Origin of the sequence: Acinetobacter sp. WCHA39 (assembly GCF_002165385.1) — a bacterium.
Classification (GTDB): Bacteria; Pseudomonadota; Gammaproteobacteria; order Pseudomonadales; family Moraxellaceae; genus Acinetobacter.
Map to the genome: position 1 here is coordinate 1 of NZ_NHRP01000022.1, position 52,927 is coordinate 52,927.

The window sequence follows — 52,927 nt, forward strand, 5'->3', positions numbered from 1 at the left end:
CAGTAAGTTTATTTCGCTACGGTTTGGACTATGTTCAAATGGCTATTCTACGTTTGATTGGTTTTGGAAAAAAAGAAGAATTTAAGAAAGTGCTCGCAATTTTAAGGAAGAAAAAGCCTGATAGGACAAGGGCCCTATGAAATTTGTCGTGTACAAAGCGTATTTTTATAAAATTCAGTTTTTCTTTTCAGTTTAAGTTTCAACCAACAAAAAATAGAGCTAAAAATTCTCGTCTCTTTTACATATATATGTCGATTTTTTACAATCGTTTGCTTTATTTCTAACGAAGGCTACTTTTTAAATCTGAAATTAATTTGTAAAAAAATCGATCAGTTCAAGTTTTTCAATATGAACCAAGTAAAAAACAACACTTTCTATAGTAGTATTTTTACGTAACAAAAGTATAATTTTGAGAATAGCTATTATAACCATATTGTGAGTAAGGCGGACAGATGTCAGGATTACATACGTCTCCAAAGTTTTCGGGGTTCATTCGACGTTTAGTTGAAGATGGTCATATGACTGCTGCAAATATGCAGAACGCAATTGATGCAGCCAAGAAAGCCAAACAAGATATTGTTGCTCATTTAATCGAACAACATCGTCTTTCTCCACTTACCATTGCAGAAAGCATCTCTGTAGAATTTGGCGAACCACTTTTTGATTTGGCGGTTTACGATGTTGGATTATTACCTCGAGAATTAACCGACAATAAACTCATACAAAAACATCGTGTTGTTCCGTTAACACAACGTGGACAAATTTTGTATGTTGCTACGAGCAATCCAACCAATATTGATGCATTAGATGCAATTCGTTTCAATACCAAACTTAATATTGAACCAATTATTGTTGAGCATACTAAACTTGAAAAGTTAATCGAACAACATTTTGGTGATTCAAGTAGTTTCGATTTTGGTGACAGTGAGGACTTCGACTTAGATATTGATGTTAATCAAGATTCACCTCAAGAAGATGATGATGCATCACCGCAAGGTGACGAATCCCCAATTGTCAAATATATTAATAAGCTTTTAATTGATGCAATTCGCATGGGCGCTTCAGATTTACATTTTGAGCCCTATGAAAAAATGTACCGTGTGCGTTATCGTGTAGATGGTGTGCTCCGTCAAATCGCTACACCGCCTTTACAAATGGCAACCCGCTTAGCTTCTCGTTTAAAAGTCATGTCTCAAATGGATATCTCTGAAAAACGAATGCCTCAAGATGGTCGTATTAAACTCAAATTGTCAAAAACCAAAGCCATCGATTTCCGTGTTAACTCTCTACCTACTTTATTTGGGGAAAAATTAGTACTACGTATTTTGGATCCATCAAGCGCTATGCTCGGAATTGAAGCATTAGGCTATGAAGATGATCAGAAAGCATTATTCATGGAAGCACTTGAAAAGCCTCAAGGAATGCTACTGATTACAGGTCCAACAGGTTCGGGTAAAACCGTATCGCTATATACTGGTCTAAATATTCTAAACACTGAGGATACTAATATTTCAACAGCGGAAGATCCTGTTGAAATTAACTTAGAAGGCATCAATCAAGTCAACGTGAATCCCAAAACGGGGTTAACTTTCTCTGCTGCACTGAAAGCTTTTCTACGTCAAGATCCAGATGTAATCATGGTCGGTGAGATTCGTGACCTTGAAACTGCTGAAATTGCAATTAAAGCAGCTCAGACAGGTCATATGGTAATGTCAACATTACACACCAACAGCGCACCTGAAACTTTAACTCGTTTGCGTAATATGGGGGTACCCTCATTCAATATTGCAACCTCAGTCAATCTTGTCATTGCACAACGTTTAGCACGACGTTTATGCTCACAATGTAAAGCACCAGTTGATATACCTAAGCAAAGTCTCATTGAACTTGGATTTACTGAACAAGACTTAGCCAATCCAGATTTACAGATCTTTCAACCGATTGGCTGTGCGGAATGTCGAGAAGGGTACAAAGGACGTGTAGGTATCTATGAGGTGATGAAAGTCACCCCTGCAATTTCTCAAATCATCATGGAAGATGGTAACGCACTGCAAATTGCAGCAGCATCAGAACAAGCTGGTTTTGACAATCTGCGTCGTTCAGGTCTAAAAAAAGTGATGCAAGGTATTACTTCTTTGCAAGAAATTAACCGAGTAACAAGTGAATAAAATCAATAAAAAGGATTAAGAATCATGGCAGCGAAAAAAGCGCAAATGATGCCTACTTTTGCTTATGAAGGGGTAGATCGAAAAGGCGCCAAAATTAAAGGGGAATTACCAGCACGCAACATGGCCTTAGCAAAGGTCACATTACGCAAACAAGGGGTCACAATTAAAACCATTCGAGAAAAACGCAAAAATATTCTTGAGGGTTTGATGAAGAAGAAAGTAACGACCTTAGATATTACGGTCTTTACTCGTCAATTAGCAACCATGATGAAAGCAGGGGTACCTCTCGTCCAAGGTTTTGAGATTGTTGCAGAGGGTTTAGAAAATCCAGCAATGCGTGAGGTTGTACTTGGTATCAAAGGTGAAGTAGAAGGTGGTAATACTTTTGCAGGTGCTTTACGCAAGTATCCACTTTATTTTGACAATCTTTTTTGCTCATTAGTTGAATCTGGTGAACAATCAGGTGCGCTTGAAACAATGTTAGATCGTGTTGCGATTTATAAAGAAAAAAGCGAACTTTTAAAACAAAAAATTAAAAAAGCTATGAAATATCCAATCACTGTTATCTGTGTTGCAGTAATTGTAACTATTATTCTCATGGTTAAAGTTGTTCCTGTATTCGAAAGTGTCTTTTCATCCTTTGGAGCTGATTTACCAGCATTCACAAAAATGGTTGTAAATATGTCCAATTGGATGCAAAAATATTGGTTTATTCTGATTCTTGTAATTGGAGCTATTATCACCAGTTTTCTAGAAGCAAAAAAACGTAGTAAAAAGTTCCGTGACCTTTTGGATAAAATGGCACTTAAGGCGCCTATTTTTGGAGATTTAGTCTATAAAGCCATTATTGCCCGTTATAGCCGCACTTTGGCAACCACATTTGCAGCAGGTGTTCCTCTCATTGATGCACTGGAATCAACTGCTGGTGCAACCAATAATGTGATCTACGAAGAAGCGGTGATGAAAATCCGTGAAGATGTCGCCACAGGCCAACAGTTGCAATTTGCGATGCGCGTTTCTAACCGTTTTCCATCCATGGCGATTCAAATGGTAGCGATTGGAGAAGAATCTGGTGCCCTAGACAGTATGCTCGATAAAGTCGCCACTCACTATGAAAATGAGGTAGACAATGCCGTTGATGGATTAACCTCGATGATGGAACCTCTGATCATGGCAATTTTAGGTGTCTTGGTGGGTGGTCTTGTTATTGCCATGTACCTACCGATTTTCCAAATGGGTTCTGTGGTCTAATGCAGCAATTACTTTTTTATTTCATCGAAAACCCGATTGCACTTTATGTTGCAGTCGGGATTTTGAGTCTCTGCATTGGTAGTTTTCTTAACGTAGTCATTTTTCGCACCCCAAAAATGATGGAGCAAGAATGGCATCATGAATGCCAAATGTTGTTACACCCAGAACAACCTATAATAGACGAAACAAAATTAACCTTAAGCACCCCACCATCTACATGTCCAAAATGTAAATCTGCTATTCGCTGGTATCAAAATATTCCTGTAATGAGTTGGTTAATACTTCGTGGCAAGTGTGGTGCTTGCCAAAATCCAATTAGTATTCGCTATCCACTTATTGAACTATTAACAATGATTTGCTCATTAATAGTAGTTGCTATATTTGGCGCGACCGTACAAATGTTATTTGGTTTAATACTCACTTGGGTCTTGATCACATTAACGTTTATTGATTTCGACACACAGCTATTACCCGATCGCTTTACCTTGCCACTTGCCGCACTAGGCTTAGGAATCAATAGTTTCACTGTTTATACTTCTGCAGGCTCAGCGATTTGGGGCTATTTGATTGGTTTTCTATGCTTATGGGTGGTTTACTATATCTTTAAACTTGTCACAGGCAAGGAAGGCATGGGCTATGGTGATTTCAAGCTTTTAGCCGCACTCGGGGCTTGGATGGGGCCAATGATGCTACCTCTAATTGTGCTACTCTCTTCAGTTGTTGGTGCAATTATTGGTATTATTTTGATAAAAATGCGTGGTGAAAACCAACCATTTGCATTTGGTCCTTATATTGCAATTGCTGGTTGGATTGCATTTTTATGGGGAAATCAAATTATGAAAATATATCTAGGTGGATAATATGAGTTTTATCTTGGGCATTACTGGTGGCATTGGTAGTGGCAAATCAGCAGCTACACAATGGTTTGAATCCCAAGGAATTGTTGTAGTCGATGCAGATATTGTAGCTCGTGAAGTGGTTGAACTAGGCCAACCTGCTTTGAAAGAAATTCAACTTTCTTTTGGAGACTGGGTAATACTAGAAGATGGCAATCTGAATCGACGTGCACTTCGTGAACACATATTCCAGTTTCCAGAAGCGCGAGAAACACTCGAAAAGATCACTCACCCTGCTATACGCCAATCCATTATCCAGCAGTTACAACAGGCAGAAAGCCCTTATGTCATTTTAGTTTCACCTCTTCTCTTTGAAACTAATCAGCATGAACTTGTGCATCACACCTTACTCATCGATGCAAATGAACAAACACAACTACAACGTGCAAGTCAAAGAGATGGACAAAATGAAGAACAAATCCGAAAAATTATCTCGGTACAAATGCCTCGTACCCAAAAGCAATTACTCGCAAATGATATAGTTATGAATGATGGTTTACTTGAGCACCTTCATCACCAACTAAAACCATTACATCTAAAATATCTACAAAGTGCTGAACAGGCATTTTAATCCTGCTTCTGTTGCCCGAGTCGTTCACTCAGCGTGTCTTTTTTAAACCAGCGCCACGGCTGTAATGCACCAAAACCCATTCCGACTAAACCACAAACAATCGCTGCATTTAGAGGCTCATCAAGCAGTGGAACAGCAATCACAGCTGCAATAAAAGGTGCCAAAGTAACAATACTCCCCGTTTTAAAGGCACCTAAACGCTCAATCGCAGCAACATAGGTCAATGTCGCAATAATTACGACCATTACACCATGAAATAAACCTTGAATGACTAAATGAATGGGTTCTGCTTCTTGAAAATGTTTTGGAACAAATAAAATATAGACAGGTAAATAAATAATCGCTGACCAAATTGCCACGCTCGCCATGGAATGCCAAGCCGATAATTTCCATTGTTTAAGCAATACTGTAAAAATTCCCCACCAAACAGCGCTGATAAAAAAAAGTAAATCGCCTAAGCCAAAAGCGGTCGCTTGATCATGCAGCATCAGATAGCTCATCAATACAAGCGCACTTGACATGATGCTAAGACTCAACCAAGTATGTTTATCAAAAGGTTGTCTAAACAATAAATAAGCAGCAACTGCCGTACATAGAGGAATACAGCCATTTAAGAAAATTGCAGCATGGGCTGCTGGTGCTTGCAAAAAAGCAGTATAAACGGTCAGACAGTAGGCTAAACCACCTGTTAAGGCTAAAATGACTGGACGTGGATGCCATAAGAAAGCTAAATCTTTTTTATAAATGAGCACAGGCATTAAAATAAGAAAGGCAATCGCAAAACGCATTGCCACCAAATCCCATGCACTCACATGCCAATGTAAATTTAAACGGGAGAAAATGGTGAATCCCCCCCAAATACACATTGTAATTAAAACAAATAGATAACCTTGTGTACGAGCAGTCATTTTTAATTACATTGACGATAATTGTGTGAATTATACAGCATTACGCTGACGACATGCCTCATAAAGTGCCATGCCTGTTGCCACACTGACGTTTAAACTTTGTAAATCACCAGACATGGGGATATACACGGTTTGGTCACATTGCGACTGAGTAATCGGTCTTAAACCTGTGTCTTCCGCACCCATAACAATGACAACTGCACCCTTAAAGTCACATTGCTGAATTGGCAATGCTTTTTCATCTAGCATTGTGCCAATAACACGCATATGTGTGGTCTCTTTTAAATGAGCTAAGGTTCGAGCTAAGTTAGTCACTTGAATAAACTTAACTTTTTCCGCCCCACCTGCAGCAACTTTACGTGCCGTCGGAGTTAAACTAGCCGAACGGTCACGCGGCACAATCACGGCCTGCACGCCCATTGCCGCCGAAGTACGAATACAGGCTCCCAAATTATGCGGATCAGTGACTTGATCCAACGCCAACAATAAAGCATTCGGTGACTGCTGCATCAATTCGTCTAAATCTTTTTCATTTAAGGTTGGATGTGGTCGAACTGCAGCCACTACACCTTGATGAAAAGGTAAGCCTGCAAGCTTTTCCAAACTATCCCGACTCGCCTTTTGGACGCTAATCCCAAAAGGTTCGGCAAGTTGCAAAATCTTTTGTAATCGCTGGTCATCACGACCTTTTAAGGTAAATAAAGTCAAAACGCGTTCAGGCTCTAACTCCAACAATGACTCAACCGAATGAACGCCATAATAATATTCAGGTTTTGCCATGAACGACCTCTTGCAGTATTCCCGATCTATAAAGGGAGATTTTGAAAAAATAAAAATCCTGCAAAGTAGCTTTACAGGTGAGGAGCGAATAGCTCCGCAAGGGAATTTAATAAAAAAATCCTGCAAAATGAATTTACAGGATTCTCTTTAGGTATAGTGTACCCGATTTAGGAAGCGATCAGTTAACCTTCTAAATGACAGACGTAATCAAGCACTTCATCAGTCTCGATGTGGAAAACACTATTTCCTGGGACATAAAAAGACTGACCTGCACGGAATAACTCACTTTCTGTACTGTCTGCAATTTTTACACGACATTCACCAGAAATGATTTCCATACGTTCTGGCACATGTGTTTCAAAAGTTAATGCCTGTTCAGTAGGTAAAATCACACCTAATGTCTTTTTAGTACCATCTTCAAATTGTACAGTATGGCTGATACATGCCCCACCAAAATATACATTTGACTTTTTAATGACCGTAACATGATCAAACTGCACTGAACTCATGCATACTCTCCAAATAATGCAGCATTTATATTAGGTTATGATGGACGTAGTTTAATTGTGCCTGCGTCACTAATCAATCCATTTTTATCATGCTTTAACAGCAATTTTTATGCCTTTCTACTAAAGTTATGTTCAACTCACAAGCACTTTTAGATCAAAGCATCCGATCTAAAATACAATAGAAAAAATCTTATAAATTGATAGACAAGCTTTACATCACTAAATTATTCAAAACAACTCCAGAAATAAAACATGATTTCATCAACACAACGCTGATCCTCTTGTTCGATTAGCAAAATTTCTCTATCTTTAAGCAAAAGATTGCGTGCACTGGATGCATATATGCTCACCCATTTAACTTTAATTAATTTTGCACTTGCAGACCATTTAGCTTTAGATATTGAACAAGGTTTCAATGTTTTGACCGGAGAAACTGGTGCAGGAAAATCGTTATTGTTAGATGCACTGTCTGCGTGCTTGGGTGAACGTACCGATACCAACTATGTCCGTTATGGTGCAGATAAAGCAGATGTCACTGCTGTCTTTAGTTATCAAGCTGAAAGTGCGGAAGCAAAATGGCTTACAGAACATGAACTAGATGATGATTCTGGTGAAATTCATTTAAGACGTGTCATATTTGCGACAGGCCGAAGCAAAGCATGGATCAATGGACGCCCAAGTAGTTTGTCGGAGTTAAAAGAAATTGGACGCTTACTGGTACAACTTTATAGCCAGCATAGCCAACAGCAATTACTTGAGCCCCCTTATCCGAAGCACTGGTTAGATCGTTATCATAATTTTGCCGAACCAGCAAATGAAGTACGTGAAGCGTATAGCACATGGCAAAAAAACATTCGCCAGCATCAAGCCGCTTTAGATGCGCAAGCCACGCGTATTCAAAAAATACAAAATTTAGAATCCCAAATAGAAGAACTTGAAGAGATTGTCCAAACGGATTATCGAGAGATTGAACAAGAGTTTGATCGTCTCAGCCATCATGAACATATTATGCAAGACTGTAGTTACAGTCTAAATGTCTTGGATGAGGCTGAACAAAATATCACTCAAGAAGTTGCTTCAATCATTCGTCGTTTAGAGTCTCATGCAGGGCGCAGTGAACAGTTATCAAATATTTATAATTCGTTACTCAATGCGCAAAGTGAGATTGAAGATGCAACCGCGAGTTTACGTCAATTTATTGATCGCCAAAGTTTTGATCCTGAAAGAATGGAACAGCTCAATACAACCTTAGAAATTTTCCATCGTCTCGCACGCAAACACCGTACCCAGCCTGAATTACTCAAACAAGAATATGAAACTTGGCAACAGGAATTAGAGCAATTACATCTATTAGAAGATCCTGAAACCTTAGCTGAACAGGTAGAAATTTCTTATCAAATTTTTATGCAAAAAGCTGAGCACCTAGATCAGATTCGTCGTACAGCTGCAGTTCCACTGGCGAAGCAATTGACTGAACAAGTGAAGCCGCTTGCTCTACCTGAAGCATATTTTGAATTTAAGTTCGAGCCAATGGAAGCAAATGCCGAAGGTCTCAGCTTTATTCAGCTTCTTTTCACTGCCAATAAAGGCATTCCACCACAACCGCTGGCTCGCGTTGCATCTGGCGGTGAACTCTCTCGTATTGCACTGGTCATGCAAGTGATGAATGCCGAAAAAACAGAATCTGAAGTTTTGGTCTTTGATGAAATTGATGTCGGAATTAGTGGTGGTACAGCCGAAGTGGTTGGTCGTTTACTCGCCGATCTAGCTCAGCATGTACAACTACTCTGTATCACTCACCAAGCTCAAGTTGCTGCACAATCTGACCAACACCTATTGGTCAAAAAACAACAAACAGATCCAGCAAGCAGCACCATTATTGAGTTGAATGAGGAACAACGCATTCTAGAACTAGCACGTATGTCTGGCGGCGTCGAGATTAGCGAAACCACCTTGCAACATGCCAAACAACTGCGTCAACTAAAATTTCAATCCGCTTAATACGCATAACAAAATGTGAGAAAAAGATTGGCGAAATCCGATTAACTCTTGTATGTTGACAAGAAGAGCCTATATAGATAGATCAGCATAATATTTTTGATGGAGAATCGCCTAGGTGACGAAACAATATTTAACTCACCGTTGTCTCATCGCTCCACCAGACATAACAGATGACTTCTTTGCCAATACTGTTATCTATGTGGCACGCCATGATGAAGATGGTGCACAAGGCATTATTATCAATCGCCCTTCTGAATTACAGATCAAAGAATTACTGAATGATTTAGAGATTGATGCAGATAATGTACAACCTCATGCTGTGTTGCAAGGTGGACCATTACGCCCAGAAGCAGGTTTTGTACTACACACAGGTCAACCTACTTGGCATTCATCAATCGCAGTAGGTGAAAATGTTTGCATTACCACCAGTAAAGATATTTTGGATGCAATTGCACATAACGAAGGTGTCGGTCGTTACCAAATTGCTCTAGGCTATGCTAGCTGGGGCAAAAATCAGCTTGAAGAAGAAATGGCACGTGGTGACTGGCTGATTTGTGACTCAGACATGGATTTAATCTTTAATCTACCTTATGGCGATCGTTGGGATGCGGCATACAAAAAAATTGGGGTAGACCGTACATGGTTTGCTTCAGAGATTGGTCATGCCTGATTTTAAAACTTCGCAATCCATTATGGCCTTTGATTTTGGCACCCAGAAAATGGGGATGGCAATTGGTCAATCCACTATTGAAAGTGCCACTCCCTTGCCATTATTTGCCATGAAAGATGGTATTCCTGACTGGAACCAACTATTAAAACTCGTGAAAGAGTGGCAACCCAATCTTTTTTTAGTCGGTTTGCCATTAAATATGGATGATAGTGAATCTGAACTCTCTGCTCGCGCACGAAAATTTGCACGACGTTTGCGTCATCAAACCAATATTGAAACGTGGATGGTGGATGAGCGCTTGACTACACGCGAAGCGAGAGAAGAACTTGAGTCTTATCAAAATAAAGGCCGAGCAAAACGCTTATCGGCTGATAGTTTCGCAGCCGCACTACTCATTCAAAGTTGGTATCGTGATCCTAATGGAATAACACCTTAATCATTTATATTAAGCGCTTTTTCACGGTATAGCACACTGATGTACCGTGATAAAATCAGATCCAGACCATGAAAATAACTGCTTTAGCACGTCTACAACCCAAACCATTTGCATAAAATTTAGAATGCAATTCTTAAAAAATAAATCAACTCAGACTACGTCTGATTATTTCTCAATAATTCTCACCGTTGCAGTTCGCCCTGAAACAAAAGCCAATGGATTCTGAGGCTGTTCATCTAAAATAATTTTTACAGGCACACGTTGCGCTAAACGTACCCAACTAAAAGTAGGGTTTACATTTGCCAATAGATTAGAACTACCAGAACGCTCACGATCTTCGATCCCTGTTGCAATACCTTGAACATGCCCACGAATGAATTGATGATCCCCCATCAACTGTACGGTTGCCGAATCACCGACATGAATACGATTCAATTTGGTTTCTTCAAAATAGCCCACGACATAAAGCTGATGACGATCTAGCAGCGCAGCAACCGCTTGCCCAACCTTAACATAATTCCCAACACGTAAATCAAAGTTAGCTAAGGTCCCATCCGCAGGTGCAACGACTGCCGAACGACTCATATTGAGCTGAGCTAAATGTAAATTGCTATTCGCCACGTCGATCAAAGCTTGCTGTTGTTGAATGGCAGCCTCAGCCTGTTCGATACTCGCTGCTAGCTGCTCTTTTTCCGCAATCGCCTGATCGCGTGTAGCAAAAACCTGATCTTGCTCTTGCTTAGAGATTGCACCATCCATCAAACTCGCATAACGTGCTGCATTCTTCTCAGCCAATTTCATATTAGCTTCAGTCTTGACCAAATTTGCCTTTGAACCGACTAAGTTTGCACGCGCCTGAGCCAAACCGGCATTGGCTTTAGCTAAATCAGATTTAGCTTGTTCAACGTCAAGGGCTTGACGTTCTACATCAATCTTGAAAAGAACTTGTCCTTTCTTTACCGTCTGATTGTCCTGTACCAGCACCTCAGTTACTAATCCATTAACATCCGAAGCCACTTGAACCACATCACCACGCACACGACCATCACGTGTCCACGGTGCGGCATTGTAGTAATTCCATAAATGCACGACTGCATATATCGCAATCAAAACCGAAAGTACTAATACAATTGGACGTATGACTTTTCGTACATCAAATGCATTCATGTTCATCACCTTTACCACATATTTTTAAATCATTAAATTTCGGAGAGAGCTACTTAAAGGCTTGTACCTTGTAAATAAAGACATAACCAATGCATACACAGCAACAATCCCAAGTACAAACACAAGTTGAAAATATTCGGTAGTACAATCCAACCTCTCATAACTAAACGATCGATCAGTGGACTCATCAGCTTAAAGAGCACGTAGGCGATGATGGCTTGCACCAAAAGAATTGGAATATAGATTCCATAAACGTTAATCTCACCCATGCAATACACCTAAATCATATGTTTCTGAATCCATCTCTTGTGTTGAGACATGCTCGATGCTTTCACAAATATTATTCAGAGAAATCAACATTCTTTGAGCGAGTTGCTCATCTTCAATTTGCACTGCAATCCGTTGTAATAGATCAATCTGCTGTACAATTTGAATTGGAAAATGGTTCAGAGAAAGTTGTTTCTCCTGCATTTGAAAATATTCAGTCAGTTGCTGTTGCAGTACATTGACTTCATTTTTCAAACTGACCAATTGGGGGAGTTTTTGGCTAATTTCTTGCAATCGGACTAAGTCAATAATTGAACTACTTTCAATCAAAGCATTCTGAATCGAAATCTTAACTTGATGATTTTGAACCATTTTGGTATTCAATACTCCAACTCGGTCCAACATACTGCGTAGATGAATTTTGAACTCACTACCATAAGATAGATTTAATGCCTGACGCATCGCCTGATAATGTAAAGTTAAAATTCGCGTTGCACTGGTATCAGGTGAAACAGCTCGAACTAAATCAATCACAATGAGTGAAACCAATACGCCCAGAACCATTGCAAATGAACTATCTAAGTAAGAAACAGCATCCATGCTGTATTTATTGTGCAGATTCAATCCCATCATGGTGTTAATCCCAAGTACCATTCCTACAGGCATTAACATTTGATTGGCCATCATGGTGACAGCCACTAAAAACACAGGAAATAGCACCAAAGCCAATTGCCAAAAATGAGTCACATGCGGGAAAATACCAAATGCATATAAGAATACTAAGCCTGCGGATACAATACTGCCCCAAATAAAAATCCGTAGCACAGGTACTGGGTTATCCAGAGCAGTTAAGATACACGCCGTAATTGCACCCATTTGCGCCATCATAAAACCCGCCTTCCAACCAGACAGAATCCAAGCTGCAGTGACAATAAAAGTAATCAGTACGGCACTAATTCCACCTCGTATCGCAATACCATGATCACGATGTAAACTTGGATATTTCGTCGTAATGGCTGTAATTTCTATTGGAATTTCTTTATTACCTTGCTGAATCTGTTGCCACAGCAGCTTTACTGCCAAGATATTGGCTATAAAATGACGAACATCCATCTTTAATGCAGCCAATACAACTTTCTGTTCAGACGTTGCTTTAGAAATCAGCTCAGCAAAATCCTCTTCAAATCCATTCGGCAAAGTCTGTAAATCAGCAGGTACTAAACTTTTCTCTTGTTTTAAAAATGTCACAGTATGCTGACGAAGCATATCCAAATGCGAAACAAGATTAACCAAGTGCAAATGTTCGAGTTGTTTCACACGTTGAGACAATGCAACCAAATTCGCAACCACCAATGACACTTGATGTAGCATTTCTTGTAAAGGCTTGGTCATGCCTTTCAACTCACCTTTCTCATAAGCCAAATGTACAGCTAAAGCATGAATATCAGAGGCATCACGAGTAATCACAGATAAAACTTGCGTGTAATTTTCAGGTGTTTCTTGAACTGCAATCAATTTTTCAAAAGTTGCTTCTAGATCGTTTAAGGTTTTATTGACACGTTGCTTGATCATTGCGCCAACATGAACTGGAAAAAAAGTTGCCGAAACAACGGCGGAAGAGACCACCCCAACTGAGATTTCAAGTACACGTGCAACAGCGATATCAAAAATATTGTAGGTATCTATATAGGTAATTGCATTATAAACAATCATGGCAGTTGAATATCCTGCCAACATAAATACGTAGCTACGCGGCGTGCGGTCTAGTAATGACACATATAAAGCAAAGCCCACCCAGAGAGATAAAATAACCGTAAATAGCCACGGCGTATTAATAAAATGTGGGGTCAATAACAGTGCTATGACCGCCCCTGCAACAGTTCCAATCAAACGATATACACATTTCGAAGACACCATTCCTGAATAAGGATTGGCAATAATCATGACCGTTCCAATCGACCACATCGGATTAATCAAATCTAATTCAAAAGAAATAAACAGTGCCAGCATGCCTGCTACAAAGGTTTTACAAGCAAAAATAAGATCAAGTCGGCTTGGTCTGAAAGCTAACAGCTGTTTAAGTAACATGAATATGTCTCAATTCTAAGTCAGCCTGATCTAATGACACATGACAATGTGGCACGAAGTTACACCGATTTGGAGTATCAAATCAGTTGACAAGAAAAAGCTGATTATGGGGAGCAAGGCATAGTGTCTAGAGCAAATGGAGATAATTTAACGAATTTCATTATCCAATGAAGACACTACATCTATAATTTTTTCAAAACAAAGCAAATTAGTCAACATAAATTATCACTATTTGATAATTTTTCATTTTAATTTAAAATATTTTCAATAAAAGCCATATTTTTTCTCAATTCAAGGCTTAATTGGTCGAGCAAAAATATTCCGACCTAAAAGTCCATACACGATCTCAGGCTTTTCTGATATAAAGCAATAAAAGTTCGATTTTCACGTTATTTTTAAGGAGTAGACAACGCATCATGGCAATTTCGAGTTTTGGTAAAATTCTCACAGTGCTGGATTTATTTTCAGTTTCACGTCCGATTATCAATGTCGATATCATTTGTGATGAGCTTGGTCTCTCAAAACCCACAGCCTATCGTTATCTTAAAGAACTTGTTTCAACAGATATTTTAAAACGCATTAGTGGTACATCAGGAGACTACACTTTAGGTTCTAAAATTGCAGTTCTTGATTATATTTCTCATAGTACCGATCCATTGGTGCAAATCAGCATCCCCTTTATGCGTGATATCGTAGATCGTACTGAACTCTGTTGTTTATTAACCTATTTAAACCATGATTATTGTATTGATCTACATCATGAAACCTTTAAAGAAGCAGAACTCATCTCTTACGGAAGAGGTTGTCCACGCCCTGTTTATGTAGGTGCTTCACCCAAAATTGTGATTGCCCATTTAACCAAGCAACATATTCAAGCTTATTATCATCAATTTACTCAGGAACTTGCTCAGGTAGGCTTTGCCCATAGCCTCGACGAATTCATGCAGCAAATGCGGAAAATTAAAAAACAAGGCTTTTATTTATCGCAGGGTGAGATTGATCCAATGGTATGTGGTCTTTCCGTGCCAATTCGCTTTTCTACTAAAGAAGCACCGATTGCACTCACGCTAGTAGCATCAAAAAATCGTTTTGATTTCTTGAATATTCAAAAACTGATCGAGATCTTGCAAAATAATGCAGCGCAAATTGAACATAAATTTGCAACACTTTCCGAAAATCAGCCAAACTGAATTGAGAATTTTAAAAAATATTTACATTTTTATCCGTTGTAAATAGCAATATATTCTCATATTATGATTATGTTCTTCAGCATACCCTCCTAAAAAGAGTATGACTTTCCTCAGAGAACTAAGCCCATCTTTGTTATGGGCTTTTTTCTTGACCAGTTCTTATCGAAAGGCATAAAAAAGCCTTTCAAAAGAAAGGCTTTCATTTATATGGCTATACAAAAAATCGTTAGGGCTGCTTCAGATAAGGCCAAGCAGCTTTCATATAAATAAACATCGACCACAACGTCAAAATCACTGCCGCATAAAGCAAAGCGTAGGCCCACATTTCCAGTGGTTTCCAGTTCAACAGGAACACACTAATCGCAATCATTTGAAATGCTGTTTTATACTTTCCTACTGTAGAAACAGCAACGCTCGTACGTGCACCCAGTTCCGCCATCCATTCACGCAATGCCGAAACGGTAATTTCACGCGAAATAATCACAATTGCAGCAAAAGCCATTGAGATCGTCGGTTGCCATTGCACCAATACAATCAATGCCGCCGCAACCATAAGCTTATCGGCGACTGGATCAAGGAAACGCCCGAAAGCAGAAGTCTGATTCAAAGTCCGAGCTAAATAACCATCGAACCAATCTGTCACTGCTGCAAGAACAAAGATTGCAGTCAATATCAGATGTCGCATCATTCCCCCATGATGCTCAGCAATCCCAATGGCAGGCGGCCAATAGGCAATTGCCAGAAACACGGGAATAAGGGCAATACGCGCCAAAGTTAAAATATTAGGAATGTTCAGGATTCGCCCTGTGCTCATAAACACCGCCATGTTGTTCGCATCAAATATGCATGTCGCACAAAGGATGTGCCGAGATTGTATCCATGTGTAAGCAACTTTATACGAAATGCACGGCAGTGTCGACTAGGCAAAAACGGCAACTGTTTGTCGAAGTATCGCAATCAGTCGATTTTCATCATCCCAAAGATAGGCATACTCGGTTGAATAACCATGTTCAGCATATTCAGTCACTACTTTGTATTTGAACCAATCCTGTACTTGATGAGCAATCGGCTGCAAATAGGTAATCTGCCAAGTTAATGAGCTTGCAGGTGCAGGGGTTTTAAACATTGGTAACACACCCGGTGGCCACACATCCATCAATCCAAATAGATCGGCCAATTTCATTTCGCGATTTGGATGCAACTGAGGCATAAAACGACACCATCCGCCAAAGTCAGGTACTTTGCTACCAGACATTGGATAATTACCTTCAGCCCAACATAGTTCAAACTGTTGCAAACATTGTGGCATTAAGCCTTCAATATAAGCCGTTTTTTCCAACTGCGCAGGCAATGGATAATCAGGAATTTGCGGTAGATTTTGCACATGAATCCGAGATTCACGCTGCGAACCAAAACTTGCTATTAAAATACTTTGTACAGTATCTGCTTGCCATAACCGCACTTCTAAGGTTGTAACCGATTTACCTTCTCGCAACACCTCCGCCGTGAGTTTAGCCTGCCCTTCTTGCACAGGACCAACAAAGGTCACATTACAACTCAATAATTGCTTTGTTGTATCATGAACCACGCTCTGCGCCTTTTGGATTAATAATCCTGCAACTAAACCGCCAAATACGGTGCGACCTTGTAACCATCCTGAGGGAATATCAATCCACTCTTGATGTTCAACCTGTTGATACAGCGGAAGCAGTGACATTATCTTTCCTTAATCGTCAAACCATCTTATCTTTAAATGTTTTTCTCTGTTTGTGAATGATCATTGACGTATCAGTCATTGAGAGATTGAACCAATCGGTCAAGTTATTCGTGCAAAATTTTATAAATCGTTCTCGCCATGACTTCACCCAAACCGGGTACAAGCATCAACTCTTTTTCTGAAGCTTTTAAAACACCTTGTATACCACCAAAATGAGTGAGTAGATCACGACGGCGTTTTGGTCCTAGCCCAGGAATAGCCTCTAAAACTGAACTACTACGGCGTTTATCACGCTTAGCTCGATGTTTGGTAATGGCGAAACGATGCGCTTCATCTCGCACTTGTTGGATGAGGTGCAAAGCTTTATGGTCTTCGGGTAATTGAATCTTAGTGCCATCAGTAAAATGCAGCGTTTCTAATCCCGGTTTACGTCCCTCACCTTTAGAAACACCAATCATAAAAGCATCAAGCGCTAATTCTTGCATGACCTCCATCGCCATATGCAACTGCCCTTTACCACCATCAATCAAGAGTAGATCAGGTAACATATTTTTTTTATAACGGCGTATCAACGCTTGGCGCATCGCCGCATAATCATCACCGCCCGTAATATCCTGAATCGCAAACTGACGATAATCTCGCTTTCTTGCACCGCCCTGATCAAAGACTACACAAGAAGCAATCGGTGCTTCACCCATGGTATGACTGATATCAAAACATTCAATCCGATCAATCGGACGCCCAACCACTTGTTCAAGTTGATGAAAACGCTCGTTTAATTCCAAGTGATTACTCAGTTTGCCTTTAATCGCATGTTGCACATTCATTTGCGCCAGTTCTAGCCATTCAGCCCGAGTTTCTCGCACTTTATGCTTGATTTGAACTTTCTTATTGAAGCTTTGCTGTAATGCTTCTTCTAATTGTTTTTGATCGGGAATATCTACATTTACAATCAATTCTGATGGCACTTCATCCGCCACTTGGAAATAGAAATTCGCCATAAAATCATTCAGCATTTGCGCCAAATCATCTCCCAACATATCTGGAAAATAACTTTTTCCACCAAGCATACGTCCATTACGAACATGCATGATTTGTACACAAGTCACACCCGCTTGGTAAGCAATCGCCAAAATATCGGCTTCGCCTTTGATCTTAAATACTGCTTGTTGTGCTTGAACCTCGCGCAATAACGCGAGACGATCACGATAAAATACGGCTTTTTCAAACTCAAGAGCTTCGGCAGCCTGTTCCATTTTTCCAATCAGCTCTTGATTGAGTTCTTTGGTATCACCCTGTAAAAAACGAATTGAATTGTCCACATCTTCCTTATAGTCCTGAGGGCTAATCAGACCGACACAAGGCGCTGTACAACGTTTAATCTGATACTGTAAACAAGGGCGTTTACGTTGTGAAAAATAACTGTTTTCACATTGGCGAACATTAAATAATTTTTGTAAAACCAGTAAGGTATCTCGTGCACTATAGGCACTGGGATAAGGCCCAAAAAACTTGCCGACCTGATGTTTGCCCTTGCCACGCCCACTGGCAATGCGGGGATAGGGCTTGTCTGCCGAGACAAAGATATACACATACGACTTATCATCGCGCAACATAATATTGTATGGCGGACGATGTAATTTAATCAGATTTTGTTCAAGTAATAATGCTTCTGTTTCAGAACGAACAACTAAACTTTCGATGTCATAAATTCGCGCAACTAAAGCCTGTGTCTTAGGATGGTCAATCGTTTTAACAAAATAGCTGGATACACGATTCTTTAAGTTTTTGGCTTTTCCGACATACAGTAACTCTCCATCTTTGCCGAGCATTTTATAAACACCAGGCAATTGAGTCATATGAGTCAGGATTTTTTCAATATGTTCACGCGCGTTTGGATTCACAGCAGACTTTCATCATCAGTAATGCTTTCGATGATGTAGTCTGCATAAATCAATTTCAAGTCAATTGAGCCAAAATGCATCAATTCAATAACTCAAATAACACCTATCATTTAAAAACTCGACTCAATACTTGATCAGCGCTCTTAAATGCAGACTCATGAAAGAAATCACAGGCTAGTTCATTCGTTGGAGCGATTGGATTAACTTCTCTAGCTATATGCTAAAAACCCCAATATTCCCGAGACTGATGGCGAATCCGAGTGTCTACTAAATTAAACTCAGTATTAGGTATAGATGTAGTCCAAGCTGCATTTTGCCAAATATCTTTGCGGATAATATTACTTCCTACACTTACATGTGACAGATTTTGGGTTGGATAAGATTCAATATAATCTTGAGTACTCAACTGAACTTGTTTTTGCTAACATTAATTAATAAACAAATAAATAACTAAATCATCGTTATAAAAAAACGCCCTTTCGGGCGTTGATCTGATTCAGACTTAAAATACATAAGGTCGAATAAAAATTAAGAAAAATAGCCCTAACATGATGAACCATTTCAAAAAATAATATAAACCACGATTGCTTGCTTTTAAGGCTTTGGCTTTTAAACGAAACTGATAAACATAACCAAAGACTTTATTTAAGCCACCTGTTTGATCGCCTGCCTCATTAGGTGAACTGGCTGCGGTCATGACACTTTTACCAAACCAGTGGTTAAACTTTTCCATAAAACGGGTTTTTAATGGGCGTTCTACATCAGCGAAAAAGATAATACGATTCTGGTTCGTCGTGTTTTCCGCATAATGGATATAGGTTTCATCAAACACCACACTTTCACCATCACGCCACGAATATCGCTGACCATCAACATCAATAAAACAGCGATCATCATTAGGTGTAATCAAACCTAAATGGTAACGCAATGAACCCGCATAAGGATCACGATGGCGAACTAAACGGCTATCTGGTGCCAACTCAGTAAACATCGCAGCTTTAATTGTTGGAAGCGTTTTTAATAATGCGGTTGTTTTTGGGCAAAGTTCAGCAGCAGATGGATGTGCCGAGTCGTACCATTTCAAATAGAAACGTTTCCAACCTGTTTTAAAGAAGGAGTTGAAACCGAGGTCATCATAACTACTTGAAGCTTTAATCCCACCTTTGTCATATAAAGCTTTGGCTTCGTCTCGAATCATTTCCCAATATTCATCTAAAACTTTTAAATCTTTAAAATACTGCGTATCAATATAAGGTTGATTCGGTACTTTAGAAAACATGTACATTAAAAAGTTTATAGGTGCAAGAATCGTTGAATGATCGAAAAATTGACGATAAAACGAATGTTTTACTTTACCGCGTCGTTGAATATACAAAGCTGAAATGATAAAAATCGCTAAAATGATCCATTTAACCATTGAAAAAATCGACCAAAAAAATGAATCTCGGAATTTTATCATCGTCTTTTTTAATTTCTAGCCAATTTTGGTTCAACAAGTTTTTCTACTTAATTCATTAGATAAAATAAACAATAAATATCATGTATATATAAAAATAAATCTTCCAATAAAAATTGTTATTTTTTTATTTTTTGCTGTTTTTTGACCAAATACATTTTTGCATCAGCTTCATGAATCAAAGTAGATGCATCTAAGTAACCATCAACATGATCTGTTTGTTTTACACCGATACTCAAAGTAATACTCGGCTCAATATGATAAACATACTGTAGTAATCTTGGAACGAAACTTTCAAGTGCCTGTGCTTCAGTACAACGTGGAAACACAATACAAAACTCATCTCCACCACATCTAAAACAATGATCATCCAAACGTGCAACAAATCGAATCGCATCCGCTACAACTTTTAACATTTGATCACCTTTAGAATGCCCAAAATTATCATTAATGATTTTAAAATCATTGATGTCAATAAATACCACTGTAACGGGTTCTAAACTTCGTTCAGCCGCATAAATGGTCGAATTTAAAATACGATTTAAATGTCTCACATTTAATAGTCCTGTGAGCGGATCAGTTTGAGATAAAGCTTCCATTTGCTGAGCCCGATCTTCTAACACAGAAGCATATTGCTCAATTTTTTCTTTAGATGCCTTCAACTCACTGACCAAACTCCACACATAGGTTTCTACAACCAGCGAAATATCAAACATAAATAACTTTTCTAAAGTAGAACGTATTTGATGAAAATTCTCTGTATCGCCTAATTGTTGTTGAATCATTGATATCAGCATGATTTTGAGATGATAGACGGCGGATAAATATAATTTGGGTTCGACACCAATTCGTTTATGCACTAAACCGATTCTCAATCGATTATTGACATAATTGGCATCATAATTACCTGAAAAAAGTTCTACCAAGTATTGGCGTTGTGCATGTTGTAACCGAGATAAAGTGTCTATATCGCCAATCAGTGAAGCAATCTCCGAAATCGAGGTTTGCTGTTGATAAAAGGTAATCACAACTTGGTCAAGTAAATACTCAAGATCAATTTGTCCCCCTAAGTCAACCAACTGCTGTAATTCTTGATGACTTAAACTAAGCAAAGATCGTCGATATTCAATTTCTTCAATCGAAATATGCATTTGTTTCATCAAGGTTTGGTCTGTTGGTTTCATCTTTTACCCAGCCTTCCCTAAACAGGTTTGTTTTTTATTCAGCTTCCCAACCACATCATCAACAAATAATTATTTTTCTATTCGTTTTCATATAAACCCTAAAAACAGCTATAACTAACATTTTTTGTCATAAAATCAAACTATGTCTCATTTTAAAAACAAAAAAATCTTTCAAAATCCTTTTTCTAACAAAGAGTTAACAACAAAATATTGCTTTCGCTATATCTATAATAAAGCAATAAATAAGCCATAACTTTAGCAACTTAACTTAAAGCTTAAATATGCTAATAAAAAATATACGAATTTAAAAATGATTTATGGGTTGCTTAATACAATTTTTACGTTTAAAAACGATAAGCACATGACTAAAATCAATAAACTTTTCACTGTTTTTAAAGGAAAAAATAGCTTTCTATTTTTATACAAGCCTTAGAAATAAATTCTTTAAAAGAATAGATGACCCTAGCGTCACGGCTTGATACAACTTGTTATGTCCTTTTTGGATATAGTTATCGTAAGATTAGCAAAGCATTTTGTGTGCGCTAACGCATACACGCTTTATGACATCAACTCAGAATCCTCCACAACAAGGGAGATCAGGCATGATCCACGCTGGCAATGCCATTACCGTCCAAATGCTTGCGGACGGAATTGCAGAATTCCGCTTTGACTTACAAGGTGAGTCGGTTAATAAATTTAACCGTGCAACCATCGAAGACTTCCAAGCAGCAATTGCTGCGGTTAAAGCCAATAACGACATTAAAGGCTTAGTTGTTACCTCTGGTAAATCAACATTTATCGTTGGTGCAGATATTACTGAATTTGGCGACAACTTCGCTGCTGGTGAACAAGCAATTGTTGATTGGCTTATGCCTGTACATGACGTCTTCAATAGCTTTGAAGATTTAGACATCCCTAAAGTTGCTGCGATTAATGGTACAGCGCTTGGTGGTGGTTTTGAAATGTGCTTAGTGTGTGACTACCGTGTCATGTCTGAGCAAGCTCAAGTTGGCTTACCAGAAATCAAACTCGGTATCTATCCTGGTTTTGGTGGTAGCGTACGTTTAAGCCGTTTAATCGGTATCGACAATGCCGTTGAATGGATGGCAATGGCGAATCCTAAGAAGCCAGCTGCTGCACTGAAAGATGGTGCTGTAGATGCGGTTGTTGCTGCTGACAAACTTCAAGAAGCTGCTGTTGACTTAGTTAAACAAGCGATTGCTGGTCGTTTGAACTGGAAAGCAAAACGTCAAGAAAAATTAGACGCAATTAAATTGAATCCACTTGAACAAATGATGGCATTCAATACAGCAAAAGGTGCGGTACTTGCAAAAGCAAACCCTGCACAATACCCTGCGCCAAAATTGTTACTTGACTCATTACAAGCAGGTGCAAGCCTTACACGTAATGATGCATTAAAAGCAGAAGCTCAAGGTTTTGCTAAAGCAGCAATTACTCCACAAGCAGGTGCATTGATTGGTTTATTCATCAATGACCAAGTTGTGAAGAAAACTGCGAAGAAATATGAGAAAGGTGCTCACCCTGTCAACCAAGCAGCTGTATTAGGTGCGGGTATCATGGGTGGTGGTATTGCTTACCAAGCGGCAAGCAAAGGCACTCCAATCATCATGAAAGACATTGGTAACCCACAACTTGCATTGGGTATGAAAGAAGCGAACGGCTTACTGACTAAGCAAGTTGAACGCAAGAAAATGAAACCTGCGCAAATGGGTGAAACCCTTGCTCGCATCCGTCCTACTTTAAGCTACGATGAGTTTAAAGAAGTGGATATCGTGATCGAAGCGGTAACTGAAAATCCAAAAGTTAAAGAAATCGTACTTGCAGATACTGAAAAGCATGTTCGTGAAAACACGATCATCGCTTCTAACACATCTACAATCTCGATTACTCGTTTGGCGAAAGCATTACAACGTCCTGAAAACTTCGTTGGTATGCACTTCTTTAACCCAGTACACATGATGCCATTGGTTGAAGTCATTCGTGGTGAGAAAACTTCTGAAGAAGCAATCGCAACAACTGTTGTTCTTGCTCAGAAAATGGGTAAAACCCCAATCGTTGTAAACGACTGCCCAGGCTTCTTAGTAAACCGTGTATTGTTCCCTTACTTCGGTGCATTCGACCTACTCGTTAAAGACGGTGCTGACTTCCAGCAAGTTGATAATGTGATGGCGAAATTCGGCTGGCCGATGGGTCCTGCATACTTAATCGATGTTGTTGGTATCGATACAGGTGTACATGGCGCTGAAGTGATGGCTGAAGGTTTCCCTGACCGTATGAAGCCAGATTACAAAGGTTCTATCGAAGCGATGTACGAAGCAAAACGTCTTGGTCAAAAGAACGATGTTGGTTTCTACAAATATGTGTTAGACAAGAAAGGTAAGAAAGCGAAAACTGTTGACCCAACAGCTTACGAAATCATTGCGCCTTTCGTGACTGGCGAAAAACGTGAATTTGATCCACAAGAAATCATTGACCGTATGATGCTTGCTTTCTGTAACGAAACAGTTCGTTGCTTAGAAGACAACATCGTTGCAACTGCTTCTGAAGCAGATATGGCGATGATCATGGGTGTAGGTTTCCCTCCATTCCGTGGTGGTCCATGCCGTTACATCGACCAAACAGGTGTTGCTGAATACGTTGCGCTTTGCGACAAATATGCACATTTAGGTAAAGCTTATGAAGCGCCACAAATGTTGCGTGACATGGCTGCTAACAACAAAAAATTCTACGGTTAAGGAGCGACGTGAATGGCTACTTTAAATCCACGTGACGTTGTGATTGTTGATGGCGTTCGTTCTGCCATGGGCAAATCACGTAACGGTATGTTCCGCAATGTTCGTGCCGACAGTTTATCTGCTGAATTAGTACGTGCACTTGTTGCTCGTAACCAGTTTGATACCAATGAAGTTGAAGACATCATTTGGGGCTGTGTAAACCAAACTTTAGAGCAAGGTATGAACATTGCTCGTAATATTGGTTTATTGGCTGACATTCCAAAAACTGCTGGCGGTCAAACAGTAAACCGTCTTTGTGGTTCTTCTATGCAAGCACTTCATACTGCTGCTGCACAGATTGCAACCAACCAAGGTGACATCTTCATCATCGGTGGTGTAGAGCATATGGGTCACGTAGGTATGATGCACGGCATCGACCTTAACCCTGAAGCATCTAAACACTATGCAAAAGCATCGAACATGATGGGCTTAACTGCTGAAATGTTAGGTCGTATGAACGGTATCTCTCGTGAAGAGCAAGATGCTTTCGGTGTTGAATCTCACCGCCGTGCTTGGGCTGCAACTCAAGAAGGTCGTTTCAAAAATGAAATCGTGGGTGTTGAAGGTCATGATGCTAATGGCTTCAAAACCCTTTGCGACATCGACGAAGTGATTCGTGCTGATGCAAACCTTGAAGCATTCAAAGCATTGAAACCAGTTTTCGATCCTAAAGGTGGTTCAGTAACAGCAGCAACTTCTTCTGCTCTTTCTGACGGTGCATCTGCAATGTTGTTGATGTCAGCTGAACGTGCTGCATCTTTAGGTTTAAAACCTCGTGCTGTGATTCGCTCTATGGCGATTGCAGGTTGTGATGCTGCGATCATGGGTTATGGTCCAGTTCCAGCAACTCAAAAAGCGCTTAAACGTGCTGGTTTAACGATGGCGGATATCCAAACTATCGAATTAAACGAAGCATTTGCTGCTCAAGGCTTATCAGTCATGAAAGGCTTAGGCGTTTATGACAAACAAGACATCATCAACTTGAATGGTGGTGCGATTGCATTAGGTCACCCATTAGGCTGTTCTGGTGCTCGTATCACAACAACATTGTTGAACGTGATGGAACAACAAGATACACAAATCGGTCTTGCGACCATGTGTATCGGTCTTGGTCAAGGTATCGCGACCATTATCGAACGTGTTTAATCGACACTGAGATAAAGAGAAAATCCCCGCTATATGCGGGGATTTTTATCTTATTCAATGATATAAGCTATGGTTGTCTAAAATCTTTTAAACCATTTTGAATTTGCTGCTGTAATAGCAAAATATCATTCAAATTGACTTTAATCGAACCATCACGAATGCCATCAATATTGTTTCGATTTATATTAAGTGGCTCTAATATTTTAAATACACCATTAGTTGGATCAGATGATTGAAAACCTGAGGCCACCGCTAGAATATACTCTTGTAACCCAGGTGAAACTTGAGATAAGCCTGACTGCACCTTTGGTTCAAATTCAACTGCACTAATATTCTCAGGAATTTCTGCATTTTGCATATCAGTATGAGTTTTATAAATACGATGCTGAAGTGCTTGACGTACTTTTTTATCTTCTTGAAATGGAGTAGGTCCTACAACTTCTTCACGTAATTCAGATTCAGCCATAATACGAATGGTTGGTAAAGTTTCAACCTCTTCGGCATGTACTGCTGAAAATCCAACCAAAGTAAATGCCATCATCAGCGCTGATCGTTTTAGAAAGTTCATCACTTGCTCCAAAAATCATTCACCATAAACATTGAATAAAAATAGCTATAAATTAAGCCTACAATAAAGTGATATTGAATTCTGTATCACTCTGATAAACGGTAAATAGGATTATTTTTTTGAACGTAAGATAAAATGAGCGAATCAAACAATGTGTCTGATCTTTGTAAAATAAATAGATAAAAGAGGAAAAAATCTCGCATAAGCTCGTTTTTTTGATTACTGTGCTCGAGTGAATTTATAAATATTGATTATTTTATATACTTTAAAAAGCGATTAGGAGAAATGGATGATTTCAACTCTAATTAAAATGACTACAGCAATATCGATTACAGGATTATGTTTAGCAGGTTGTGCAACCAAAACCCTTATTACCAAAGACAGTAAAGCTTATATTCGCACAACCAAGGTTACTTTGGTTGAAGATAGTGTCATTGCATTTGGAAGACCTGCTCAACAATCTGCAAATTTACCTAAAGATAGTCTCGTAATCGCAGGGCAAAAGAATAGCTATATCCTTACCCAAGGTGGATCTCAATTTGTGAGTTTAATCACAAAGCTCGACCCCCAAAATATTCAAATTACACGTGAGCTAAGCTTTTATTCTGAAAAAAATGATGGCAATTTTTCAGGCACACTCCCCCTTTCATATATAAAACTAAAAGAAGACTTGAGCAAAAAAGATTTAGAGTTTTTCATTGAGAATGGTGCGAGAGAATGTTCTTCTTCAAGTGATGAACGTATGCAAGCTCAACGCTTCTGTTTCGATATCAAACTCGCTGGTGTTGTTTATCCTACTGCAAATAATCTAAGCTCACTCAAAGCATTAAGTAAGCCTTACCAAATCTCTATCTATACCAATAAAGAAGAAAGTTATAAATCAAAATCAGGTATGAATCCTTTGGAAAAACTGGTATTGCTCCCTTTTGCCGTGGCGATTGATGTGGTGAGTCTACCTTTCCAAGCAGCAGAAAAGATCTTTGATTAAACTTAAGCTCGAACTCAGTCATGCAATGATGTATACAAGGCATCATTGCATCACGAAATTATAATTCTTCATCTAATACTGCAACATTGTTTTGCTTAATTTTATCCATCTTCTGATTTAATCTGAGCACATCTTGATAAAGCGCATTAAACTTTTTGACTTGTGCTGTTTCCTTAAAAAGAATCTTGTTATCTTCTCTTTGCCAAGGATCAGTTTTTAACATATCAAACATCGCTTGTGCTTTCTCAATCACTTGTTGTTCAATCGGAAAAATGTCATGCGCCTTGTCTGTTTTCAGGTTATTTTGCAGTTTTTCTTGTAAAGATTTTCTCATTTCATGATGAATGGCGAGATTTTTTGCTTGTTCAAGTGAATCTGCCTGTATTTTCTGTCTTTTTATTCCATATTCAGTCGAGATTTTTCGCACATCCTGAAGCATCTTTTCAGTCTCACGATAACCTTTTTGACGGTCTAGATCTAAACGTTCGACATCTAGAAAAGTATCCCAATTTGCTGCTTTGAGTTGTCTTAAATAAGCGTTTCTTGCCTCAACATTTTGCATCCAATAACTAAGTAGAAACTCGGACATCAACTTATAATCACCAGATAAACGATCATCATGTACGTTGAGTTGTATAGGCTTGCTCCAATCCTGCGCTTGATCATAGAGCCCACGCATTTTTTCAGCCATAACAATTTCAAACATTTGTTCGGTATTGGCTGCATTTTGCTTTAAGCGATATTGATAGAAAAAGAATGTACCCAAACAAATCACGACGACAGTTAAAAATAATAAAAAACGGCGCATACAGCCTCCAAGTATATTTCTATTTCTTATGTTCTGAATTTAAGTTTAATCAATCAAACACAGACTGTTAATTGATTTTTATTTCATTTCTCGTAACGGAGCATTACATTTTCATCGCTTTAAATTTCGTACTTTCGCCCCTATTATCAAATCAACTGAAATTGTAGAGATATGCCATGCGCGTAGATATTTGGTCAGATGTCGTTTGCCCTTTTTGTTATATTGGGAAAAAGCGTCTTGAACATGTTGCTGAACAAGCAGGAATTGAGCTTGATATTCATTGGCATAGCTTTGAACTCGATCCAGATGCACCTGCCAAACATGAGACTTCGAATACGGAACGCTTAGCAAAGAAATATGGGCGTAGCTTTGCTGACATGGAAGAAATGGAACGTAATGTTGCGGCTATGGCAGCGACTGAAGGCATTGATTTTCAATGGCAAAAAGCCAATTCAGGCAACAGCTTTAATGCACATCGTATTATCCATTTGGCTCAAAGCAAAGGTTTGGGTAACGAAGCAAAAGAAGCTTTTTTTCATGCTTATATGACTGAAGGTCTTGCAATTGGTGAACGTGAAGTGGTTGAAGAAATCGCTTCACGGATTGGTTTGGATCATGCTGAAGTCGAGTATGTATTGAATTCAGATGAACTGGCAGATTTTGTTCGCCACGATGAAAAAATTGCACATGAGCAATTAAATGTAACGGGTGTACCCTTTTTTGTTTTTGATCAAAAACTAGCACTTTCAGGCGCACAACCGCGTGAAATTTTCTTACAGGCATTACAACAAGCTCAATCCGCTTCTAAAGAAGAAATTCAGCAAACAGATGCGGCTCAATGTAGCGATGATCAATGCGAAATTAAGCCCTAACAAGCTAGCTAAAATACAAGCTTCAGCAACTGTCTGAAGCTTGTGTGCAGCGAACTATTCAAACTAGATGTGATGGTTACGTCACCTATTATCTTAAAAAGCATACCGTTTATCTGTAGTGGTAAATTCTGTAACAAACTAAGTATTTTATTGATCAACTTTTAACTAAAAAAAATGTGATTAAAATCACACTAAAGTGATAGATTTATAGATATACTTCCCCAGTGCGATCTATTTATCCGATTTATTGTTTTAAAATGTTGATACTTTGAAAGCCAAAACATGATCAAAATCTCTATTTGGAATAACTAAATGAGATTTTTTACTAACTTGCAGTCTATAGATTTTGCATATTTTTCTTCTATAATCGTCATAAAGTGACATTCTTTTGTTATGAAAATTCAAGAGTTACAAGCCCTGATAAATGGTCAGATTCAACCCGAACAAATATGTATTGAGCAACTTGTAGCCTTGGCTAGACAGCATAATTTGACGAATACATCTGAATACAAACTGTTAGATGATGCTGTGAATATTGTACTTATTCATTATTTAAAACAGGCTCAAGCCTATCTCTAAGGAAACTATCAATGGACGTATTAGAGAAAGCATTATTGGTTGATGAGCTCAAACATCTGATTGTTGGGCTAAACAACGATAAAAACTCACTTTTTGAGATCGCAAAATCAAAGCAACGTATTAAGGATATTTGTGCTTCTTGTGACGATCCATTGTTTCAAGAACAACTCACTCCATTTAAAGAATTTATTCAACAAGAAGAATTTTCGGCTGAAGAATTAGAAAGCTTTGGGTATGCACTCACTTATCGCGGAACATTTAAATTTATGGGGCGTGTTGAACATGCTTTATTTGCATCAGGCGACATGGGATGGGCAGCTTTACGTCAGTCACAGCATTGGCAAATTTGGGTTATTCGTCCTGCATTGTCTTTTATAAAGAGCCCTTGGTTTACATCTACTCGACAAGCACTTGAATGGATTCAAACGAGTACAAGTGATTATATAAAAACAGATGATGAACTCAAAAGTCTTATTCCTGTTTTAGAGCCAATTCATCAAACTTCAACAAATTTATCATTAGATTCAAATCAGACAATTCACAAGGACAGATTATCTGCTATGAGAGAAGAAACTGCGAATTTTGAAGCACAACTCGAAGCAATTATTCAGGAAAGAATTCAATCTGTACCCAATACTCCAACACCAAGTATACCAACGGTCGCAAAGCCTAAACCAAGTTTTAGACAAAATGTGCGTCCTGTTGCAAATCTCAATAAAGCGAAACCTGTTGCACTCAAAGATTTTAATTTAGATGGACTCGTATGTCGCTTAGAGCGTATCGATCCTAAAACATTTCCATCTTTATATCGTGTAGAGCTACACGATGAGATTAATCAAAATATTAAAATTGATTGGTTATATTTAAAAGCTGAGAATGACGTTCAACCTATTTGGGAAACAGCTCAAATCTTTGTTGCTGAACAGCTTTATGCTCAAGGACAGTTTTCACATTATGTCGTCCTTATTGGTACTCATAGTGTCGAATATGCTGCAACAATCTTACAAGCTTATACAGACAAACGTCATACTCAAACAAGCTCGATTCATCAAACAGACTGGGTTATTTTTAAACAACATTACCACCAACATGAAACACTATTTAATGAATGTATCATGAATGGTAATCAAGTTTGGCAGCGTAGTGAGCGATCTTACCCTTATATTCCTGCTGCCTTTATTAACACGCAAAAGTTTATTCCTTTTGAAGAAACAACAGCGACTTTTTTGACGCCAGTCATCCTACTCAAAGAGCGTCAAAAAATCAGAGTGCTACACGGCGCAGAACGCGTAAAATTATCGAGCGAAGATCAAGCTTATCCGTATCTATTGTTAGATCGTGCAGACGGCTATACATGGCAATTAATACGTCAAGTGATTAGCCGCCTACCTCAACCAATTTCAGTTCATGATCTCTATCAAGCACTCGAAAATGCGGATGTTTCAGCGACCTAAATATCCATTTTTAAGATACCTCTAATCCACCATCAAACTTGTGATTGCTTATTGCAAGTTTCATGGTGGATTTTCATAAATACTCATTCAAATTTTCAAACGCATTGTTAAATTGCTGTTTTTTGTGTCTTTAGCTTGATTTTATTGCTTGAATAATCAAAAGTTAAATGAAGAACAATATATAAGTTTTAACTATGACGACTTTAAATCAAACAGTACCATCATATATTTTATATACGCTCATTGCACTTCCATTCGGTTTATCAACAACTGTCAATGCTGCAACTGAATCGGTTGAACAAACTGAGAATAATATTCCAAAAGCGGAAATATCAAATCAAGAAAATTTCTTAGACTATATTCCTAAATGGGTAGATGCGAGCCCCGCCGTTCTTCCTGAACAATCTGATCAATCTATTGTTCCTTCAACCGCTGAAACTGAGAATAAAACTTGGGTTGATCGTAAACAGCGTGATATTCGCAACTGGGCTGATCGAACCTCGGTTAAGATTGATGACTGGTTTGGTGATGTCGACCCTGAAAAACCAGCTTCAGCAACGATTCGTTTTATGTTGGACAATTATTGGAATGAATATGATAACTATGAGGTTAAACCTCGTATTCGAGGAAAAATCAAACTTCCAACTTTAGAAAAAAAATTTAGCGTAGTTTTTGGTGATGATTCTCTAGATGACGAATTTAAAAACAATATTGCCAATACCAATACACAACCAAATCAAGATCCAAATAAAAAACTTGATTCTAAACAAACACGTGACAGCAATGGTTCTCTTGCATTACGTTGGTCTAATTTTTCCAAAAAGCTACCATTTGATACAGATGCAGATATTGGTATTCGTTCTGGTGAAGATGTCTACTTACGTCTAAGAGCTGAGAAGCATTGGGATTTGCACAATGATTTCCACTTTAATGCTGAACAAATCTATCGATATGGTAGTCAAAGTGAGAACTATTTACGTACAAATTTAGAATTGATACATGCTCGCCCCAACCAACCTTTTCTTTCAAATCAATTCAGTTTAACTTATGCTGACAAGCAAGATGATGATTTGTTATGGGAGAATCGCATTTTCCGCCAACACCAATTCTTTGCACATAACAATTTTAATTACGGTCTCTATACGGGTGGCTATTACAACAATAATGACTTACGTCTAAACAGTTGGGGCCCTTTTGTTTCTTGGAGACAACCTTTATGGCGTGAGTGGTTCTATGTACAAGGTGATCTGAACTATTTCAATGATCATCGCGAGGATCGAAATCATTATGTGAGTACTTTCGTTCGTCTTGAAACGTTGTTCTGATGAAAATATCAACACAACTGTGGATAACTTAAATGTTATCCATAGATATAAAAAAACCTCTGCCGAAGCAGAGGTTTTTAGGTCAAATCACTTATTGTAATAACAAGCTGTTGATACGTTTGACATAAGCCGCAGGGTCTTCTGGTAAGCCACCTTCAGCAATTACCGCCTGATCGAAGATCACGTTGGCGAGATCATCAAACTGTGCTGAGTTTTCTAGTTTTCTTACCAATGGATGTTCAGGGTTAATTTCCAGCGTTGGCTTGCTTTCAGGAACAGCCTGACCTGCCTGTTTCAACATGCGAATCAATTGCGGAGAAAGCTCACCCTCACTGGTGACCAAACATGCAGGTGAATCCACCAAACGTGTCGTTACTCGCACTTCTTTGGTTTTGTCTTTCAATGAGCTGCTTAAACGCTCCACCACAGGTTTAAATTGTTCAGCCGCTTCCTCAAGCGCCTTTTTCTCATCCGCATCCTGTAGATCACCAAGATCAACTGCACCTTTAGACACGTTCTGTAATGGCGTACCATCAAACTCAAAGACAAAATTCATTGCCCACTCATCAACACGATCTGCCATGAGTAAAACTTCAATGCCTTTCTTCTTGAATACTTCAAGTTGTGGTGAGTTTTTCGCAGCCGTTAAATTATCCGCAGTCACATAATAAATCGCTTTCTGTCCTTCTTTCATACGTGCTTTATAGTCGGCAAAAGAAGTACTGATCTCATCATGATTTGAAGTTGCATAACGCAATAACTTCAAGATACGCTCACGATTACCCGTGTCTTCACCTAAACCTTCTTTTAATACCGAACCAAACTCAGTGTAGAAAGCTTTAAATTTCTCTTGGTCTTTTTCATCTTCCGACTTTGCTAAACCATCCAATAAAGTCAAGACACGACGCGCATTGCCTTCACGAATGGTTTTTACATCACGGCTTTCTTGAAGTAATTCACGGCTGACATTTAATGGTAAATCCGCACTGTCCACCACGCCTTGAACAAAACGTAAATAGTTTGGAATGAGGTTGTCTGCTTCATCCAAAATGAATACACGCTTCACATACAATTTGATGCCCGCTTTTGCTTCACGTGTAAACAGATCTTGTTTAGCCTGACTTGGGATATACAATAATTGCGTATATTCAGTGCTACCTTCCACGCGGTTATGCGCCCATGCTAGAGGTTCTGCAAAGTCATGGCTGAGATTTTTATAAAAGTCGATGTATTGCTCATCAGTGATTTCGCTCTTACTACGTGTCCATAACGCACTCGCTGAGTTAATCGCTTCCCATTCATCCGTCTTCACCATCTGACCGCCTTTAGGCTCTTCACCTTCAGCGACTTCCTCTTCTTGCCAGATTTCTTTTTGCATTTCGATTGGCAAGCTGATGTGATCTGAATACTTATTGATGATTTGTTTAACTTTCCACGACTCTAAATAGTCGAGTGCATCATCACGTAAATGCAAGATGATATCGGTACCACGGGTTTCTTTCTCAATTGTTTGAACTTCGAACTCACCTGTACCACCACTGATCCAACGCACACCTTCGGCAGCATCCAGACCTGCACGGCGCGACTCCACCGTGATTTTATCGGCAACAATAAATCCAGAATAAAAACCAACACCAAATTGACCAATTAACTGTGCGTCGGCTTTCTGATCACCACTTAACTTTGACATAAAATCTTTAGTGCCCGATTTTGCAATCGTACCAAGATTCTCTATCGCCTCTTGTTGGCTCAGGCCAATACCATTATCGGAAATAGTTAAAGTTTTATTCTCTTTATCCAAGCTCACACGAACATGCAAGTTGGCGTCATTTTCATAATATTCAGGGTGATTAATCCCTTCAAAACGTAACTTATCGCAAGCATCCGATGCATTGGAAATCAGTTCACGTAAGAAAATTTCTGGGTTGGAATACAGCGAATGTGTTACCAAATGTAATAACTGAGCAACTTCAGCTTGGAAACTATAATTTTGTGCGACTTGTTCACTCATAAATCACTCCTTATCTTGAGGCTTATATATTTGGAATGATTTATGAATGGTGCATATCTTGAATATTTCAATCCTTGTGTTTTATTTTTTCAGTTAAAAAATGCACAAAAGAACAATTAGAATGGTCCTTGGCTCAATATACGTGTTTGTAGAAGTTGATCCAATTGCTGTTGTCTTTGTGCATAAGCAAGACGAAGACAAGAAGTATTTGCTGCACATGAATTACGCTGTTTCAACCATTGGAATTGCTTATCTTTTTCTGCATCACGCCCTCCCATAGGTAGTGCGTGCAAAATAATCTGGTAAGTTGTTGCCAGTTTTACATCCGCATCATTTAAACCACGATCATTACAAATCTGTTGTTCCGATTTCAATTTTGCAGCTTTGCATGAGAAACTGGCGGCATGGGTTTGAGATAAAATGAGTAATAACATAAGAAATAATGCTGAGATTAATAATTTTTTCATCACCGATCACAACTTATTAAAAACTCGTTCTTAGCTTACCGCACGCTCTGTTTCAGGCTTGTATCTGTTTTATATTACGATTGCAAAATAAAAAACCTCACGATTTGTGAGGTTTCTTTAAATCTAAATCGACTTAGAATTTATAGCTATAGCCCAAAGTATAGACCATTGGATTTAGGTCTAAATCAAACTTCGTACCATTAACCAACTTAACTTCAGGGCTAAGATCTGCATATCGAACATCCATATATACACCCCAGTTTTTAGCGTCAGCAGGTTGGAAATTAAAACCTAACTGACCAGCAAAACCATAAGTATTTTTCACGTCATCAGCTAAGCCCTTTTCGTGCCATGCAATGAAGGCTGTACCACCAACACCAATATATGGAGTAAATCGAGTTGAATTCTTAAAGTTATATTTTGCTGTGATTGTCGGTGGTAACTGACGAACACTAGCAACTTTATCGCCATTTAAAAGTACATCATGGTTGATTGGATTCGCTAATAACAGTTCAGCTGAAAAAGGAGTATCTCCGAAGAAATATTCAACAGATGGCGTAAATGCGAATTCATGATCACCTTTAACTACAACACCTGGAGCTAATGTTGTATCTGCAGTTGGCGCAATAACACCACCACCGACCTTAACCTGAAAACCACCTGCAAACGCAGTTGATGATAACCCCAATAATGCAACAACTAATACATTTTTTAGCATTTAAACAACCTCTTTTAAAAAATTATGTTCTTGTTCAATATAATAAACACGTGTTTATACATTATGCAATACATATTAATTCCAACCTTTTTGATTGATTTTGCAATATATTGAATAATAAAAAAATATATTTATTAAAATATGTAATAAAAATAATTCAGACCAATTTAATCAACTTAAACCATTATAAAACCTAGTATTTTAATCAGGATTTATTATTTAAAATTTAGATGAAGTTTTTAAAAAAATAAAATTAAGATTAATTTAAAAATTAAATTACATATAAATTTCAATCTGAAATATATTATTAAATTAGATTAAAAAACAGATAAAAATATCACTTCTTGATATTTTTTATACTTAATAAAAAAGGCTCATATTGAGCCTTTTTATTATAAAACCATTGCTGCGATCCAACCAAAAATAAGTAGCGGGATATTAAAATGTATAAACGTTGGCACGACAGTATCCCAAATGTGATCATGTTGACCATCTACACCTAGTCCTGCTGTAGGTCCTAATGTTGAATCTGAGGCAGGCGAACCTGCATCACCTAATGCAGCAGCAGTACCAATCAATGCAATTGTCGCCAAAGGTGAGAATCCAAATTGTACACAGAGTGGCACATAAATCACTGCCAGCACAGGCACACTTGAGAAAGATGAACCAATACCGATCGTGACAAACAAGCCAATAAATAGCATCAAGAACGCAGCTAAAGCATGATTATCACCAATGATATGTACAACACCATTCACTAAATGAGTAATGTCGCCTGTATGCGTCATGACTGAAGCAAAACCTGCCGCAGAAATCATGATAAAACCAACTAAGGCCATCATCCGCATCCCTTGCACAAACACATCATCAGCTTCTTGCCATTTAAAGATGCCAGAAGCGGATAACACAGCAAAACCAACAAGGCCACCTAAAATCATCGAACCTGAATACAACTGCGCAACTAAGGTTAAACCGATTGCAAGTAACGCCATAAGCATGGTTTTTTTGGAAATATAAGGTACATTTTCAGCTTCATGCTTCAACTCTTCAGCATCCGCCTTGAGGTCATATTCAGCTTGTGTTGTTGCTCGTAGTGGTTTATCCAAATCAATGCTTGTAACGGGTGAAATTGATCGATCAACATATTCACGGGGCTTACGATAACTAATAAACACAGCGACTAAAGTACCTAAAACCATACCCAAAACAGGTATCGCCATGCCCATAGGCATCATGCTACGTTCTACATGCAAACCATATGCAGCCCCAATTTTATTGATATTCCCCATCAAAATTTGTTCAAGGAAAATGGCACCAAAGCCCACAGGTAAGAAGATATATGTTCCAACTAAACCCAACGTCAGTACACATGCTGCCGCACGTCGATCAAGCTTGAGGTGATTCATCACTTTTAACAATGGCGGAACCAATACAGGAATAAAAGCAATATGAACTGGGATTAGATTTTGAGAGAAAATTGCAGCGATGAGTAAAATCGTTAATAAAAGATATTTCACTTTTTTTTCTTGATTTTTACTGGCTTCCATTCCTAATAAACCAATCAGTTTATGTGCAAGTAAATCTGGTAAACCAGATTTAGATAATGCTAAGGCAAAAGCACCTAGAACAGCATAAGCCAAAGCGACTTCAGCACCATCTCCCAGTCCTGCATTAAAAGCTTCTACAGTTTGAGAAAGGCTCAGTCCAGCAACCAAACCACCAATAATGGCTGATATGACCAAAGTGAGAACAACAGAAACACGTGCCAGTGACAAAATAAACATCACGGCAATCGCAATTACGACAGCATTCATGGACAAAATTTAGGAGCAAAAAGAAAGGCGACATTCTAGCAGATTCATTGTATAGAAGCTGAAAATGTCGCCAAATTGCAATCTGTTTTAAGTGATTTTTATTTTGATTAATCCGCTAAAGCCTTAAACAGTCTGGCGTTTTACAAAATGACGGATTAGTTCAGCAATTTTAGTTGGCTGACTTAGAACCGCCCAGTGATTGGCATCAAGTTCAACATATTCAAAGTTTTCAACCCATTTTGGCATTGATTCGGTAATATACTCAGTGCTAACAAATGCATCGCGTTTTAATACAATCGCCTGTACAGGACATTGAGCATAGCGTTGGCGTGGTTGAGCCAGTGAAGGAATAAAGTTAGCACGATACAAATTAATACCGTATTTACCATCTGACACAATATTTGCATTTAATGGCAAATTTTGTTTTTTCTCTAAGCCACTTAAAATCTTACCCCACTTTTCTGGACTAAAGAAAGTCCATACGGTTGGAGCAACCAATGGCAAATGGAAAGCACCAATATACCAAGATTTAGTCAGCATTTTCAGTACATTACTTGGTGCAGATTTAAACTTTTCACGCAAATATAAAGAAGCATGATCCAAGCAAGGGCCTGAGATTGTTGTATAAGATAGTAAACGGCCTTTTAACTTAGGTTCAGTTGCTGACTCCCAAGACTGTAAAGAACCCCAGTCATGCGCTGCCATATGGAAATTGCGGTTGGGTAACACTTGATCAACCACTTCTTGTAAATCCAAAGATAAACGCGGTAATCGATAGTCTTTAATACGCTTTGGAATTGATGACAAACCCGCACCACGAACATCGTAAGTAACGACATAATAGTCATCAACCAATTGCTCGATAATTGGTTCCCATACTTCTTGATTATCGGGATAACCATGTACTAACACCAATGGTGTTTTCTTTTCATCACCCCATGTTTTGACACAGAGGCTTTGTTGGTCAGAAGTGGTTACTGTTTTTACTTGTGCTTGCATAATTCTTTCCCATTTTGTTTTCTATACGCTTGGTTATAAAACAGCCATTGCCAGCGATGCACTAAAAATGATACTTATGGAGTATGAATAGCGTTGCAAGAAAAAAAATTGACCATGAAAGACTTTTTCAAAAAAATTCGAACCATTCCAGCGATTTCTAAATTTATGCTGAATCATTATTCCCCTTATCGTGGGGCAGGCATTGCAATCGAAACATTTGATCTTGATCGTTACTTCATTCGTGTCAAAATGCCGCTGACTAGAAAAAATCGTAATATCGTCGGAACACATTTTGGGGGCAGTTTATATTCGATGGTTGATCCCTTTTATATGCTGATGCTCATGCATCATTTAGGACATAAATATATTGTTTGGGACAAAAGTGCTTCTATTAATTTCCTGTCACCTGGTCGCAGCACCGTCTATGCGGATATACAGCTCAGTGCCACTGAAATTGCGGAAATTAAGCAACTGGCTGAAAATCATGAACCTGTGTTTCGAAACTATACATTGAATATTGTGGATGATGCAGGAACACGAATTGCAGAAGTTGAAAAGGTTCTGTATATCCGTCTGAAAAAGCCCAAAGCCAGTGCTTAATTTTACGCATATAAAAATGCCTGCAAGGTTTTGCAGGCATTTTTGAATCTGAGAAATTATCTTTTCTTCTCTTGGATTGCAGCACCTGCGCCACCACCGATTGCACCACCAATCGCTGCACCAGTATCACCACCAAAAATAGACTTACCAATCACAGAACCAATCCCTGCGCCAATTGCACTACTTGTGGTTGAATTACTACTACCACCCTTGGCATTTGCACCTACACCAGCACCTGCTGCTGCACCTACACCCGCTCCTAAGCCGCCACCTACATGATTACCAACACCACCACCAACTGCACCGCCCAATGCTGCTGCACCAATACGCTGATCAGATGCGCTCATGTTTTGGCAGCCTGTAAACATCAAAGTAGATAATACTAATGTTGAAATTAAACCCATTGTTTTTTTCATGTCCAAAACTCCTCAACTTTATAGTCTAAGCATAATCTGATTTTTGTGAGAAAATAATCAGATTATGTAATTGCTCTAAGTGCATTCTTTTCTTTTTGTAATAAAATAAACTAAATGGAAGAATCTTTGATCAATACAGTACTACACTGTTGATTGAATTATGTTATTGGAAATGAAGTCAAAGTTCCAATCTAACCAGCATGAAAACAAAATGTGTGGCTCAATGTAAAAATATAATTTAACAGGGGCGAAAAAATGACAAGATTTATGCTATCCATGTTGATCTTGATGAGTTTGAATTCAGCAACTCAGGCAAATTTTTTCAAGTTCCAAACATTAGCAAAAGTAGAATCACTTAAAAATATTGCTTATGGTGATGATTCCCAACAAATGATGGATATCTATTTCCCATCTAAACCACACACCGATAATAATCTAGCCCCAATCATCGTTATGGTACATGGTGGTGCTTGGAGTATAGGGGATAAAAATAATGCTGCTGTAGTAAAAAATAAAGTCGATTATTGGGGTAAACGAGGGTGGCTTTTGATCTCCGTTAATTACCGATTAGTTCCAACTGCAACCGTACAGCAACAAACTCAAGATATATCAAACGCTTTACTCTATATTCAAAAACATGCAAATGATTGGCATGCAAACTCAAAACGGCTTATTTTGGTAGGGCATTCTGCTGGTGCACATTTAGTTAGCTTGGTTACTGTACGGCCCTCGTGGTTAACTCCACAACCGCAACCTTGGCGAGCAACCATTGCCTTAGATAGTGCTGCTTACGATATCGAAAAAATAATGCAAAATCGGCACGCTCGATTTTATGATCGAGCCTTTGGCCAACAACCTGAAAACTGGAAAGCTCTATCTCCGATCTTACAACTACATCAAAGTTTACCTGCATTTCTCGCTGTTTGCTCAACCACTCGCCCTGATCAACCTTGTATACAGGCTCAACAATTTATTCAGCAAGTACAAAAACTTGGGACATCCGCACAATTATTATCACTCCCACTTTCACATCGTGAAATAAATAGATCTTTGGGAGAAGATAATGCATATACCCAACAAGTGAATCAATTTATACAATCACACTAATTTATATCTATGAAAAGTTAGTTTAGTTTTCTAAATACAATCATTTTGCTATTTTCAAACATAAAAAAGGCACCCAAAGGTGCCTTTTTTAATTCGTTAAGTCTTAGAACTGGTCTGAGTTCAACGCTTGACTAAATGCTTGGTCAACTTCACTGAAATCATTATGAAGTTCAAATTCAGCAGCTTCTGCCTCTTGACGACGACGCTCTAAGTGATATGCAAGACCTGTACCCGCTGGGATCAAGCGACCCACAACAACGTTTTCTTTCAAACCACGTAAATCATCTTCTTTACCTGTTACAGCCGCTTCAGTTAACACGCGTGTTGTTTCCTGGAACGATGCAGCAGAAATGAATGAATCAGTAGAAAGCGACGCTTTGGTGATACCCATCAATTGACGTTCAAACTTCGCTGGGAACTTGTTCTGAGCCAAGACAGCTTGGTTCTCTTGAACAACGCGGATGTAATCCACCTGCTCGCCCTTGATGAAGCTTGTATCACCGCCATCGGTGATATCAACTTTACGCAACATTTGACGTACCACGACTTCAATGTGCTTATCGTTGATTTTTACACCTTGCAGACGGTAAACGTCCTGAACTTCGTTCACGATGTAGTTGGTCAATGCCACTTCGCCTTTCAAGCGTAAGATGTCATGTGGATTTTGTGGACCATCAGAAATAGTCTCACCACGGTTCACATGCTCACCTTCGAACACGTTAATGGTACGCCATTTTGGAATCAATTCTTCGTAGATCTCAGAACCATCATCAGGGCTAATCACTAAACGGTTCTTACCTTTAGTCTCTTTACCAAAGCTTACCACACCTGATACTTCTGCAAGAATCGCGTGTTCTTTCGGCTTACGTGCTTCAAATAAGTCAGCTACGCGTGGAAGACCACCGGTAATATCACGGGTACGTGAAGTTTCTTGTGGTACACGACCAAGTACATCACCCACACCAATCGTTGCGCCATCACGAACGGTTACGATGGTATTTTGTGGTAAGAAGTAGAATTGTTCGCCACCATCTGTTGTATCCAACACAATTGCAGGACGTAAATCTTTACCAGAAGCAGGACGAGCTGTTACAGGCAAGATTTCAACAGTGGTCATACCCGTTGCATCATCAGTTTTCGATGTTGCAGTTACGCCATCAGCGATCTGGCTGAAACGCGCTTTACCAGCAACTTCGGTAACAAGTGGATGTGTATGTGGATCCCAAGTCGCCACGATACCGCCCGCTTCTACAGCTTCACCATCTTTCAACAAGATGGTTGCACCGTAAGGAAGTTTATAACGCTCACGTTCACGACCTAATTCATCCGCAATACCAATTTCACCTGAACGTGAAACTGACACCAAGTGACCTTTGGCATGTTGTACAGTTTTCACGTTGTGGAAACGTACAGTACCTTTGTTACGGACTTGAACACTGTTTGCAGCAGACGTTCGGCTAGCAGCACCACCCACGTGGAACGTACGCATCGTTAACTGTGTACCTGGTTCACCAATTGATTGTGCAGCCATAACACCCACTGATTCACCTGGGTTCACCAAGTGACCACGTGCAAGGTCACGACCATAACAACGCGCACATACACCGAATGTAGATTCACATGCAATCACTGAACGTACTTTGACTTCATCGACACCCGCTTCTTCAAGCTGAGCAGCAATTTTCTCGTCAATTAACGTACCACGTGGAAGTACAACTTCATCATCAGATGCACGACGTACATCTTCAGCAGTTACACGACCTAATACGCGATCGCGTAATGGTTCAATAACGTCACCACCTTGAATGAATGGTGTCATCACTAGGCCACCCGCTGTACCACAGTCAGATTCAGTAATCACCAAATCTTGTGCTACGTCTACAAGACGACGTGTCAAGTAACCCGAGTTCGCAGTTTTCAATGCGGTATCGGCCAAACCTTTACGCGCACCGTGTGTTGAAATGAAGTACTGAAGTACCGTCAAACCTTCACGGAAGTTTGCTTTAATTGGGGTCTCAATGATCGAGCCATCTGGCTTCGCCATCAAACCACGCATACCAGCAAGCTGACGGATCTGCGCCGCACTACCACGGGCACCCGAGTCAGACATCATATAAATCGAGTTGAATGATTTCTGTTTCTCATCTTCACCTTGTTTGTTTTTAACAAGGGTATAAGACAAGTTATCCATCATCGCTTTCGCAACTTGGTCGTTAGTACGCGCCCAAATATCGACAACTTTGTTATAACGCTCACCTGCAGTGACGAAACCTTGCTCAAACTGTTGTTCGATTTCACGAACTTCGGTTTCAGCTTTATCGATAATCGTATGCTTGGTTGGTGGAATCAACATGTCTTCCATACCAACAGATACACCTGAACGCGTCGCTTGACGGAAGCCCAAATACATCAATTGGTCAGCGAAGATAACAGTATCTTTCAAACCAAGTTTGCGGTAGCAAGAGTTGATTAACTTAGAGATGTTTTTCTTAGTCATCTCAAGGTTGATCATATCGAAGCTTAAACCTTGTGGAACGACTTCCCATAACAAGCAACGACCAGGTGTTGTATCAACAATAATTGTTTGCTTTTCACGGTTACCGTTTTCATCAATTACAGTTTGATGTACACGTACTTTTACACGTGCATGGATCGCAACTTTACCCGTTGCTAATGCACGGTTAACTTCGTGAGTATCGGCAAACACCATGCCTTCACCTTTGGCATTTACTGCATCACGTGTGATGTAGTAAAGACCCAAGACAACGTCCTGAGAAGGAACGATGATCGGCTCACCATTTGCAGGTGACAAGATGTTGTTGGTCGACATCATCAACGCACGTGCTTCTAACTGTGCTTCCAATGTCAATGGAACGTGTACCGCCATTTGGTCACCATCGAAGTCGGCGTTAAACGCAGCACATACGAGTGGGTGAAGACGGATTGCCTTACCTTCGATCAGAATAGGTTCAAATGCTTGAAGACCTAGACGGTGAAGTGTTGGCGCGCGGTTCAACATGACTGGATGTTGACGAATTACAGAAGCTAGAACGTCCCAAACTTCTGGCGTTTCGCGCTCAACCATTTTCTTCGCAGCTTTAATGGTTGTTGCTTGGCCAGATGCTTGTAGTTTCGCGAAAATAAATGGCTTGAATAATTCAAGTGCCATCTTCTTCGGAAGACCGCATTGGTGAAGACGTAAAGTAGGACCTACGGTAATGACCGAACGACCAGAATAGTCAACACGCTTACCAAGTAAGTTTTGACGGAAACGACCTTGTTTACCTTTGATCATATCTGCCAAAGATTTCAATGGACGTTTGTTCGAACCTGTAATTGCACGACCACGACGACCGTTATCAAGCAACGCATCAACAGACTCTTGTAACATACGTTTTTCGTTACGTACGATGATGTCTGGCGCAGCAAGGTCAAGAAGACGCTTCAAACGGTTGTTACGGTTGATCACACGACGATATAAATCGTTCAAGTCTGAAGTCGCGAAACGACCACCTTCAAGTGGTACAAGCGGACGTAAGTCTGGTGGAAGTACAGGAAGTACGTTCATCACCATCCATTCAGGCTTATTGTTTGAATCTTTGAATGCTTCCATCAATTTCAAACGCTTAGACGCTTTTTTAAGTTTCGTCTCAGACGTTGTTTGTGGAATTTCTTCACGTAAACGCGCAATCTCAGCTTCAAGATCGATATCTTTTAATAAATCCTGAACTGCTTCTGCACCCATTTTCGCAGTGAATTCATCACCGTGTTCTTCAAGTGCATTGTAGTATTCTTCGTCTGTTAAAAGTTGATACTTTTCAAACGGAGTCATACCAGGATCAGTAACAACATAAGATTCGAAATACAATACACGTTCGATATCACGTAATGTCATATCAAGCAGCAAACCGATACGGCTCGGTAATGATTTCAAGAACCAGATGTGTGCAACTGGAGAAGCAAGTTCAATGTGGCCCATACGCTCACGACGAACTTTTGCAGTTGTTACTTCAACGCCACATTTTTCACAAATGACGCCTTTGTATTTCATACGCTTGTATTTACCACACAAGCATTCATAATCTTTTACTGGACCAAAGATTTTGGCACAGAACAAACCGTCACGTTCAGGTTTAAAAGTACGGTAGTTAATGGTTTCAGGCTTTTTAACTTCACCGTGAGACCATGACTTAATCATCTCTGGTGACGCAAGACCAATACGGATACGATCAAATTCAACAGGTGCATGACCTTCTGAATCCGTTTTCTTACGCATGATATCGAGCAAGTCTTTCAATTTTTTTCTCCGTGTGTCGGTGAGCTACGCTCTCCCGACTGGGTCACAAATATTGTTTTTACTGAAATTTGGAATCTCCCCTAACCCCTCTTTAAGAAAGAGGAGAACTTCCCCCTTTAATAAAGGGGGATCGAGGGGGATTTAGTCACCATTTTTCAGTTCAATGTTGATACCTAAAGAACGGATCTCTTTGGTCAATACGTTGAACGATTCAGGCATACCCGGATCCATATAATGGTTTCCATCTACAATATTCTTATAGATGCGTGTACGACCTTCGACGTCATCCGACTTCACTGTAAGCATTTCTTGGAGCGTATATGCAGCACCGTATGCTTCAAGTGCCCAGACTTCCATCTCACCGAAACGCTGACCACCGAATTGTGCTTTACCACCAAGCGGCTGTTGGGTAACAAGTGAGTAAGAACCTGTTGAACGCGCATGCATCTTGTCATCAACCAAGTGGTTCAATTTGAGCATGTACATGTAACCTACAGTTACAGGACGGTCAAACTGTTCACCTGTACGACCATCAAACAATACTGTTTGACCTGTACGAGAAATGTCTGCCAATTCAAGTAAGTCTTTGATCTGACTTTCTTCAGCACCATCAAATACAGGAGTCGCTAATGGAACACCAGCACGTAAGTTACCTGAAAGCGCCAAGATTTCTGCGTCAGTCAAGCTATCAAGCTCTTCTTGCTCACCACCAACCTTGTTATAAATCTTGTCTAAGAATTCACGCAGTTCAATCACTGTACGTTGTTCTTTCAACATTTTTTCGATCTTATCGCCAAGACCTTTCGCCGCCATACCCAAGTGAGTCTCAAGAATCTGACCCACGTTCATACGTGACGGTACACCTAATGGGTTCAATACGATGTCGACTGGTACACCATTCGCATCATGTGGCATGTCTTCAACTGGTAAGATGTTTGATACAACACCCTTGTTACCGTGACGACCCGCCATCTTATCACCAGGCTGGATACGACGTTTAACTGCAAGGTAAACCTTAACAACTTTCAATACGCCAGTTGTTAATTCATCACCTGTAGACAGTTTACGCTTCTTCTCAGCAAACTTCTCGTCAATCTCGTAACTCTTCTCTTTCAAGAACACTTGAATTTGAGTTAAACGCTCAGCAATTGCTTCATCATTTGGCTGGATTTCAAGTAAATCAACAAGCTCTAAACCAGACAATACGTCTTCAGAAAGTTTATCACCGCGTTTAGTTGAACCACCACCGTTAGATTCTTGACCTTTCAACAAACGAACAATACGTTCACGTGCTGCTTCTTCGAAGATTTTGTATTCTTCTTTCAAGTCTTTACGGTATGCGTCAAGCTGAGCTTTCTCAATTGCTTGAGCACGTTCATCTTTTTCTAAACCATCACGTGTGAAGACTTGAACGTCAATCACTGTACCTTTGGTACCAGACGGAACACGTAAAGACGAGTCTTTTACGTCAGCCGCTTTTTCACCAAAGATTGCGCGAAGTAATTTTTCTTCAGGTGTTAACTGAGTTTCACCTTTAGGTGTTACCTTACCAACAAGGATGTCACCTGCAGTCACTTCAGCACCGATATAAACAATACCTGACTCATCCAATTTAGACAGCGCAGCTTCACCAACGTTAGGAATATCAGCAGTAATTTCTTCTGCACCTAACTTAGTATCACGTGCTACACATGACAATTCTTGAATGTGAATTGACGTTAAACGGTCTTCTTGAAGAACACGCTCAGAAAGTAAGATCGAGTCTTCGTAGTTATAACCGTTCCATGTCATGAACGCGACGCGCATGTTTTGACCAAGCGCAAGTTCACCCATGTCAGTCGATGGACCGTCAGCCAAGATATCGCCACGAGCAACTTTGTCACCCAAGTTTACGATAACGTTTTGGTTGATACATGTATTTTGGTTTGAACGTGTGTATTTGATCAGGTTATAGATGTCTACGCCTGCTTCACCCGCGATCATTTCATCTTCGTTGACACGAATCACGATACGAGACGCATCAACATATTCAATCGCACCACCGCGGTTTGCGATCACACACACACCTGAATCACGTGCTACGTTTGCTTCCATACCTGTACCAACAAGCGGCTTGTCAGCACGCAATGTAGGAACAGCTTGACGTTGCATGTTCGAACCCATCAAGGCACGGTTCGCGTCATCGTGTTCAAGGAATGGAATCAATGATGCCGCAACTGAAACAACCTGCTGTGCAGAAACGTCCATATGTGTGACACGCTCAGGCGACATACGTACGAATTCACCTTGATGACGGACAGAAACCATTTCTTCAGTCAGGTTACCATCTTTATCAACAGCGGAGTCAGCCTGTGCAATGACAGTCCCTACTTCTTCAATTGCAGATAAATATTCAACTTCATCAGTTACACGACCATCTACAACTTTACGGTATGGTGTTTCCAAGAAACCGAAGTCATTCGCTTTTGCATAAACAGAAAGCGAGTTGATCAAACCAATGTTTGGACCTTCAGGCGTTTCAATTGGACAAACACGACCGTAGTGAGTTTGATGTACGTCACGTACTTCGAAGCCCGCGCGTTCACGTGTCAAACCACCAGGACCAAGCGCAGATACACGACGTTTGTGTGTAATCTCAGACAATGGATTGTTTTGGTCCATGAACTGAGACAATTGGCTTGAACCAAAGAATTCTTTGATTGCAGCAGCAACAGGTTTTGCGTTGATCAAATCTTGTGGAGACAAGTTATCTGTTTCTGCTTGGCTTAAACGCTCTTTAACAGCACGTTCAACACGAACTAAACCAACACGGAATTGGTTTTCTGTCATTTCACCAACAGAACGTACACGACGGTTACCTAAGTGATCGATATCGTCGACTTCGCCTTTACCGTTACGAATTTCTACTAATGTACGTAATACATCAATAATATCGTCGTGTGACAGAATCCCTTCAACTTCACGTGACTTCTGGTCAGTACCCACTTCGTAAGGACGACCCAAACGACGGTTGAACTTCATACGACCCACTGGAGAAAGGTCATAACGCTCAGAAGAGAAGAATAAGTTGTTGAATAAGTTCTCAGCAGCTTCTTTCGTTGGTGGTTCGCCTGGACGCATGACTTTATAAATTTCAACAAGTGCTTCTTCACGACCTGTTGTTGTATCCGCACGCAATGTATCTGCAACGAAAGGACCACGATCGATGTCGTTCGTGAACAGGATGTTAAACTGTTTAACACCACCTTCAGCGATCTTCACCATGATGTCATGGCTAAGTACGGTATTCGCAGGAATCACATCACCACTTTTCAGTGTGATATCTTCAGCTGTAATACGCTCATATAAATATTCATCAGGTACAGAAAGCTTGGCTAAGTTCGCAGCTTCCATTTGACGTACATGACGTGCATTAATACGTTTACCTTGTTCAACGATCGCTTTACCATCATTGTCTAAGATATCGAATTGTGCCATTTCACCACGTAAGCGATCTGGAACAAGATCAATCTGATAGCTACCCATATCAAGATATACAGGTACTTTTTCATAGAACAAATTCAAGATTTGTTCATTGCTGTAATTCAAGGCACGCAGAATCACCGTTGCAAGCAGCTTACGACGACGGTCAATACGTACGTATACTAAATCTTTAGCATCAAATTCAAAATCTAACCATGAACCACGGTAAGGGATAATACGTGCTGAATACAACACTTTACCACTTGAGTGAGTTTTACCCTTATCATGATCAAAGAATACACCTGGTGAACGGTGTAATTGAGATACGATGACACGCTCAGTACCATTGATAACGAAAGTACCGTTATCGGTCATGAGTGGCATTTCACCCATGTAAACTTCTTGTTCACGAACGTCTTTAATTGATTTCGTTTCACGATCTTTAATGATCAAACGAATTTTTACGCGCATTGGTGCTGCATAAGTTGAACCACGTAAAATACATTCACGCACGTCAAACTCAGGCTTACCAAGGCTATACTCAACAAATTCTAAAGCAGCATTGCCAGAATAACTTTCAATAGGAAAAACTGAACGAAATGCGGCTTGGAGACCGATATCTTCGCGATTTTTTGGAGTTTTACCGCCTTGTAAGAATGTACGGTACGAATCGACCTGAATCGACAGTAAGTACGGTGCTTCCATTACGTGGGGCAATTTACCAAAATTCTTACGGATCCGTTTCTTTTCGGTATATGAGTATGCCATCTGGAGTCCTCGGAAAGTAAACTAAACCCGCCTGCAGAACGGGTCTAGAAGGAATTACGCAGGCCGATATGGCCACCACTGTTTACAAATGCTGCAATTTTTAGTGGTATTAAAACGCTTAACAATATTTTTATAAGCAAAAAAATATTGGTAAGCGTTTGATTTCATGAATTTTGTTTAAATAATACGCAAAATAAACGTAAAACTATCAAAAAACGAGCCGATTATTGTAACGCAAAAAGGCTGATGACCCAAGAGCCATCAGCCATTTTTTGGAGCCGATTTTGAAAAAATCGACTCCCTACAGCATTACTTAAGTGTAACTGTAGCACCAGCTTCTTCAAGCTTCTTCTTAAGTTCTTCGCCTTCTTCTTTAGAAACGCCTTCTTTAAGAACTGCAGGAGCGCCTTCAACAAGATCTTTCGCTTCTTTAAGACCAAGACCAGTTGCTTCACGAACTGCTTTAATTACAGCAACTTTGTTCGCGCCGAAAGAAGTCAACTCAACGTTGAATTCAGTTTGTTCTTCAACAGCAGCAGCAGCGCCTGGAGCAGCAGCAACAGCAACAGCAGCAGCAGATACGTTAAATTTCTCTTCGAAAGCAGAGATTAATTCAACAAGTTCAAGAACAGTTTTTTCAGCAACTGCGTTTAAGATTTCTTCGTTTGTTAAAGCCATGAGAATAACTCCAAATGGATATTGAATGGTGTGAAAATAGGATTAAGCCGCTTCTGACTCGTTTTTCTCTTTGAGCGCTGTAATAAGGCGACCCAATTTCGAAATAGGAGCTTGAAGAACAGACGCGAGCATAGTAAGCGCTTTTTCTTGGTTCGGAAGGTTTGCAATTACGCTAACGTCAGCACCTTGATAAACCTTACCGTCAAATGCGGCAGCTTTAAGTTCAAATGCTTTGTTAGTTTTCGCAAATTCTTCGAACAAGCGTGCAGCTGCACCCATGTCATCTTCAGAAGTTGAGAAACCGAGAATGGTTGGGCCAACAAGGTTGTCATTTAAGATATCGAATTGAGTACCTTCTAATGCGCGCTTAGCCAACGTGTTACGTACGATACGCGTTGTAACACCCAACTTACGAGCTTCAACACGAAGTTGTGTCAACTGCTCTACGCTTGAACCTTGATAGTTAGCCACAACAACAGAAAACGCTTTAGAAGCAACTTCGCTTACTTCTGCAACGATCTGTTTTTTGCCTTCGATAAGAAGAGCCATTGTAAAACCTCCTAACGGTGATTTATGCACCTATACAGGCACACTCCCAATTCGTAAGCCTTTCGACTTACACGTGGAGGAGGAACAAATCACACCACCACGTCTACTCAGACTGGATTTTTAAGAAAAGTGTCCGAAAACACTTCTCGCCTGAGGTCTTTGACGCTGATAAATATTCATTTACCAATTCAAAGTTTGCCTAAGTTCGCAAAATACGACAGCGCGTTTCTTACGTAAAAATCAAAGCAGCACTTTGATTTTTACTCAGGGCTTTAAAATTCTGTCTAATTACTTAGAAACGTTGTTTACGTCAACAGTAAGACCTGGACCCATAGTAGAGCTTAAAGTGATCTTCTTAACGTATACACCTTTAGAAGTTGCAGGTTTTAAACGTTTTAAATCTGCAATTAAAGTCTCAACGTTTTGACGTACAGCTTCTTCGCTAAAGCCAAGTTGACCGATTGCAGCGTGGATGATACCCGCTTTGTCTACACGGTAACGTGCCTGACCAGATTTAGCATTTTTAACTGCATTAGCAACATCTGGAGTCACTGTACCCACTTTAGGGTTTGGCATTAAGCCACGTGGACCAAGAATTGTACCTAACTTACCAACAACGCGCATTGCATCAGGAGCAGCAATAACCACGTCGAAATCAAGATTTCCACCTTGAATGCTTTCAGCAAGGTCATCAAATCCAACAACATCTGCACCAGCTTCTTTTGCAGCTTCAGCAGCAGCACCTTGAGCAAATACTGCTACACGTACAGTTTTACCTGTACCTGCAGGTAAAGTCGTCGCACCACGAACAACTTGATCAGATTTACGTGGATCAACACCAAGGTTTACAGAGATGTCTAATGATTCTTTGAACTTCGCAGCTGGAAGGCTGTTAAGAACTTGTACTGCTTCTTCCAAAGTATAAACTTTGTTTGCTTCTACAGCAGCAGCAATGGCTTTTTGACGTTTAGTTAACTTTGCCATGTCTTATAGCTCCACTTCCAAGCCCATAGAACGTGCAGAACCAGCAATGGTACGCACACGAGCGTCTAAATCAGCACCAGTTAAATCTGGTTCTTTAGTCGTCGCAATTTCTTCTAATTGAGCACGAGTCAACTTACCAACTTTAGTTTTGTTAGGTACAGAAGAACCCTTTTGAATACCAGCAGCTTTCTTAAGAAGAATAGATGCAGGTGGAGTTTTCATGATGAATGTGAACGACTTATCGTTGTACACAGTGATCACGACAGGAATTGGCAAGCCAACTTCAAGTTTTTGTGTAGCAGCATTGAATTCTTTACAGAATGCCATGATGTTTACACCACGTTGACCTAAAGCAGGACCAATTGGTGGAGATGGATTTGCTTTACCAGCTGGAACTTGCAGCTTGATATAGCCGTCAATCTTCTTAGCCATTGAAAATTACCTCTGGGTACAAACGCCGTCAGGCTCCCCAAAAAATTAAACAACACCGAAGTGTTAGAACAACAATGCCCGATCAAATCGGGCGCTTACCAACCAACTCAAATTAAATCGTTTTTTCGACTTGTCGAAACTCGAGTTCAACTTGCGTTGGTCGATTAAATACATTGATCGTCAACGTTAAACGTGACTTTTCGTATTGTACTTCCTCCACGACCCCTTTAAAGTCAGTGAACGGACCATCAACCACGAGTAATTCTTCACCAGGCTCAAACATTGTTTTAGGACGAGGTGCTTCACCTGTATTACGTACACGCGCAAGAATTGCATCAGCTTCACGTTGAGAAATTGGTGCTGGTTTTTCTGGTGTACCACCAATAAAACCCAGAACCTTTGGACACTCTTTAACGATGTGCCAAGTATCATCATTCATTTCCATTTCGACTAACACATAGCCAGGAAAGAATTTACGCTCAGACTTACGCTTCTTACCATCCTTCATTTCTACTACTTCTTCAGTAGGAACAAGGACTTCACCAAAACTATCAGCAACAGTGCTGCGCTGGATTCGGTCATTAAGTGAACGCATCACTTGTTTTTCAAAACCAGAATAGGCATGAATAATATACCAACGTTTCATCGCACTCTTACCCGATAATTAACCTAATAAACCAACCTAACCCGTAATCGAAACACCATAAAACCAATGATGCAACAACCACAACCAAAAGCACCTGCCACGATGTCGTGATCGTCTCTTGTTTTGTTGGCCAAGTCACTCGACGCAGTTCAATTCGCGCATCTTGCAACAAACGCACAAAGCCTTTGCCTTGATGGGTGGCGTATAATAAACCTAAAGCGACGACGACACAAGCCAAAATTACCCCAACGCGCACCCAAATATCATTTGCAGGTGCCCAATAGGCTGGTAAATGTTGATTTACCAATGCTGAACCAACTAACAAAACAATTGCAATTAACCACAAGACAATATCAAGTGGAGAATTTGCATTTATAACTTCTGCAGCATTATTTCTTTGAGGGATTGGCGCGTCGCTTAATGCGTCACGCGATTTATCATTCGACATTTTTTTACTCGTCGTAGAATTCGCGAATTATTATATGACAACTTAGCCAGAATTAAGCTTTTTTATTTAAAAAAAGTGGCAGGCCAGGAGGGACTCGAACCCCCAACATTCGGTTTTGGAGACCGACGCTCTACCAATTGAACTACTAGCCTATGAAGCAAATCGAAAGCCGAAGCTTTCGATTTGAATGTAATATAATATTGGGCTTATGCAGTTACTTTAGCAACAACACCAGCACCTACAGTACGACCACCTTCACGGATCGCAAAACGTAGACCTGGGTCCATTGCGATCGGGTGGATTAACTCTACTGACATTTCTACGTTGTCACCAGGCATTACCATTTCTACGCCATCTTGTAATTTGATCGCGCCAGTTACGTCAGTTGTACGGAAGTAGAACTGTGGACGGTAACCGTTAAGGAATGGAGTATGACGACCACCTTCTTCTTTAGAAAGTACATATACTTCTGCATCGAATTTAGTGTGCGGCTTGATTGTACCTGGTTTAGCAAGTACTTGACCACGTTGTACGTCTTCACGCTTAGTACCACGTAGAAGAACACCACAGTTCTCGCCCGCACGACCTTCGTCAAGAAGTTTACGGAACATTTCTACGCCAGTAACTGTAGTCGTTTGAGTATCACGGATACCAACGATTTCAACAGACTCACCAACTTTGATGATACCAGCTTCTACACGACCAGTTACTACTGTACCACGACCAGAGATAGAGAATACGTCTTCGATCGGCATCAAGAATGCTTTATCGATTGCACGCTCTGGTTCTGGGATGTAAGAGTCAAGCGCTTCAACAAGTGCAAGAACTGATTT

45 protein-coding genes, 1 tRNA gene and 2 pseudogenes are annotated in these 52,927 nt (G+C 39.7%); 18 read left to right on the plus strand and 30 right to left on the minus strand.

Annotation, left to right across the window (positions count from 1 at the left end; translation table 11 throughout):
- The 5 genes and pseudogenes from CDG56_RS11565 to coaE form a co-directional block, all read left to right on the plus strand.
- A pseudogene (locus CDG56_RS11565) lies at positions 1-140 on the plus strand (IS4 family transposase); the annotation flags it as partial.
- 312 nt (positions 141-452) lie between these two features.
- A complete protein-coding gene (gene pilB, locus CDG56_RS11570; protein WP_087547941.1) occupies positions 453-2,168 on the plus strand; it encodes a type IV-A pilus assembly ATPase PilB in 1,716 nt (571 codons plus the stop codon).
- Positions 2,169-2,192: 24 nt separating this feature from the next.
- Positions 2,193-3,419, plus strand: a complete 1,227-nt coding sequence (locus CDG56_RS11575; protein ID WP_087547942.1) for a type II secretion system F family protein — start codon at positions 2,193-2,195, stop codon at positions 3,417-3,419.
- Positions 3,419-4,279 carry a prepilin peptidase gene (locus CDG56_RS11580; protein WP_087547943.1) on the plus strand — a complete coding sequence of 287 codons (861 nt, stop codon included), beginning with the start codon at positions 3,419-3,421 and terminating at the stop codon, positions 4,277-4,279. The genes CDG56_RS11575 and CDG56_RS11580 overlap by 1 nt, the downstream gene beginning before the upstream one ends.
- A gap of 1 nt (position 4,280) precedes the next feature.
- The gene (coaE, locus tag CDG56_RS11585) at positions 4,281-4,886 is read left to right on the plus strand and encodes a dephospho-CoA kinase (RefSeq protein ID WP_087547944.1); all 606 of its coding nucleotides are present in this window, start codon (positions 4,281-4,283) and stop codon (positions 4,884-4,886) included.
- Here the strand turns inward: coaE and CDG56_RS11590 are convergent.
- The 3 genes from CDG56_RS11590 to CDG56_RS11600 all read right to left on the minus strand — a co-directional run bounded on the left by CDG56_RS11590 (position 4,883) and on the right by CDG56_RS11600 (position 7,083).
- On the minus strand, positions 4,883-5,794 hold the full coding sequence (locus tag CDG56_RS11590; RefSeq protein ID WP_087547945.1) for a DMT family transporter: 912 nt from the start codon (positions 5,792-5,794) through the stop codon (positions 4,883-4,885). The genes coaE and CDG56_RS11590 overlap by 4 nt on opposite strands.
- Positions 5,795-5,824: 30 nt before the next feature.
- Positions 5,825-6,574, minus strand: coding sequence for a 23S rRNA (guanosine(2251)-2'-O)-methyltransferase RlmB (gene rlmB, locus CDG56_RS11595; protein WP_087547946.1), 750 nt, complete (start codon positions 6,572-6,574; stop codon positions 5,825-5,827).
- 182 nt (positions 6,575-6,756) lie between these two features.
- Positions 6,757-7,083 carry a pyrimidine/purine nucleoside phosphorylase gene (locus CDG56_RS11600; protein WP_004659291.1) on the minus strand — a complete coding sequence of 109 codons (327 nt, stop codon included), beginning with the start codon at positions 7,081-7,083 and terminating at the stop codon, positions 6,757-6,759.
- A 342-nt stretch (positions 7,084-7,425) separates the two neighbouring features.
- Between CDG56_RS11600 and recN the strand changes: the two genes are divergently transcribed.
- The 3 genes from recN to ruvX all read left to right on the plus strand — a co-directional run bounded on the left by recN (position 7,426) and on the right by ruvX (position 10,190).
- A complete protein-coding gene (gene recN, locus CDG56_RS11605; protein WP_087547947.1) occupies positions 7,426-9,084 on the plus strand; it encodes a DNA repair protein RecN in 1,659 nt (552 codons plus the stop codon).
- 115 nt (positions 9,085-9,199) lie between these two features.
- The gene (locus CDG56_RS11610; protein ID WP_004659294.1) at positions 9,200-9,754 is read left to right on the plus strand and encodes a YqgE/AlgH family protein; all 555 of its coding nucleotides are present in this window, start codon (positions 9,200-9,202) and stop codon (positions 9,752-9,754) included.
- The gene (gene ruvX / locus CDG56_RS11615) at positions 9,747-10,190 is read left to right on the plus strand and encodes a Holliday junction resolvase RuvX (RefSeq protein ID WP_005162957.1); all 444 of its coding nucleotides are present in this window, start codon (positions 9,747-9,749) and stop codon (positions 10,188-10,190) included. Before CDG56_RS11610 ends, ruvX begins: the two co-directional genes overlap by 8 nt.
- Before the next feature lie 165 nt (positions 10,191-10,355).
- Here the strand turns inward: ruvX and CDG56_RS11620 are convergent, their stop codons facing one another.
- The 3 genes from CDG56_RS11620 to CDG56_RS11630 are packed head-to-tail and all read right to left on the minus strand — an operon-like array spanning position 10,356 to position 13,712.
- Positions 10,356-11,357 carry an HlyD family secretion protein gene (locus CDG56_RS11620; protein ID WP_087547948.1) on the minus strand — a complete coding sequence of 334 codons (1,002 nt, stop codon included), beginning with the start codon at positions 11,355-11,357 and terminating at the stop codon, positions 10,356-10,358.
- Positions 11,358-11,410: 53 nt separating this feature from the next.
- The gene (locus CDG56_RS11625) at positions 11,411-11,626 is read right to left on the minus strand and encodes a DUF1656 domain-containing protein (protein WP_004659299.1); all 216 of its coding nucleotides are present in this window, start codon (positions 11,624-11,626) and stop codon (positions 11,411-11,413) included.
- Positions 11,619-13,712, minus strand: a complete 2,094-nt coding sequence (locus tag CDG56_RS11630; protein WP_087547949.1) for an FUSC family protein — start codon at positions 13,710-13,712, stop codon at positions 11,619-11,621. The genes CDG56_RS11625 and CDG56_RS11630 overlap by 8 nt, the downstream gene beginning before the upstream one ends.
- A gap of 416 nt (positions 13,713-14,128) precedes the next feature.
- On the opposite strand from CDG56_RS11630, the gene CDG56_RS11635 reads away from it, so the two are divergent.
- Entirely contained in the window at positions 14,129-14,902 is a 774-nt protein-coding gene (locus tag CDG56_RS11635) for an IclR family transcriptional regulator (protein ID WP_087547950.1), read from the plus strand.
- 226 nt (positions 14,903-15,128) lie between these two features.
- On the opposite strand, the gene pgsA is transcribed toward CDG56_RS11635, so the two are convergent.
- From pgsA to CDG56_RS11665, 6 genes and pseudogenes are all read right to left on the minus strand, one after another.
- Positions 15,129-15,716, minus strand: coding sequence for a CDP-diacylglycerol--glycerol-3-phosphate 3-phosphatidyltransferase (gene pgsA, locus CDG56_RS11640; RefSeq protein ID WP_004674390.1), 588 nt, complete (start codon positions 15,714-15,716; stop codon positions 15,129-15,131).
- Between the two features lie 105 nt (positions 15,717-15,821).
- On the minus strand, positions 15,822-16,619 hold the full coding sequence (locus CDG56_RS11645) for a thioesterase family protein (protein WP_087547951.1): 798 nt from the start codon (positions 16,617-16,619) through the stop codon (positions 15,822-15,824).
- Positions 16,620-16,723: 104 nt separating this feature from the next.
- Positions 16,724-18,523, minus strand: a complete 1,800-nt coding sequence (gene uvrC / locus CDG56_RS11650) for an excinuclease ABC subunit UvrC (protein WP_005162980.1) — start codon at positions 18,521-18,523, stop codon at positions 16,724-16,726.
- Between the two features lie 106 nt (positions 18,524-18,629).
- Positions 18,630-18,944 (minus strand): annotated as a pseudogene (locus CDG56_RS17330) (hypothetical protein); the annotation flags it as partial.
- Positions 18,945-19,025: 81 nt separating this feature from the next.
- Complete coding sequence (lpxO, locus tag CDG56_RS11660; RefSeq protein ID WP_087547952.1) at positions 19,026-19,940, minus strand: lipid A hydroxylase LpxO; 915 nt, start codon at positions 19,938-19,940, stop codon at positions 19,026-19,028.
- A 158-nt stretch (positions 19,941-20,098) separates the two neighbouring features.
- On the minus strand, positions 20,099-21,163 hold the full coding sequence (locus tag CDG56_RS11665; protein WP_005162997.1) for a GGDEF domain-containing protein: 1,065 nt from the start codon (positions 21,161-21,163) through the stop codon (positions 20,099-20,101).
- Positions 21,164-21,765: 602 nt separating this feature from the next.
- Here CDG56_RS11665 and fadB point away from each other — a divergent pair.
- Together fadB and fadA are read left to right on the plus strand one after the other, a co-directional pair.
- Positions 21,766-23,919, plus strand: a complete 2,154-nt coding sequence (fadB, locus tag CDG56_RS11670; RefSeq protein ID WP_087547953.1) for a fatty acid oxidation complex subunit alpha FadB — start codon at positions 21,766-21,768, stop codon at positions 23,917-23,919.
- 12 nt (positions 23,920-23,931) lie between these two features.
- The gene (gene fadA / locus CDG56_RS11675) at positions 23,932-25,104 is read left to right on the plus strand and encodes an acetyl-CoA C-acyltransferase FadA (protein WP_087547954.1); all 1,173 of its coding nucleotides are present in this window, start codon (positions 23,932-23,934) and stop codon (positions 25,102-25,104) included.
- A 67-nt stretch (positions 25,105-25,171) separates the two neighbouring features.
- Here fadA and CDG56_RS11680 read toward each other — a convergent pair whose 3' ends face one another.
- Positions 25,172-25,672: a hypothetical protein gene (locus CDG56_RS11680; protein WP_087537427.1), complete on the minus strand. Its 501-nt coding sequence runs from the start codon at positions 25,670-25,672 to the stop codon at positions 25,172-25,174.
- A gap of 289 nt (positions 25,673-25,961) precedes the next feature.
- Between CDG56_RS11680 and CDG56_RS11685 the strand changes: the two genes are divergently transcribed.
- On the plus strand, positions 25,962-26,660 hold the full coding sequence (locus CDG56_RS11685; protein WP_087547955.1) for a hypothetical protein: 699 nt from the start codon (positions 25,962-25,964) through the stop codon (positions 26,658-26,660).
- Positions 26,661-26,718: 58 nt separating this feature from the next.
- Here the strand turns inward: CDG56_RS11685 and CDG56_RS11690 are convergent, their stop codons facing one another.
- Positions 26,719-27,468, minus strand: coding sequence for a hypothetical protein (locus CDG56_RS11690; protein ID WP_087547956.1), 750 nt, complete (start codon positions 27,466-27,468; stop codon positions 26,719-26,721).
- 176 nt (positions 27,469-27,644) lie between these two features.
- Between CDG56_RS11690 and CDG56_RS11695 the strand changes: the two genes are divergently transcribed.
- The 4 genes from CDG56_RS11695 to CDG56_RS11710 all read left to right on the plus strand — a co-directional run bounded on the left by CDG56_RS11695 (position 27,645) and on the right by CDG56_RS11710 (position 31,698).
- Positions 27,645-28,340, plus strand: coding sequence for a DsbA family oxidoreductase (locus CDG56_RS11695; RefSeq protein ID WP_087547957.1), 696 nt, complete (start codon positions 27,645-27,647; stop codon positions 28,338-28,340).
- Between the two features lie 393 nt (positions 28,341-28,733).
- Positions 28,734-28,919 (plus strand): hypothetical protein, encoded by a 186-nt coding sequence (locus tag CDG56_RS11700; RefSeq protein ID WP_005163017.1) that lies wholly within the window; start codon positions 28,734-28,736, stop codon positions 28,917-28,919.
- Between the two features lie 11 nt (positions 28,920-28,930).
- Positions 28,931-30,373, plus strand: a complete 1,443-nt coding sequence (locus CDG56_RS11705) for a hypothetical protein (RefSeq protein WP_087547958.1) — start codon at positions 28,931-28,933, stop codon at positions 30,371-30,373.
- Positions 30,374-30,567: 194 nt separating this feature from the next.
- Positions 30,568-31,698 carry a hypothetical protein gene (locus CDG56_RS11710; RefSeq protein ID WP_087547959.1) on the plus strand — a complete coding sequence of 377 codons (1,131 nt, stop codon included), beginning with the start codon at positions 30,568-30,570 and terminating at the stop codon, positions 31,696-31,698.
- Positions 31,699-31,789: 91 nt separating this feature from the next.
- Here CDG56_RS11710 and htpG read toward each other — a convergent pair whose 3' ends face one another.
- The 5 genes from htpG to CDG56_RS11735 form a co-directional block, all read right to left on the minus strand.
- A complete protein-coding gene (gene htpG / locus CDG56_RS11715) occupies positions 31,790-33,709 on the minus strand; it encodes a molecular chaperone HtpG (protein ID WP_087547960.1) in 1,920 nt (639 codons plus the stop codon).
- Between the two features lie 116 nt (positions 33,710-33,825).
- The gene (locus tag CDG56_RS11720) at positions 33,826-34,176 is read right to left on the minus strand and encodes a lysozyme inhibitor LprI family protein (RefSeq protein ID WP_087547961.1); all 351 of its coding nucleotides are present in this window, start codon (positions 34,174-34,176) and stop codon (positions 33,826-33,828) included.
- Between the two features lie 133 nt (positions 34,177-34,309).
- The gene (locus CDG56_RS11725; protein ID WP_087547962.1) at positions 34,310-34,894 is read right to left on the minus strand and encodes an OmpW/AlkL family protein; all 585 of its coding nucleotides are present in this window, start codon (positions 34,892-34,894) and stop codon (positions 34,310-34,312) included.
- 392 nt (positions 34,895-35,286) lie between these two features.
- Complete coding sequence (locus CDG56_RS11730) at positions 35,287-36,708, minus strand: Na+/H+ antiporter family protein (protein WP_087547963.1); 1,422 nt, start codon at positions 36,706-36,708, stop codon at positions 35,287-35,289.
- Between the two features lie 123 nt (positions 36,709-36,831).
- Positions 36,832-37,707 carry an alpha/beta fold hydrolase gene (locus CDG56_RS11735; protein ID WP_087547964.1) on the minus strand — a complete coding sequence of 292 codons (876 nt, stop codon included), beginning with the start codon at positions 37,705-37,707 and terminating at the stop codon, positions 36,832-36,834.
- Between the two features lie 93 nt (positions 37,708-37,800).
- On the opposite strand from CDG56_RS11735, the gene CDG56_RS11740 reads away from it, so the two are divergent.
- The gene (locus tag CDG56_RS11740; protein ID WP_087547965.1) at positions 37,801-38,307 is read left to right on the plus strand and encodes a DUF4442 domain-containing protein; all 507 of its coding nucleotides are present in this window, start codon (positions 37,801-37,803) and stop codon (positions 38,305-38,307) included.
- Positions 38,308-38,363: 56 nt separating this feature from the next.
- On the opposite strand, the gene CDG56_RS11745 is transcribed toward CDG56_RS11740, so the two are convergent.
- Positions 38,364-38,723 carry a YMGG-like glycine zipper-containing protein gene (locus CDG56_RS11745; RefSeq protein WP_005163042.1) on the minus strand — a complete coding sequence of 120 codons (360 nt, stop codon included), beginning with the start codon at positions 38,721-38,723 and terminating at the stop codon, positions 38,364-38,366.
- Between the two features lie 255 nt (positions 38,724-38,978).
- On the opposite strand from CDG56_RS11745, the gene CDG56_RS11750 reads away from it, so the two are divergent.
- On the plus strand, positions 38,979-39,830 hold the full coding sequence (locus CDG56_RS11750; protein WP_087547966.1) for an alpha/beta hydrolase: 852 nt from the start codon (positions 38,979-38,981) through the stop codon (positions 39,828-39,830).
- Between the two features lie 103 nt (positions 39,831-39,933).
- Here the strand turns inward: CDG56_RS11750 and rpoC are convergent, their stop codons facing one another.
- From rpoC to CDG56_RS11800, 10 genes are all read right to left on the minus strand, one after another.
- A complete protein-coding gene (gene rpoC, locus CDG56_RS11755) occupies positions 39,934-44,127 on the minus strand; it encodes a DNA-directed RNA polymerase subunit beta' (protein ID WP_087547967.1) in 4,194 nt (1,397 codons plus the stop codon).
- A gap of 141 nt (positions 44,128-44,268) precedes the next feature.
- Complete coding sequence (gene rpoB, locus CDG56_RS11760; protein WP_087547968.1) at positions 44,269-48,357, minus strand: DNA-directed RNA polymerase subunit beta; 4,089 nt, start codon at positions 48,355-48,357, stop codon at positions 44,269-44,271.
- A 309-nt stretch (positions 48,358-48,666) separates the two neighbouring features.
- On the minus strand, positions 48,667-49,035 hold the full coding sequence (rplL, locus tag CDG56_RS11765; protein WP_087543097.1) for a 50S ribosomal protein L7/L12: 369 nt from the start codon (positions 49,033-49,035) through the stop codon (positions 48,667-48,669).
- 42 nt (positions 49,036-49,077) lie between these two features.
- Positions 49,078-49,584: a 50S ribosomal protein L10 gene (gene rplJ / locus CDG56_RS11770; RefSeq protein WP_005163057.1), complete on the minus strand. Its 507-nt coding sequence runs from the start codon at positions 49,582-49,584 to the stop codon at positions 49,078-49,080.
- Positions 49,585-49,872: 288 nt separating this feature from the next.
- Entirely contained in the window at positions 49,873-50,568 is a 696-nt protein-coding gene (gene rplA / locus CDG56_RS11775; protein ID WP_005163060.1) for a 50S ribosomal protein L1, read from the minus strand.
- Positions 50,569-50,571: 3 nt separating this feature from the next.
- Positions 50,572-51,000: a 50S ribosomal protein L11 gene (gene rplK / locus CDG56_RS11780; protein WP_004637639.1), complete on the minus strand. Its 429-nt coding sequence runs from the start codon at positions 50,998-51,000 to the stop codon at positions 50,572-50,574.
- A 112-nt stretch (positions 51,001-51,112) separates the two neighbouring features.
- Positions 51,113-51,646, minus strand: coding sequence for a transcription termination/antitermination protein NusG (gene nusG / locus CDG56_RS11785; RefSeq protein WP_004659359.1), 534 nt, complete (start codon positions 51,644-51,646; stop codon positions 51,113-51,115).
- A 7-nt stretch (positions 51,647-51,653) separates the two neighbouring features.
- Positions 51,654-52,094 (minus strand): preprotein translocase subunit SecE, encoded by a 441-nt coding sequence (gene secE / locus CDG56_RS11790; protein ID WP_005163063.1) that lies wholly within the window; start codon positions 52,092-52,094, stop codon positions 51,654-51,656.
- Between the two features lie 76 nt (positions 52,095-52,170).
- Positions 52,171-52,246 (minus strand) — tRNA-Trp (locus tag CDG56_RS11795).
- A 54-nt stretch (positions 52,247-52,300) separates the two neighbouring features.
- A partial coding sequence (locus CDG56_RS11800; protein ID WP_264754460.1) for an EF-Tu/IF-2/RF-3 family GTPase occupies positions 52,301-52,927 on the minus strand: 627 nt, incomplete at its 5' end.

Coding starts and splice junctions, on each gene's coding strand:
- pilB (WP_087547941.1), top strand. CDS start 453: ATGTCAGGATTACATACGTCTCCAAAGTTTTCGGGGTTCATTCGACGT.
- CDG56_RS11575 (WP_087547942.1), top strand. CDS start 2,193: ATGGCAGCGAAAAAAGCGCAAATGATGCCTACTTTTGCTTATGAAGGG.
- CDG56_RS11580 (WP_087547943.1), top strand. CDS start 3,419: ATGCAGCAATTACTTTTTTATTTCATCGAAAACCCGATTGCACTTTAT.
- coaE (WP_087547944.1), top strand. CDS start 4,281: ATGAGTTTTATCTTGGGCATTACTGGTGGCATTGGTAGTGGCAAATCA.
- CDG56_RS11590 (WP_087547945.1), bottom strand. CDS start 5,794: ATGACTGCTCGTACACAAGGTTATCTATTTGTTTTAATTACAATGTGT.
- rlmB (WP_087547946.1), bottom strand. CDS start 6,574: ATGGCAAAACCTGAATATTATTATGGCGTTCATTCGGTTGAGTCATTG.
- CDG56_RS11600 (WP_004659291.1), bottom strand. CDS start 7,083: ATGAGTTCAGTGCAGTTTGATCATGTTACGGTCATTAAAAAGTCAAAT.
- recN (WP_087547947.1), top strand. CDS start 7,426: ATGCTCACCCATTTAACTTTAATTAATTTTGCACTTGCAGACCATTTA.
- ruvX (WP_005162957.1), top strand. CDS start 9,747: ATGCCTGATTTTAAAACTTCGCAATCCATTATGGCCTTTGATTTTGGC.
- CDG56_RS11620 (WP_087547948.1), bottom strand. CDS start 11,357: ATGAATGCATTTGATGTACGAAAAGTCATACGTCCAATTGTATTAGTA.
- CDG56_RS11625 (WP_004659299.1), bottom strand. CDS start 11,626: ATGGGTGAGATTAACGTTTATGGAATCTATATTCCAATTCTTTTGGTG.
- CDG56_RS11630 (WP_087547949.1), bottom strand. CDS start 13,712: ATGTTACTTAAACAGCTGTTAGCTTTCAGACCAAGCCGACTTGATCTT.
- CDG56_RS11635 (WP_087547950.1), top strand. CDS start 14,129: ATGGCAATTTCGAGTTTTGGTAAAATTCTCACAGTGCTGGATTTATTT.
- pgsA (WP_004674390.1), bottom strand. CDS start 15,716: ATGAGCACAGGGCGAATCCTGAACATTCCTAATATTTTAACTTTGGCG.
- CDG56_RS11645 (WP_087547951.1), bottom strand. CDS start 16,619: ATGTCACTGCTTCCGCTGTATCAACAGGTTGAACATCAAGAGTGGATT.
- lpxO (WP_087547952.1), bottom strand. CDS start 19,940: ATGGTTAAATGGATCATTTTAGCGATTTTTATCATTTCAGCTTTGTAT.
- CDG56_RS11665 (WP_005162997.1), bottom strand. CDS start 21,163: ATGAAACCAACAGACCAAACCTTGATGAAACAAATGCATATTTCGATT.
- fadB (WP_087547953.1), top strand. CDS start 21,766: ATGATCCACGCTGGCAATGCCATTACCGTCCAAATGCTTGCGGACGGA.
- fadA (WP_087547954.1), top strand. CDS start 23,932: ATGGCTACTTTAAATCCACGTGACGTTGTGATTGTTGATGGCGTTCGT.
- CDG56_RS11680 (WP_087537427.1), bottom strand. CDS start 25,672: ATGAACTTTCTAAAACGATCAGCGCTGATGATGGCATTTACTTTGGTT.
- CDG56_RS11685 (WP_087547955.1), top strand. CDS start 25,962: ATGATTTCAACTCTAATTAAAATGACTACAGCAATATCGATTACAGGA.
- CDG56_RS11690 (WP_087547956.1), bottom strand. CDS start 27,468: ATGCGCCGTTTTTTATTATTTTTAACTGTCGTCGTGATTTGTTTGGGT.
- CDG56_RS11695 (WP_087547957.1), top strand. CDS start 27,645: ATGCGCGTAGATATTTGGTCAGATGTCGTTTGCCCTTTTTGTTATATT.
- CDG56_RS11700 (WP_005163017.1), top strand. CDS start 28,734: ATGAAAATTCAAGAGTTACAAGCCCTGATAAATGGTCAGATTCAACCC.
- CDG56_RS11705 (WP_087547958.1), top strand. CDS start 28,931: ATGGACGTATTAGAGAAAGCATTATTGGTTGATGAGCTCAAACATCTG.
- CDG56_RS11710 (WP_087547959.1), top strand. CDS start 30,568: ATGACGACTTTAAATCAAACAGTACCATCATATATTTTATATACGCTC.
- htpG (WP_087547960.1), bottom strand. CDS start 33,709: ATGAGTGAACAAGTCGCACAAAATTATAGTTTCCAAGCTGAAGTTGCT.
- CDG56_RS11720 (WP_087547961.1), bottom strand. CDS start 34,176: ATGAAAAAATTATTAATCTCAGCATTATTTCTTATGTTATTACTCATT.
- CDG56_RS11725 (WP_087547962.1), bottom strand. CDS start 34,894: ATGCTAAAAAATGTATTAGTTGTTGCATTATTGGGGTTATCATCAACT.
- CDG56_RS11730 (WP_087547963.1), bottom strand. CDS start 36,708: ATGAATGCTGTCGTAATTGCGATTGCCGTGATGTTTATTTTGTCACTG.
- CDG56_RS11735 (WP_087547964.1), bottom strand. CDS start 37,707: ATGCAAGCACAAGTAAAAACAGTAACCACTTCTGACCAACAAAGCCTC.
- CDG56_RS11745 (WP_005163042.1), bottom strand. CDS start 38,723: ATGAAAAAAACAATGGGTTTAATTTCAACATTAGTATTATCTACTTTG.
- CDG56_RS11750 (WP_087547966.1), top strand. CDS start 38,979: ATGACAAGATTTATGCTATCCATGTTGATCTTGATGAGTTTGAATTCA.
- rpoB (WP_087547968.1), bottom strand. CDS start 48,357: ATGGCATACTCATATACCGAAAAGAAACGGATCCGTAAGAATTTTGGT.
- rplL (WP_087543097.1), bottom strand. CDS start 49,035: ATGGCTTTAACAAACGAAGAAATCTTAAACGCAGTTGCTGAAAAAACT.
- rplJ (WP_005163057.1), bottom strand. CDS start 49,584: ATGGCTCTTCTTATCGAAGGCAAAAAACAGATCGTTGCAGAAGTAAGC.
- rplA (WP_005163060.1), bottom strand. CDS start 50,568: ATGGCAAAGTTAACTAAACGTCAAAAAGCCATTGCTGCTGCTGTAGAA.
- rplK (WP_004637639.1), bottom strand. CDS start 51,000: ATGGCTAAGAAGATTGACGGCTATATCAAGCTGCAAGTTCCAGCTGGT.
- nusG (WP_004659359.1), bottom strand. CDS start 51,646: ATGAAACGTTGGTATATTATTCATGCCTATTCTGGTTTTGAAAAACAA.
- secE (WP_005163063.1), bottom strand. CDS start 52,094: ATGTCGAATGATAAATCGCGTGACGCATTAAGCGACGCGCCAATCCCT.